At 38.4% G+C, this 46,877-nt stretch carries 41 protein-coding genes; 30 read left to right on the top strand and 11 right to left on the bottom strand.

The features are described 5' to 3' along the window. Window positions 1–338: transposase (locus BMY57_RS16285; RefSeq protein WP_256205288.1), on the top strand; the 338-nt coding region annotated here is incomplete at its 5' end. A gap of 207 nt (window positions 339–545) precedes the next feature. Further along, window positions 546–3,524 (top strand): M14 family zinc carboxypeptidase, encoded by a 2,979-nt coding sequence (locus BMY57_RS09710; protein WP_091773825.1) that lies wholly within the window; start codon window positions 546–548, stop codon window positions 3,522–3,524. A gap of 44 nt (window positions 3,525–3,568) precedes the next feature. Here BMY57_RS09710 and BMY57_RS09715 read toward each other — a convergent pair whose 3' ends face one another. From BMY57_RS09715 to BMY57_RS09725, 3 genes are all read right to left on the bottom strand, one after another. After that, complete coding sequence (locus BMY57_RS09715; protein WP_091773826.1) at window positions 3,569–4,021, bottom strand: hypothetical protein; 453 nt, start codon at window positions 4,019–4,021, stop codon at window positions 3,569–3,571. Window position 4,022: 1 nt separating this feature from the next. After that, window positions 4,023–4,817, bottom strand: coding sequence for a DUF3100 domain-containing protein (locus BMY57_RS09720; RefSeq protein WP_091773827.1), 795 nt, complete (start codon window positions 4,815–4,817; stop codon window positions 4,023–4,025). Between the two features lie 145 nt (window positions 4,818–4,962). Continuing rightward, window positions 4,963–5,733 carry a DUF6574 domain-containing protein gene (locus BMY57_RS09725; RefSeq protein WP_091773828.1) on the bottom strand — a complete coding sequence of 257 codons (771 nt, stop codon included), beginning with the start codon at window positions 5,731–5,733 and terminating at the stop codon, window positions 4,963–4,965. A gap of 353 nt (window positions 5,734–6,086) precedes the next feature. On the opposite strand from BMY57_RS09725, the gene BMY57_RS09730 reads away from it, so the two are divergent. From BMY57_RS09730 to BMY57_RS09750, 5 genes are read left to right on the top strand one after another with little or no spacing between them, the layout of a single operon-like run. After that, the gene (locus tag BMY57_RS09730; protein ID WP_091773829.1) at window positions 6,087–7,265 is read left to right on the top strand and encodes a M20 metallopeptidase family protein; all 1,179 of its coding nucleotides are present in this window, start codon (window positions 6,087–6,089) and stop codon (window positions 7,263–7,265) included. Beyond that, a complete protein-coding gene (locus BMY57_RS09735; protein WP_091773830.1) occupies window positions 7,266–8,555 on the top strand; it encodes an amidohydrolase in 1,290 nt (429 codons plus the stop codon). A 19-nt stretch (window positions 8,556–8,574) separates the two neighbouring features. Next, a complete protein-coding gene (locus tag BMY57_RS09740; protein WP_091773831.1) occupies window positions 8,575–9,813 on the top strand; it encodes a M20 family metallo-hydrolase in 1,239 nt (412 codons plus the stop codon). A gap of 2 nt (window positions 9,814–9,815) precedes the next feature. Continuing rightward, entirely contained in the window at window positions 9,816–11,120 is a 1,305-nt protein-coding gene (locus BMY57_RS09745; protein WP_091773832.1) for a helix-turn-helix domain-containing protein, read from the top strand. Between the two features lie 23 nt (window positions 11,121–11,143). Then, complete coding sequence (locus BMY57_RS09750; RefSeq protein ID WP_091773833.1) at window positions 11,144–12,649, top strand: AbgT family transporter; 1,506 nt, start codon at window positions 11,144–11,146, stop codon at window positions 12,647–12,649. 447 nt (window positions 12,650–13,096) lie between these two features. On the opposite strand, the gene BMY57_RS09755 is transcribed toward BMY57_RS09750, so the two are convergent. The 3 genes from BMY57_RS09755 to BMY57_RS09765 all read right to left on the bottom strand — a co-directional run bounded on the left by BMY57_RS09755 (window position 13,097) and on the right by BMY57_RS09765 (window position 16,139). After that, a complete protein-coding gene (locus tag BMY57_RS09755; RefSeq protein ID WP_091773834.1) occupies window positions 13,097–14,611 on the bottom strand; it encodes a tripartite tricarboxylate transporter permease in 1,515 nt (504 codons plus the stop codon). A 14-nt stretch (window positions 14,612–14,625) separates the two neighbouring features. Next, on the bottom strand, window positions 14,626–15,114 hold the full coding sequence (locus BMY57_RS09760; RefSeq protein WP_091773835.1) for a tripartite tricarboxylate transporter TctB family protein: 489 nt from the start codon (window positions 15,112–15,114) through the stop codon (window positions 14,626–14,628). A 62-nt stretch (window positions 15,115–15,176) separates the two neighbouring features. Next, complete coding sequence (locus BMY57_RS09765; protein ID WP_091773836.1) at window positions 15,177–16,139, bottom strand: Bug family tripartite tricarboxylate transporter substrate binding protein; 963 nt, start codon at window positions 16,137–16,139, stop codon at window positions 15,177–15,179. A gap of 386 nt (window positions 16,140–16,525) precedes the next feature. Here BMY57_RS09765 and ggt point away from each other — a divergent pair, with 386 nt between their 5' ends. Next, entirely contained in the window at window positions 16,526–18,139 is a 1,614-nt protein-coding gene (gene ggt / locus BMY57_RS09770; protein ID WP_091773837.1) for a gamma-glutamyltransferase, read from the top strand. 46 nt (window positions 18,140–18,185) lie between these two features. On the opposite strand, the gene BMY57_RS09775 is transcribed toward ggt, so the two are convergent. Next, the gene (locus BMY57_RS09775) at window positions 18,186–18,635 is read right to left on the bottom strand and encodes an Lrp/AsnC family transcriptional regulator (protein WP_091773838.1); all 450 of its coding nucleotides are present in this window, start codon (window positions 18,633–18,635) and stop codon (window positions 18,186–18,188) included. Between the two features lie 132 nt (window positions 18,636–18,767). Here BMY57_RS09775 and BMY57_RS09780 point away from each other — a divergent pair, with 132 nt between their 5' ends. The 20 genes from BMY57_RS09780 (at window position 18,768) to BMY57_RS09875 (ending at window position 38,976) form a co-directional block, all read left to right on the top strand. Then, window positions 18,768–19,319, top strand: a complete 552-nt coding sequence (locus BMY57_RS09780; protein WP_091773839.1) for a chromate transporter — start codon at window positions 18,768–18,770, stop codon at window positions 19,317–19,319. Between the two features lie 13 nt (window positions 19,320–19,332). Further along, window positions 19,333–19,866, top strand: a complete 534-nt coding sequence (locus tag BMY57_RS09785; RefSeq protein ID WP_423809565.1) for a chromate transporter — start codon at window positions 19,333–19,335, stop codon at window positions 19,864–19,866. Window positions 19,867–20,071: 205 nt separating this feature from the next. Further along, window positions 20,072–21,013 (top strand): ABC transporter permease, encoded by a 942-nt coding sequence (locus tag BMY57_RS09790; RefSeq protein WP_091773840.1) that lies wholly within the window; start codon window positions 20,072–20,074, stop codon window positions 21,011–21,013. Window positions 21,014–21,063: 50 nt separating this feature from the next. Further along, window positions 21,064–21,924: an ABC transporter permease gene (locus BMY57_RS09795; protein ID WP_439895797.1), complete on the top strand. Its 861-nt coding sequence runs from the start codon at window positions 21,064–21,066 to the stop codon at window positions 21,922–21,924. Window positions 21,925–21,943: 19 nt separating this feature from the next. Beyond that, window positions 21,944–23,500 (top strand): glutathione ABC transporter substrate-binding protein, encoded by a 1,557-nt coding sequence (locus tag BMY57_RS09800; RefSeq protein WP_091773842.1) that lies wholly within the window; start codon window positions 21,944–21,946, stop codon window positions 23,498–23,500. Between the two features lie 8 nt (window positions 23,501–23,508). Continuing rightward, window positions 23,509–24,507, top strand: a complete 999-nt coding sequence (locus tag BMY57_RS09805; protein ID WP_091773843.1) for an ABC transporter ATP-binding protein — start codon at window positions 23,509–23,511, stop codon at window positions 24,505–24,507. Beyond that, on the top strand, window positions 24,482–25,456 hold the full coding sequence (locus BMY57_RS09810) for an ABC transporter ATP-binding protein (RefSeq protein WP_091773844.1): 975 nt from the start codon (window positions 24,482–24,484) through the stop codon (window positions 25,454–25,456). Before BMY57_RS09805 ends, BMY57_RS09810 begins: the two co-directional genes overlap by 26 nt. A 237-nt stretch (window positions 25,457–25,693) precedes the next feature. Next, window positions 25,694–26,725, top strand: a complete 1,032-nt coding sequence (locus BMY57_RS09815; protein WP_091773845.1) for a LacI family DNA-binding transcriptional regulator — start codon at window positions 25,694–25,696, stop codon at window positions 26,723–26,725. Beyond that, window positions 26,722–27,273 carry a 6-phospho-3-hexuloisomerase gene (hxlB, locus tag BMY57_RS09820; protein WP_091773846.1) on the top strand — a complete coding sequence of 184 codons (552 nt, stop codon included), beginning with the start codon at window positions 26,722–26,724 and terminating at the stop codon, window positions 27,271–27,273. Before BMY57_RS09815 ends, hxlB begins: the two co-directional genes overlap by 4 nt. Window positions 27,274–27,332: 59 nt before the next feature. Further along, window positions 27,333–28,361, top strand: coding sequence for a TRAP transporter substrate-binding protein (locus BMY57_RS09825; RefSeq protein ID WP_091773847.1), 1,029 nt, complete (start codon window positions 27,333–27,335; stop codon window positions 28,359–28,361). Between the two features lie 62 nt (window positions 28,362–28,423). After that, window positions 28,424–28,909, top strand: a complete 486-nt coding sequence (locus tag BMY57_RS09830) for a TRAP transporter small permease (RefSeq protein WP_091773848.1) — start codon at window positions 28,424–28,426, stop codon at window positions 28,907–28,909. After that, window positions 28,909–30,195: a TRAP transporter large permease gene (locus tag BMY57_RS09835; protein WP_091773849.1), complete on the top strand. Its 1,287-nt coding sequence runs from the start codon at window positions 28,909–28,911 to the stop codon at window positions 30,193–30,195. Before BMY57_RS09830 ends, BMY57_RS09835 begins: the two co-directional genes overlap by 1 nt. Before the next feature lie 18 nt (window positions 30,196–30,213). Beyond that, on the top strand, window positions 30,214–31,164 hold the full coding sequence (locus BMY57_RS09840) for a sugar kinase (protein WP_091773850.1): 951 nt from the start codon (window positions 30,214–30,216) through the stop codon (window positions 31,162–31,164). Between the two features lie 10 nt (window positions 31,165–31,174). Continuing rightward, entirely contained in the window at window positions 31,175–31,795 is a 621-nt protein-coding gene (gene hxlA / locus BMY57_RS09845; protein ID WP_091773851.1) for a 3-hexulose-6-phosphate synthase, read from the top strand. Continuing rightward, a complete protein-coding gene (locus BMY57_RS09850) occupies window positions 31,792–32,757 on the top strand; it encodes a Gfo/Idh/MocA family protein (RefSeq protein ID WP_091773852.1) in 966 nt (321 codons plus the stop codon). The genes hxlA and BMY57_RS09850 overlap by 4 nt, the downstream gene beginning before the upstream one ends. 125 nt (window positions 32,758–32,882) lie before the next feature. Next, the gene (locus tag BMY57_RS09855) at window positions 32,883–33,797 is read left to right on the top strand and encodes a DMT family transporter (RefSeq protein WP_091773853.1); all 915 of its coding nucleotides are present in this window, start codon (window positions 32,883–32,885) and stop codon (window positions 33,795–33,797) included. Window positions 33,798–34,100: 303 nt separating this feature from the next. Further along, window positions 34,101–35,123, top strand: coding sequence for a TAXI family TRAP transporter solute-binding subunit (locus tag BMY57_RS09860; protein WP_091773854.1), 1,023 nt, complete (start codon window positions 34,101–34,103; stop codon window positions 35,121–35,123). 89 nt (window positions 35,124–35,212) lie between these two features. Continuing rightward, a complete protein-coding gene (locus BMY57_RS09865) occupies window positions 35,213–37,168 on the top strand; it encodes a TRAP transporter permease (protein WP_091773855.1) in 1,956 nt (651 codons plus the stop codon). A gap of 31 nt (window positions 37,169–37,199) precedes the next feature. After that, on the top strand, window positions 37,200–37,847 hold the full coding sequence (locus BMY57_RS09870) for a GntR family transcriptional regulator (protein WP_091773856.1): 648 nt from the start codon (window positions 37,200–37,202) through the stop codon (window positions 37,845–37,847). Window positions 37,848–37,899: 52 nt separating this feature from the next. Then, entirely contained in the window at window positions 37,900–38,976 is a 1,077-nt protein-coding gene (locus BMY57_RS09875) for an NAD(P)H-dependent flavin oxidoreductase (RefSeq protein ID WP_091773857.1), read from the top strand. 82 nt (window positions 38,977–39,058) lie between these two features. On the opposite strand, the gene BMY57_RS09880 is transcribed toward BMY57_RS09875, so the two are convergent. Beyond that, a complete protein-coding gene (locus BMY57_RS09880) occupies window positions 39,059–40,102 on the bottom strand; it encodes a nuclease-related domain-containing protein (protein WP_177176364.1) in 1,044 nt (347 codons plus the stop codon). Window positions 40,103–40,469: 367 nt separating this feature from the next. On the opposite strand from BMY57_RS09880, the gene panD reads away from it, so the two are divergent. Next, entirely contained in the window at window positions 40,470–40,865 is a 396-nt protein-coding gene (gene panD / locus BMY57_RS09885) for an aspartate 1-decarboxylase (RefSeq protein ID WP_091773859.1), read from the top strand. Window positions 40,866–41,018: 153 nt separating this feature from the next. Then, a complete protein-coding gene (locus BMY57_RS09890; RefSeq protein ID WP_439895796.1) occupies window positions 41,019–42,017 on the top strand; it encodes a M20/M25/M40 family metallo-hydrolase in 999 nt (332 codons plus the stop codon). 342 nt (window positions 42,018–42,359) lie between these two features. On the opposite strand, the gene BMY57_RS09895 is transcribed toward BMY57_RS09890, so the two are convergent. The 3 genes from BMY57_RS09895 to BMY57_RS09905 all read right to left on the bottom strand — a co-directional run. After that, window positions 42,360–44,858, bottom strand: coding sequence for an NEW3 domain-containing protein (locus tag BMY57_RS09895; protein ID WP_091773860.1), 2,499 nt, complete (start codon window positions 44,856–44,858; stop codon window positions 42,360–42,362). Between the two features lie 161 nt (window positions 44,859–45,019). Then, window positions 45,020–46,432 carry an argininosuccinate lyase gene (gene argH / locus BMY57_RS09900; RefSeq protein ID WP_256205289.1) on the bottom strand — a complete coding sequence of 471 codons (1,413 nt, stop codon included), beginning with the start codon at window positions 46,430–46,432 and terminating at the stop codon, window positions 45,020–45,022. Window positions 46,433–46,595: 163 nt separating this feature from the next. Further along, on the bottom strand, window positions 46,596–46,877 hold a 282-nt coding region (locus BMY57_RS09905), incomplete at its 5' end, for a transposase (protein ID WP_143063819.1).

Genomic DNA, 46,877 nt, shown 5'->3' on the forward strand with positions numbered 1-46,877 from the left:
AACAACAAAAAGCATATACAAGGGAAAAGCTTTCGGAAGAAAAAACGGGTGAACTATACGGCAAACGAAAAGTAGATGTTGAACCTGTTTTTGGATTTCTGAAGGCTAATTTGCGCTTCTCTCGAATGTCTGTTAGGGGCAAAGAGAAGGTGAAAAATGAATTAGGATTTGCGTTCATGGCGGTGAATCTAAGAAAGTTCACCACCATGAACGCGAAAACAAGCTGGGCATATAACGAAACAAAGCAGAAAAAAGGCACCAAACCATACTTTTTATGGTTGGTGCCTTTTTTACGTTATTTTAGGCTAGTTATGTCCCAGCCTCGTTTCTTCTTATGAAGGGCTATATATTTAGTCCTATTTCTCTATTAAAAATACATTAAATTAATGAGATAATTATTCTGAAAAGTTAGAAACATTACATGAATTTTACTTAATTTTAAACTTATCTTTACGAAAACTTTTTAATATGGTTTTGATAAACAAAGGGATTGAATGAGTTTATAGTTTAAAAGATTAGTAAGGTATTTTATTAAGGGGATTGTTATGAAAACTCGGTATTTAAAGTGGCTATCGTTTTTAGGGATCTGGGTGTTTTTATTTTTTGGAATCGCTTCATTCACAGCTTTTGCTGAAGAAGATTTACCAACGACAGGATTTGAAGATCGCGATGGACAAGAGTGGACAACTTTTGAAGAGGAGCAAGAATTTCTAAGTGAAGTCGAGGAATTATCTGAACGTGTGACAGTTGAACAAATTGGTCAGTCGGTAGAGGGAAGACCTTTACATTTAATTAAGGTCGGATATCCTAGTCCCCCTTCGGATGAGGACATTGCTTCTGGAAGAAATATATTTATTATGGGAACTCAACATGGTAATGAGCCATCTGGTCGAGAGATGTCTTTAAAGATTATGAGAGATCTCGCTTTTACCGATGATCCGGAGATGCTGGAACTCATAAACAAATCGACTATTTTAATTGTGCCAACTGTTAATCCAGATGGGAGAGAAGCGGATCGACGGATTAGTTCGGATGGAGTTGACCTTAATCGTGATCAGATCACATTAAAAACTCCAGAGGGGCAAACCATTGCTAATGTAATGGATCAATATCAACCAGATTTAATCTTAGATGCACATGAGAGGGTTGAAGGGCCTAATATCTCGTTACTTGGCTCTACTAATCTAAATGTCTATGATGGACTCATTGAAATAAATAATGAATTAATTAATGATTATATGATGCCAGAAGTTGAAGCAAAAGGATTCACGGTTGGGCCATACCCAGGCGGAGGAGCCCCTCGTACGGTCAGGAATGTGACAGGGTTAAGGCATGGCATAGGTGTTCTAGTAGAAGCGACTTGGGTGGATGATTATATAACTAGAGTAGAAGGACAGATGGCTTCCGTAGAATCTGTTTTAAATTTTTATAACGAAAGATTCGATGAAATTGGACAAGTTGTAGAGGAGGCGAGAATTCATAAAGAGAATGTTGGTAGCAACCAATCTGAACCTTATTATTTAGAAGGAGACATAGATGAATATCCGCCAGAGTCTGACATATTAGACCCGCCTCCTTTTGGCTACTTAATTAATAATGATCAGGCTGAGAAAATTAGTACCCAAATTGACTTGTTCTCAATTCAAACTGAACAAGTTAGTGAAAATGGTGTATTTGTTCCAATGGGTCAACCCGTGATGACGGTTATTCCTTTTATTATGGATGAAAATTCAAATTATAGATTAATAGAAGGAAAAGCTTTATACGATCCGGATGTTGATCCAGGCTCCATCGATCCTCCTTTACCACCTGAATCCGTAGAGTTAAATACGGACTTCAGTCAAAACGAAGAAGGAGTACCTCCGAGTAATTGGTCAACATCATGGAGGGAGAGTAATTGGAAAGTCTTTCATAATCCATCACGTTTGCAACACTATGTAGATGAAGATGGGGGTCGCCGTGTTTTAACGTGGGATGATATTGGCGATGTTCGTGGAGACGTTGAAGTAGCCGGATTAGTAAGAGCTAGAGGCGGAAACAGTAGTGGTGATGCCGGTAATGAGAGTAGTTATTATTTAGATTTACGTGGGCAAGGGGCAGGATCGACGGCTAATCATGTCCGAATTAATCGTAATATTGATAGTCGATTCAAAGTTCTTGAAACAGAGCCACTACCGTTTACTGTGGAAGAAAACAGTTGGTATCATGTTGTGTTCCAGCGTGAAGGTGAAGTGTTACGTGGGAAAGTTTGGGCATATGGTGAAAGTGAGCCTGATCGTTGGTCAATTTCGGTTGAAGATCGTTTTATTGATTATGGAAAAGTCGGAGTAGGGCATGTTTCGAGTGGAATGTTAAATGAATGGGCTTATTTTAGTGTCGGTACAGCTAATGCTTCTGCTACAAGGGCACCAGAAGATCTTATACCTGATGTGGATAAGACATTGTTGCAAGCTCGTCTAATGGAAATAAATGAAGAAGAATTAGATTTATCTAACTTTACAGAAGAAAGTTGGAACTCTTTACAAGAAGCCATTCAACAAGCTGAGAATATTTTAGATGAACCAGAAGCTACGCAAGAAGACGTGGATGAAAGCTTAGATGCCTTAAATAATGCGTATTCTGGTCTAGTCAGTGCACCAGCACAATATCGAACTAATTTTTCTCATTATAATGTTGGTGGAGCTCCAGAAGATTGGACAAGTTATTGGAATGAGAGTCAATGGACTGTCTTAGATAATCCTTCAAGATTAGAACATGATGTCGCAAGCGGAGGACGTTCAGCATTAGCATGGGATCAAGTTGGAGAAGTCCGTGGCAAGGTTGAGGTAGCTGCGTTAGTTAAACCAACTGGTAGCGGTACAACTCTATTCCAACTACCTCTTCACATTTCGGGTTCTCAAGGTAGCGAAAATAGTTACTATTTAGATTTGAGAACGACAGGTTCGGTAAGAATTAATCGTAATTTAAATAGTAGTTTTAATGTATTACAAACATCACAAGTTCCATACACTGTAACAGACGATACATGGTATCATGCGGTATTACAGCGTGATGGAGATACTCTGCGTGGTAAGGTTTGGCCTTTCGGAGAACCTGAACCAGTAGAATGGCAGGTAGAAGTCGTAGATGATGTTCATAGCTTTGGTCGTGTTGGTCTGTCCCATGTTACGAGTTCTCGTATTAATGATTGGGCCTTTTTTGGAGTCGGCGTAGGTGGTCAAGAGGCTCCTCGTGCAACGGATTATATTTTTGAACCGGTTTCAGTTGATTATGTTGAGGAAAACATACTAACGTTTGTGGAATCAGGTGAATTAAAGGCGCCTTTAGATAAGCTGTTATTGAAGCGTTTAGAGCAAGCTAGCCGTCAATATGAAAAGGATCACGTAGACCAAGCAATTAAGAAATTAGAAGACTTATTGAAACACCTTAATGATGAGGATCTGCAGGATTATGTTGATTCAAATGCAAAAAGTGAAATAGACATGATGGTCAATGAATTAATATTTAGATGGGAAAAAAATTAATAGAAAAAAGCTTTTGCGGCTTCTACGCAAAAGCTTTTTTTTGTTTATATAATCCCTTGTACGCGAAGGATGATTTCTGCAATCAAAGCAGAGCCTAGGAATGTACCGAGTAGCACAAATGATGCGACGATGATTGTACGCCACCCTAGTTTAGCAAAATCTGCCCACGATCGACCGATTGAAATACCTGCATATGCGAGAATGGGTGTTGTCGTTGCGAGAAGTTCAATTTGTGAGGTCCATTCAACTATTCGTTCGGAACCTGGCATCCATGGCATAGAGATCAAGATTCCGATAATCGCAACGTAAGCAACCGTTGGTAGATTAATGGGAAGCATTTTTTGTATAACTAATCCAAGTAAGGCTATGCCGATTAATACTATCATACCGGGAATGGCACTTAATGGAACGATTTCGTAGTTTAACCAATTTCCTAATAAAATTAGTATGCCAAAGATTGATAATAGTAGAATCCACTCTTGTATGTTTTTTAACATATTAAGCTTCCTCCTTATGACGGCGTCGAGTTATGATTTGGTAGAGTTTTTCCGTTAATGGTAGACCAATAAAAATACTCATATAAAGTCCTGTTGATAAGGAGAGCAAGTTACTGGCCCCTGCGAATGCGATAATGTCGGTTTCAAAGTTAGGAAAAGCTGCTATTAATGATCCGCTAGCTGCTGCCATCATACTACTACTTCCAATTCCAGATGCCATGGCAAAAGAGAGAGGGTGAAGTGGGGTGATGGTCGCTAAAAAGCCAGATATGAGCCCCATAAAGATAGCTCCAAAAACTGTTCCGAATATGTAGACAGCCATAACACCTCGTCCTTCTGGAGAATTAAAGCCAAATTTATCTACAATTAAACCAACGTTTGGTTCACGCGCAACCGAGTGGGTCATTCCGATTGCTTCCCTTTTGAGACCTAAATATATAGCAATGGGTAAGGCAAAAAGAATGGTTGCTAGGTTTCCGAATTCTTGAAGAAGTAAGGCAGGTCCTGCTGCGATGATTTGGGGTAATGACGGTCCGATCACAACTCCAATTTTAGCGATAAGTAATAGTACACCTAAAACGATTAATGGTTCGGCATGTTTGGCTTGTTTTTCTTTGATTGCTGGTGTGAAGTATAGAATGATTCCGATAATAATCGCATATAACATTGGTAATAACACGACAACACCAGGTCCTACTGCAAATTCATAGTTTCCGATTAGTTCGGTTATCACCACCACTGCCAATACAATGGTGTGAAGCCGCCAATCTTTCCAAAGTCCTTTGACATCAACCATCTATCATTTCCTCCTTTAGTCTATTAAAATTTTAATTGCTATTATAATAGATTTTTGTAGTAAAAGTCGAGGGTATAATTTCCTGTGAAGTATTTGAATGAAATAAAAAAGAGCCACCCCAATACTGGGATAGCCCTATGATACCTTATATGACTCCATTAAATTGTTCCAAAGTATTGCTTAGGAAAATTCTAAACATAATATAGATAATGATGGCCGTTATGAAGTAGCTTCCTAGGGTGAGATACACATATTGATTTGAGTTATTTTTGCTTAAATGATGAAAGCTTAATAGAATAGGAGCAATCGCTATAAATGCACTAATACTCGCTAATAATAGTGTAGTTGTCAATCCAACGGCACCAATTAGGCCTGATAAAATAGTTAAAACCGAGATTGCAGTAAACGGAACTGAGAGCGCCCCATACTGTGCCAAAATACGTTTAAACGTCAATTCAACTTTACCGAATTTGAAGATAATCGTTAAAGAGGCCAATCCTGCGAGCAAGATTAAGATTGACGTTATTAGGAATCTAAAGAATACTTCAAAAAATGGTAGTGATGATTCTGCCATAAAACTACCAAACGCCTGTTTATAAATACCATTTAGTAAAAAGTAAGACCCTAGAGAAACGGCAATAGATAAAATGATGAGAGTCATGATTCCGTTAATAAAGGAACTATCAGGTTGTTTTAAGCTCACGTTTGGATTTTTGAGAATCGTTACGAAATAGTCCATATAATTTTTCAGGTGATATTTAACGTTTTCGGCCTGACTACCTTTTGTGGTGTTGGTACTAGTGGTTGCTGCGACTTCTTCATCGCTATTATGTACCTGCTCGGTAAAGCTATTCCCACAGTTTTCGCAAAAATTTCCTCCATCTTGTTGATGTTGACAATGGTTACAAATTAACAAAAAAATCCCTCCTTTTTTATTGATGAAATAATGCTTATGTAAATTGTACCAAATAATCGAATTATTGGAAGCGATATCGAGTATTTTGTCGAATAACTACCAATAAAAGCTCATAAATTTTTTAAAAGCCCCCATAAAATTTAATTTTTGTCACGTTCGACATAATTAACGTCTCATATCTTTTCGTAAATGTCCCATTAATCCGAAAAAAAGTCCCATAAATTCATTTGATGAGTAGTTCTTTTAATAATTTTCGATAAAATTAGACAAATCAAAAAGTAACCACTATAATATAAAACAATAACGGAATAATTATGGAAAAATTCCATAAATATAGACAGAGGTGTTTTGAAATGTCAGACGTAGAAAAAATTGTCGAAGAGGTTATTCAATTTCGACGGGATCTTCACCGCAATCCCGAATTAAGTGGTGAGGAATATCGAACGTCGCAGAAGATCCAAGAGAAATTAGATGAATATGGTATCCAATATAAAGCTGGTTTTGCTAAAACGGGTGTGCTTGGTGTCATTAAAGGAAGTAAACCAGGCAAAACGGTTGCGCTTCGTGCTGATATTGATGCCCTTCCTATTATGGAGAAGACAGATGAACCGTTCAAATCTGAGGTTGATGGGAAGATGCATGCGTGTGGACACGATGCTCATACGGCTATGTTACTAGGTGTGGCACGTCATTTACAAAATAGATTAGATGAAATCGAAGGGACCGTCTTGTTAATTTTTCAGCCGGCGGAGGAGGATTCGCCAAAAGGTGGCTCGCAAACCATGATGGATGAAGGTGTGTTTGATGAATATACGCCAGACGTCTTAGTAGCCCAACATGTGTGGCCGAGTTTACCAGTTGGACAATTTGGTGTTTTGCCAGGTCCGATGATGGGGAATTCGGACCGTTTTAAAATCACTATTAAAGGTTCTGGCGGTCACGCCTCGATGCCCCATGACACGATTGATGCAATCGTTGTGGCCAACCAAGTAATAACAGCGCTTCAAACGATCGTCAGTCGTAATGCGAATCCATTTGATCCAGCGGTGATTACGGTTGGAAAAATTGAAGGTGGTTATCGTTATAACGTGGTTGCAGATGAAGTGACACTTGAAGGAACGATTCGTACCCAATCTCATGACATGAAAGATAAGGTGAAACGCAGATTCTTTGAGGTTGTCAATGGAGTTTCTGAGTCCATGAATGCGGAAGCTGAAATTGATTATTTTGACGGTTATCCGGCTACAGTTAATTCCGAGCGATGGGCTGAACGGGTTAAACAGACCGTTATTAACATGCATGGTGAAGAAGCGGCGCCATCTGTGACTCCAAGCCTTGGTGGAGAAGATTTCGGTCGATTTTTACTTAAGTACCCAGGTGTTTATTACTGGTTAGGGACATCGATTGGTGAAGGGCAGAAACCACTACATGATCCGAATTTTAAACTGAATGAAGATGCGATTCCTTATGGTGTCACTACGATGGCGCAAGTGGCGATTGATACGCTTAAAGATTTAAAAGGGGATGATTAGATGGATCATTCAGCTTTTTTAAAGTCATTGGAAGGTTATTTGGTAGAAAAACGTCGAGAGTTTCACCGTTACCCAGAAGTGGGGTTTACGGAATATGTGACGACACATCGAATTGTTGAAGAGCTAAAAGATTTAGATTTTACGCTAACAGTCGGAAAAGATGCTCTGGTGTCTGAGGAACGATATGGGGTTCCAAGCGCTGAAGTGTTATCAGAGGCGGAGGAACGTGCGGCATCATTCGGTGTTCCTTCTAACCTATTAGATCAAATGCGTGGTGGCAATACAGGGGTCGTGGCCGTTCTGGATACGGGTAATCCTGGTCCTCATGTTGCGATGCGCTTTGATATTGATGCACTTCCAATTTTGGAAAGTGATGAGGATAACCATGTCCCGACTAAAGAAGGTTTTAAATCTGAACGCCCTGGTGAAATGCATGCTTGTGGTCATGATGGGCATACGGCAATTGGTTTAGGTGTAGCGAAATATTTACATCAATTTAAAGAAGAGTTAAAAGGGACATTCACTTTGTTATTCCAACCGGCAGAAGAGGGAGGCCGTGGTGCCAAAGCTATGGTTGCAAAAGGTTGGCTAGATGATGTTGATTACTTTTTAAGTGGGCATCTAGGAATCGGTGAACATGAAGCTGGCATGGTAGCTGCAACCACGTCACGTTTTTTAGCTAGTGCGAAACTGAATGTTCATTTTAAAGGTAAATCGGCTCATGCCGGAGTTGAACCGAATGTTGGTAGAAATGCTTTGTTAGCGGCAGCATCTGCTAGTTTACACCTTCATAACATCCCACGACATAAAGATGGTGCGACAAGGGTGAATGTAGGTCGTTTAGTAGCTGGCAGTGGTCGTAATGTGATTGCTGATACAGCTTTTATGGAGATGGAGACTCGTGGCGAGACGACGGAACTTAATGAATATATGCAAACAGAAGCAAAAAGAATCATTCAAGCTAGTGGTGATTTATATAATGTAGAAACTGATATTGAGTTTATGGGTGAAGCATTGAATGGGAATTGTGATCCGGAATTTATCGACTGGGTTAAAAAGGCGAATGAACATAACCCTTATGTAAAAGAGGTTTATGACGTACAAGAATTAGGGGCATCAGAAGACGTGACGTTTATGATGAAGCGTGTACAAGAAAGAGGCGGAAAAGCAACCTTTATGGTTTTCCCAAGCCCATTACCAGCAGGGCATCACCATCCTAAATTTGATGTCGATGAGTATTCGTTAATAACAGCTGTTTCGACATTTATAAACATCATAAGGTTTTTGTAATGAATAGGAGTCGATTTTGATGAACAAATGGGTTGAAGATTTTTTACAAAAGTTAAATTTAGTTGATGATATGGACCAGCCAGAAGGGTTTTCTCGCTTAGGATATTCGGATCTTGAAACCGAATCCATTGATGTGTTCAAGGCAGAAGCTGAGCGATTAGGCTTAACGGTTCGAGAAGATCAAGCCGGGAATGTAATGGCACGATGGGAAGGAACAGATGAACACCTGCCGATTGTGTCATCTGGTTCCCACGTGGATACAGTGAATAACGGTGGAGGTTATGACGGTGTTGCAGGTGTGCTGTGTGCGTTAGGTGCCGTTAAATATTTAAAAGATGAAGGATTCACTCCTAAACATCCCGTTGAAGTCATCGTGTTTCGCTCTGAGGAATCTGCGAGATTCGGAATATCTACGATCGGCAGTAAGTCGATGACAGGATTACTAGATTTAGATATTGGTTCGGTTAAGGATGCTGAAGGAACGACCATTCAAGAAGCTGTTGAATCTTGTGGTTATGAATGGAATAAAATTAAACAAGCTGAAAGAGCTAAAAGTGAGCTTAAAAGCTTCTTAGAACTCCATATCGAACAAGGGACTCACATTGAAGATCATCAAAAAGATTTTGGAGTTGTAAGAGGAATCGCCACACCGATTAGATTATTGATTAAGGCAATCGGTCAAGCGGGTCACACAGGCACGACACCGATGCATAAGAGAAAAGATGCGTTTGTGGCCATAGCACCATTAGTCTCTTTTGTGAATGAGTATACGACCAAGCTTAATGAAGAACAGGATACGCCAGTTGTGGCGACCGTTAGTACGGCATCGGTTAACCCGAACGCTATGAATGTAATTCCAGGAGAAGTTGAGCTTGGGATCGATATACGAAGCGTGGATAATTCATTAAAAGAACGCGTAAAAACCGTGATTCAAGAAAAATGTACAGAATTAGGACAACGGTTTGGTGTTGAAATTGAGGTTGAAGAATTAGTCAATAATGATTCCGTTTTATTAGATGAATCATTACAAGAAAAATTAGTCAGTATGGGGCACACATTAGGTTATGAACCGCATTTGATGGACAGTGGCGCTGGTCATGACGTGATGAACATGGCAACACGTTGGCCGTCAGGGCTTATCTTCATTCCTTGTCAAGATGGGTTAAGTCATCACCCCGCCGAGCATGCCACCATTGATGATTTAGTCAAAGGGGTCCATTTGATCTCACAATATTATAAGCAAGAAGCAGGTGAGTAGTTGTGCGTAAGGTTCGAATCGGAGTCATTGGACCTGAGGATTCGGTCAAACAAACATTAAAAATTTCAGATTCTTATAAAGATTTGTACGTTAAAGCATTTCCGTATGATACGACAGAAATGACTAGAGAAATTATCAAAGAACACGGACAATCCATAGATCAGTGGATGTTTTCAGGACCTGTACCTTATGATTTCGCAATCAAAGAAGGACTCATACGACATGATCAAGGAACTTATGCGACTTTGCATGGGTCAAGCTTATTAAGTGTTTTACTCTATATCAGTTTAAAAAATGAGGACAATATTCGTTCTGCCAGTTTAGATTCAATTGAACAAGATCAACTAGATTCTATTCGTTCTGAAGGGATTAACCATATTACATTTCATCGATATGAAGCTAACGGTTATGTTCCAAAGGAAAAATTAATCGACTTTCATATAAAGAAATATGAGAGCGGGGAAGTCGATGTAGCGATCACAGCCATTCATTCAGTCTACCAAGCCCTTTTAGAGTATGGGCTTCCGGTGTATCGGATCAAACCTTCTGAACTATCGGTTAGACTGGCATTTGATTATTTAAGGCAACGCGCTTATGCGATGTCATACCGAAAAAAACAATTTGTCATGGTTGGATTTGAGGTTTGTTATTCAACTGCGATTGAAGAAGGGTTTGTCCCATATAAAATTCAACATCAAGAGCTTGAAGTCAATCGTGTATTACTCAAGTTTTCGGAAAAGATCAATGGTTCATTCGCTAAAGTTGGTAGTGGTAAATATTTTATTTATACCACACGTGGTGACATTGAACTTTTTCAAGATGAACAATCGATTGAAGAATTAACTGAGCATATCTTTTCACAAAGTCAGTTGAATGTACGTGTTGGAATCGGTTATGGACATACAGTATTCGAAGCAGATGAACATGTGCATATGGCTTTTGATTATGCAAGGAATGATTGTCATCATCACATTATCTTAGTCAATGAAGATAAGGAGGTGGTTGAGCTTCGCGACTCGTCTAAAACGACTTATGGACAACGTTTCTCAGCGGAAAATTGGGAAGAGAAGTATAGCGATTTAGGCATTAGTCCATCTCAGCTTTCGCGAATATATTCCTTATCGAAACATTATGAAAAAGATGAAATGACAGCACAAGAGTTGGCTGTGTGGATACAAAGTACCGAGCGTAATGCTCGACGAATTTTAAACGAGTTAGAACGAAGTGGTCTTGCACAAATCGTTGGAGAGGAATCAGGTCAGCGTGGTCGACCGAAGAAAGTCTATCAATTGCAAGATCCGTTTTAAATTAACAAGGGGAGAGTGAGAACATGGAGAATCAAAACAAAGGTTTCTTAGGTGCTGTTGAGCGCTTAGGGAATAAGTTGCCCGATCCATTTTTTATATTTGTGTATTTAGCAGCCTTTGTCATGGTGATGTCTGCGATTGCTAATGCCTTTGGGGCTACAGTCGAGCATCCTGGCACAGGTGAACATTTAGAAATTAGAAGTCTATTATCTGGTGAAGGTCTACAATATATTACTGGGTCGATGCTAGATAACTTTACAGGTTTTGCCCCTTTAGGTTTAGTGTTAGCCATGATGCTTGGTATTGGTTTGGCGAACAAGGTTGGTTTATTAGAAACGGCCATTAAGAAGTCTATTTTAAACGCACCAAAATCTTTAATTACGTATGCGGTTATTTTTATTGGTATTCTTGGTAACATTGCTTCCGATGCCGCATTCGTATTAGTTCCACCATTAGCGGCAATGGTCTTCTATACAGTAGGCCGACATCCTTTAGCTGGTTTAGCAGCTGGTTTCGCGGGAACTGGTGCCGGTTTTACAGCAAACATTTTAATCGCTGGTACAGATGCGTTACTATCTGGTATATCAACTGAAGCAGCCAAAGCGGTTGATGATACAATCAACGTTACTCCGGTTGATAACTGGTATTTCATGATTGTTTCGGTTGTTATTTTATCGGTAGTAGGTGTCTTAATTACAGAAAAAATAATTGAACCTCGTCTAGGAACGTATAAAGGTGATGCAGCTGGAAAAGAGTTTGAAGAAGTAACGGCTGTTGAAACTCGTGGTCTACGTAATGCGGCTATTGCTGGTCTCGTCTATTTAGGGCTCGTTGCATTAGCAGTTGCTTGGCCAAATTCATCTCTACGTAATGAGGACGGTGGCATTATTCCATCTCCATTTTTAGATGGGATTGTCCCGATCGTCTTGTTGTTCTTCATTACGATTGGTGTTGCATATGGGGTGACAGTTAAAAAGATTACGTCACAAGGTGATATTCCAAAATACATGGCGGAATCCATGAAGGATATGTCGGGTTATATCGTATTAATTTTTGCTGCAGCTCAGTTTATTAACTATTTTAACTGGAGTCACTTAGGAACTTGGGTTGCAGTTAATAGTGCTGAGTTTTTAACCAGTATTGATATGACTGGGCTTCCAGTTATCATCGGTTTTGTGCTATTAACAGCGTTATTAAATATGATTGTATTTAGTGGTTCAGCACAATGGGCATTAGAAGCCCCAATCTTCATCCCAATGTTTATGCTATTAAACTATGATCCAGCGTTTATCCAAGCTGCGTATCGTATTGCTGATTCATCTACAAACATTATTACGCCGCTAAACCCTTACATTTTAATCGTTCTTGCGTTTATGCGAGAATACGATAAAAAGGCAGGAATGGGTACACTTATTTCACTCATGCTGCCGTATAGCTTAATTTTCTTAAGCATTTGGATCGTCTTACTGATCATCTTCTTTGTAACCGGAATTCCATTCGGTCCTGGAGTCGGTGTCTATTTAAATTAAGTTGAAAAAATCCAGTCGTGAATCGCGACTGGATTTTTTAGTATGAAGTGAAAATTATTCGTTATGACTCGATTTTTCTTTAGTATGAACTTGAAAAAGTTTAGTATGAAATCAAAAAACTTCATTATGATGCTAGATTTATTGATTTAAAAGTTACGGAGCACTAATTATAAAAGGAGACTGGGACAAAAGATAAATAGGTCAATAAAATCCGAACGAAAATAGAGTTAGCGTAGTCAAAATGCGAGACTCCAGCAGGAACAGCACGAACTGTAAATCACGCCAAACGAACGGATGTGAGTTTGGGGAAGTTGAAGCCGTGCCCGCGGAAAGCGAAGCATTTTGACGTAGCTACCATAAAGAAGGCGAACCTTGGATGTTTAATACAGTCTAATGTTCGCCTTCTTTTATTTAATCATTATTTTTGTCTCAGCCTCCTTGTCATAATTAAGCCTTTAGCCGTTGATTTGATCTTCTAGTCTGCCAAACGGTGAATAGGATTGAAATCACGGTTAAGACTAAAAAAGTAACGGATATGGGTCTAGTTAAAAATAAGGTCCAGTCTGGGTTGGTCATGAGAGCACGGCGTAAGTTGACTTCAACAATGGGACCTAGGATGACGCCGATAATGACAGGTGCTAATGCGAATTTGAATTTAGTAAATAGATATCCAATGACTCCCATAGCAAATAAAATATATAAATCTGTGACACGGTTGTTTAAGACGAATGCTCCGATCACACATAGTACTAGAATAATAGGTACGAGTAAGTGTGTTGGAACTTGAGTGACTTTTACAAAATATCGCATTCCGATAAATTGAGTGATCAGCATTCCGAATGAAGCGATGAAGAAGGCGACAAAGATTCCTCCAACAATGCCTGGTTCATCAACAATTAAAAGGGGGCCAGGAGTAATACCATGTACCATTAAGGCGGATAGTAAAACGGCTGTTACCGCTGAACCGGGGATCCCTAAAGCCACGGTTGGAATCAAGTCACCTCCGACTGTAGAGTTGTTTCCGGCTTCAGAGGCTACAACACCTTCTTCGCAACCAGTTCCAAACTTCTTCGGATCTTTGGACCATTTTTTGGCTTGGTCATAGGCGATAATATTGGCGATACTTCCGCCAGCACCAGGAATGGCACCGATGATGGAGCCTATTACAGATGAACCGACTAGTGTTCCAGGTTTTCTTAAAACGGTTTTTAATGTTTGGATAGGTTTTAAGACGAAACTGACCTCAGTCGCATTTTCTTTCTGTTTTTCTTCAAAACTTTTTTGTCTTTCTGTACGTTCCAATGACGTCATGAGACGGGATATGGCAAACATCCCAATTAATACAACTAAAAATGGAATCCCTGCTCGTAAAACGTTTAAATCAAAGGTGAATCGGGCAAACCCCATAATTGGATCAGCGCCAATGGTTGAGATCAGTAATCCGAAAAGACCCGCAATCAGTCCTTTTAAAATAGATTCTCCTGTAACACTAGCAATGATCGTTAAAGCTAGACAGATTAACGCAAACATTTCCCATGGTCCAAACTTTAACGCTAATTGTGAGATTTGCGGGGCGATAGTGACTAGTATAAATAAACTAATAATCGAACTTAGAAAAGATGCCCAAATTCCGATGGACAATGCTTTACCTGGTTTTCCGTTTTTCGCCATAGGGTAAGCATCAAAGGTTGTGGCAACAGAGGAAGGTGTGCCCGGTATACCAAGAAGGGCGGCACTAATTAATCCTCCAGACATCCCTCCTACAAAAACACCAATCATCGCGGCAATTCCGGTAACGGGATCCATGCCGAACGTAAGAGGGAGGGTTAATACAATGGCCATGGCGACAGTAAATCCAGGAATTAACCCTGCAATCACGCCAAAGATGACACCGACAAAAATAATTAATAATATATCAAATCTAAAAATCTCACCGAATCCTAAATATAATAAATCAAACATCTTGCACCCTCCTCTTAGAAGAACAACCCTGTTGGAAATCTGACTTTAAGTATTTCTTGAAAAAACATATATAGACCGACAGTTAAAATGACGGCGATGCTCGAAATCAAGATGATGTCTTTTTTAGTTTTAGGTCCTATGATTAAGGCCGTTACAATCATAAATGCGATTGAAGATATAATAAAACCGATAACTTGAACGAGCACAATATAGATAAATAAAACGCTGAGAATCAATAACACAAGCTTATGTTCTTGATAGAGATCGATAAGCGCTTTTTTAATTGATTTTGGAGATTCGTCCTGAGCTTGTCGTTCTTTAATGAGTTTAATAGTTTTGGTTAAAACTAGTAATAATGAGAGTATACCTAGTAAAATAGCAATAATTTGTGGAAACGATCCTGCATCGAGCTGTGATTCATTCATCGATGGTAGATCGTCACTATGTGTATAAATTAATAGGGACAAAAGGATCAGTAGGAGTCCCATAATAATCTCACCCAATGTTGTCGCCTCCTTATGAAATGGATAATAGAGGGACAAGGCTGCCCCTCTATTTAAGAGAATTACTCATCTGATAGATTAGATATGACTTCATTAATTAGCTCATCTTGGTTATCTAAGTATTCCTTATATTCATCTGTGCCCATGAAGTTTACCGAAGCGCCAACATCTTCAACTGCTTGAATATAATCTTCGTCATTAGCAGTTTCTTCGAGTGCTTGTTCTAATTTCTCAATGATTTCTTCAGGTGTACCTTCTGGAGCTACGTAACCACGATTAATCCCCATTGTAAGGTCGTAACCCTTTTCAACAAGTGTTGGTAAATCAGGTGTACGTTCAACTCTTTCCTCTGTACCGATTGCGAGGAAATTCATTTCTCCAGCTTCTACAAAATCAATAGCAGATGGATAATCGACAATGGCAGCATCGATATGTCCTCCTGCCAATGCTTGGATGGCTTCCGCGATGCCTTCATAACCGACTAAGTTATAATTAATATCTAATTCAGAACCAATTTGTTCAACCCAAACTCTTGGAATTCCTGCCACGGTACCACCAAACTGGATTTCATTTTCTTGTCCATATTCAACAAACTCTTCTAACGTTTCGACTCCCATATCACTCGAGACGGCCAGAATTTGGTCTGATGAAGACATGGACGCAATTGGTTCAAAGCTATCATAGTTAATTTGAGTGACGTCTGAGTGATGCGCTACTAAAAGTCCTTCGTGTATTTGGCCGATATTGTATCCGTCAGCTTCTTTATCACTCAATTCCTCTAATCCAACTGTTCCGCCGACACCTGGTACATTGACAGGAACAATGTCTGTATCGAGTTGATTAGATGCGTGATCTGCCACTAATCGTCCCTCAATATCACTTCCACCACCAGGTGACCATGGAATTGTCATTTCTACTTCCTGTGAGGGAAAATCCTCAACTGATTCTCCATTTCCCCCGCAAGCAACTAATGTCATAGTTGCTACCATAAGTCCTAAAGTTATTAAACGCTTATACTTCCTCATATTTCTCGCTCCTTTATCATTTTTATGTGGTAAAGGTTTTCTTACAATTTAGACTGTTTAAAACATTATAATAGACTTACAATTGGTCGTCAATGCGATTTTTAACTTTCTTTTAGATTAATTAAATATATGATTTATTTCATTTTGTTATAAATATATATAAAAACGCTAACAACTATGTTTTTCGAAAAAACTGTTCATAACTGTCAATACTGGGATTGAAGATGATGTTATCAAAGAGTTATTCATAATATAAATATATTTACATAATGATTAATAATATTGATTTAATTTATTTTTTTGTAAATAATCTGATGATTTTAATTACTTTATGTGATATTATGTTTTACAATTCAAAAAAATGAACAAAAGGGGAGATCAATCACATGATTCAATATGACTCAATGTATTACCCGTATGCCTCTAAGAGAAATGCCGTGTATGGGCAAAAAGGTATGGTCGCAACTTCTCAGCCATTAGCTGCTGAAGCGGGATTAGAGATCTTAAAAAAGGGTGGTAATGCCATTGATGCTGCTATTGCTACAGCTGCTGCCTTAACGGTAGTCGAGCCGACATCAAATGGAATTGGTTCGGATTCTTTTGCTTTAGTTTGGGTAGATGGAAAGTTGCATGGGCTAAACGCAAGCGGTTATGCACCACACAATATTTCCATTGAAAAATTAAAAGAGAAAGGTTACGAGGAAATGCCAACTTTCGGTAAGGTTCCTGTCACAGTTCCTGGAACACCAAAGGGATGGGCGGAGTTATCCGATCGTTTTGGGAAATTGCCTTTTAAAGATTTATTTGAACCAGCCATTCGTTATGCAGAGGAAGGTTACCCAGTTTCACCTACACTGGGCTATCACTGGAAGAGTGCCTACAAGAAATTTAAGAGTCTTTTTAACGATGAGATTTTTGAAGAATGGTTTAACGTTTTTGCACCAAATGGTCGTGCGCCAGAAATTGGTGAGGTTTGGTCGTCGCCTGGGCATGCACGTGCTTTAAAAGAAATTGCTGAGACTAAAGCGGACTCTTTTTACACTGGACAGTTAGCTGAAGAGATTGATGCTCTATTCAAAAAACATGACGGCTATTTAAGCATAGAAGATCTATCAAACTATGAACCAAAATGGGTGGATCCCATAAAAGCTAACTATCGTGGTTATGATGTTTGGGAGATTCCTCCTAATGGGCAAGGGATTATTGCTCTTATGGCTCTTAATATCCTAAAAGGGTTTGATTTTAAAGAAAAGGATAGTGTAGAAACATATCATAAACAAATCGAAGCGATGAAACTTGCTTTTACAGATGGTTTAGAATACATCACTCAACAGGACAAAATGGATGTATCAGCTGATAATCTTTTAGCTGAGAAATATGCAGATGAGCGTCGTCAGTTAATAGGAGATGAAGCGATAGATCCGAAACCTGGTAAACCTCAACGTGGTGGAACGGTTTATTTATCTGCAGCTGACGGTGAAGGGAACATGATTTCTTATATTCAGAGTAATTATATGGGCTTCGGTTCAGGAGTGGTGGTACCGAATACAGGCATTGCCTTACAAAACCGTGGTCACACATTCTCGCTTAACCCAGAACATGTCAACTCGCTTGAGCCTGGTAAACAGACTTATCATACGATTATTCCTGGATTCTTGTCTAAGGACGGAGAGCCAGTCGGTCCTTTTGGGGTCATGGGTGGTTTTATGCAGCCGCAGGGCCATGCTCAAGTTGTAATGAACATGGTAGATTTCCAGCTGAATCCGCAAGCTGCATTAGATGCTCCTCGTTGGCAGTGGATGAAAGGAAAAACGGTAAAGGTTGACCCATCATTCCCAGAGCATTTGGCTCAAGCCCTACAACGAAAAGGACATTTAATTGAACGAAGCTTATATCATCATGAGTTTGGTCGTGGACAGATTATTGTGCGTGATTCTGAAACAGGTGTCTTATGTGGTGGCACAGAGCCAAGAACAGATGGTCACGTGGCAGTATGGTAGATAAGAAAAGCTTCCTTGCCATCTAGCAAGGAAGCTTTTATACATCCTATAGTTTAAGACCTGTACGACTTTTAAAACGTCTTAGTAAGATATGACTTTCAACTCTTGTGATTCCATCGAGTGCATACAGTTCTTCGTTGATGAACTTTTCTAATTCATTAAAGTCTTCGACGAGTACGTGAGTATGTAGCGTGCTAGGGCCGGTCATTTGGTAACAGCTTGCTACTTTTGGGTTTTCAGCTAATCGTTCTGCGACATACACAAGATGAGTCGGGTCACAATCGACATTAAAGAAGGCAGATACTCCTTTTCCGACCTTTTCTGAGTTAATAACAACGCTGAACTTCTCAATAATCCCGGCTTCTTTCATTTGATTTATACGATCTCGAACCGCGACCCTAGAGAGATCGAGTTCTTTAGCTAAGTCAACATAGGACATACGACCTTCGTCACTTAGAATGTTCAAGATTTTAATATCCGTCTCAGTTAATTTCATATATTGATCACCACTTTTATTAGTTTTGTCTATTTCACATTATAGGAGAAATTCTCGTTTGTGTCACATAATTGTTTGAAAAATTAGAAGATTAATGCGCGAATGTAAGCAATTGTTAAGGGAGTGAACACCATGGATTTAACCTTGCAGAAAAATATCTTTATAAGCTTTTTCAGAACTGGAATGTTGGGGTTTGGGGGTGGTCCTTCGACGATCCCTTTAGTGCATAAGGAAGTGGTGGAGACGTATAAGTGGATGACCGATGAAGAGTTTGGCGATGTGTTAGCGATTGGTAATACATTGCCTGGTCCTATTATGACGAAAATGGCAGGGTATATTGGCTACCGTGTTGGCGGAGTGCTCGGACTTATAAACGCTCTAGCTGCAGCTGTGTTTCCAACCGTCTTAATTATGATTTCATTAATTGGAGTGTTAATTGCCTATCGAGATTCGCCAATTGTTCAAGGTATGACGCAAGCCATTGCTCCAGTGGTTGGTGTCATGTTATTTGTCTTAGCTTATTCATTTATTAAAAAATCAAAAGAAGCCCTTGGATGGAAAATCGCCATCTTATTAGGGGCAATAAGTTTAGTAACGTATGTTTGGCTCAATTGGCACCCAGCTATTCTGATTGGGGCGCTTATTATCTATTCATTAGTTGGAAAGCATAAGCAGACATCTTGAGAGGAGGAATACAATGATTGATCTTTGGTATCTCTTTTTAGCATTTTTTATTCCTGGCATTGTCGGCTATGGAGGTGGCCCGGCTTCCATTCCATTGATTGAGCATGAGGTTGTGAAAAATTATGACTTTATAACCACTACTGAATTTGGCGAGGTGCTTGCTTTAGGGAACGCATTACCGGGGCCAATTGCGACGAAAATGGCAGGCTATATAGGTTTTAATGTAGCGGGAGTTCCAGGTGCTATTGTGGCGTTAGTAGCAACGATTGTTCCATCTTTAATCGCGATGATTTTGTTACTAGGACTTATTATGAAATATAAAGATTCACCACGTGTTAAAAAGATGACAGCTCTTATTCGTCCAACCATTGCGATTTTACTATTTGTGCTCTCTTTTCAATTTTTCGGAACATCCTATGAATCGGCTGGAATCTATCAGACTATCATCTTAGTGATTGCTAGCTTTTTGTTACTAGAGAAATGGAAGGTTCACCCGGCATTCGTAATCATGGGGGCGTTAACTTACGGTGCAATTTTCTTAAGCTAGTCATATACAATTTGTTGGATATAATTAGGAAAATATATTCAAAAAGTAAATTTTTATACGGAAATATTAATAAATAGTCAAAAATATATTGATTTTTGTTAATAATTGTTTATAATATTCTCTAAAATCTATTTTATCAATTGTTTATAATATTCTGTAAAATCTATTTTATCTGAATTATTTGAAAAGGAGGGATAAAAACCTCATGTTGAATTTAATTGTTTCAAGGATCGCTCAAATGTTTTTTCTACTCATTGGTATTTCGTTTATCGTTTTTATGAGTATGCATTTTGCCCCAGGTGATCCAGCCAGGATTATTGGTGGTCCGACAGCAACTGAGTCTGATATTACGAATATAAGAATAAGTTTAGGCTTAGATCAGCCAGTACTTATCCAATATAAGGACTATTTACTTGGGGTTCTACAAGGAGATTTGGGCTATTCTTATCAAACGAACGAATCAGTCAATGAAGCGATTGCGACTAGATTTCCTAATACTTTGAATCTAGCTATTGCTAGCATGATTGTTGCCATTATTATTGGTGTGTTTGCAGGGGTTATTTCAGCCCTTAAACAAAACACTTGGTTAGATGTTTTTACTACAACTGGAGCGTTAGCTGGTATTTCGATTCCTAACTTCTGGTTAGGAACGATTTTAATCTTAATTTTTGCAGTCAACCTCCAATGGTTGCCAGCAGGACAGTTAACAGCACCATTTTGGACGGTTGAAGGGATGAAGCAGCTTATACTCCCAGCGATTACTTTAGGAACAGGTTCGGCAGCTTTGATCGCTAGGATGACTCGCTCATCGATGTTAGAGGTTGTTCGTTCTGATTATGTCAGAACGGCAAGAGCGAAGGGTGTTAAAGAGAAAGTCGTCGTGTTCGTTCACTGTATGAGGAATGCGATGATTCCTGTCATTACAGTTATCGGAATGAACTTTGGTTTTTTACTTGGCGGAACGATTATTACGGAACAAGTTTTTGCGATTAATGGGGTTGGACGTTTAATGATTGATGCGATTGCTAATCGGGACTTCCCAATGGTACAAGGGTCGGTGCTCCTTGTTGCAAGTCTATTTGTCATTGTCAATTTAATAGTTGATATCGTCTATGCCTTCATCGATCCAAGAATTAGCTATGATTAAGAACGAAGGGAGGGAATAAGGTGACGACTCAAACGGTTTCGGCAAAAAGTATTAAAAATGTTGAGAAGGAAAGTGTTTTTAAAGATACATTTAAGAGAATTTTGAAAAATAAGTTAGCCGTTGTTGGCTTAGTGATTATTAGTATCCAAGTGTTACTGGCGATTTTTGCGCCACTATTAACCAGTTATGCTCCTGATACTCAAAACTTATCGGCTCGTGAATTGCCAATTGGTTCTGAGGGTCACTGGTTAGGAACGGATAATCATGGACGGGATATGTGGAGCCGGATTGTCTATGGAGCGCGTATATCCATATTAGTCGGTATTGGTTCAGTGGGACTCGGCCTGCTTGGCGGTGTGGTACTTGGCTTATTGTCAGGTTACTATCGAAAGCTTGATGGCATCATTATGAGGCTCATGGATTTACTTTTTGCGTTTCCAGGTATTTTACTAGCAATGCTGATCATCGCCATTCTTGGGACAAGCTTAGTGAATGTCGTGATTGCGATTAGTATTTGGTCGATTCCAAACTGTGCAAGAATTGTACGTGGAAGTGTTTTATCGACTAAAAAAGAGGAGTACATATTGGCGCAACGCTCTCTCGGCTCTAGTGATCGACGAATTATGTTTAAGCATATTTTACCGAATATTACAGCACCAATTATCGTGTTTGCGACGATGAGAATGGCAACCGCCATTTTATCTACATCTGCGTTAAGCTATTTAGGATTGGGGGCTCAGCCTCCAACACCAGAGTGGGGAGCGATGATTGCAGCAGGGCAAGATTATATGTGGACATCACCCCATATGACTATTGTTCCAGGTATTGCGATTATGTTAGTTGTTTTTGCTTTTAATGTGGTTGGAGATGGATTAAGGGACGCACTAGATCCCAACATGGACTTAAATTAAATTTTTTAGGAGGATGATCATGAAAAAAATATTATTTTCATTAGTAGCGTTGACTTTTTTACTGTTAGCGGCTTGTAGCAGTGATAGTAATGGTAATAATGAACAAGGAAGTAACGGAAATGAAGAAGGGGGAGAAAGTGCTGCTGATCAGGAGTTAATCTATGCAACGACTTCTGATGCCCCTGGTTTATCACCTATCGATACGAATGATAGTGTTTCTTCAAATGTGGTTGATCAAGTATTTGAAACCTTATTCGTCCGTAATTCTGATACAGGTGAAATTGAACCTCGATTAGCGGAGTCTTATGAAACTCCAGATGATACCACGTGGGTCATTGAGTTAAAAGAAGGAATTGAGTTCCATGATGGAACGCCATTTAATGCGGAAGCCGTTAAATATACGTTTGAAACACTTATTGATCCAGAGCGTGCTGCACCAAGAGCATCTTTACTAGCCCCAGTTGAAAGTGTTGAGGTTGAAGATGAATATACCGTTGTGATTAATACTAAAGAACCTTATGGTGCGATGTTAGCTGCATTATCCCATTCTAACTCAGCGATCGTTAGTCCTGAAGCAGATCAAAATGGAGATATTAACCAAGAACCTGTTGGTACAGGACCGTATAAGTTTGTGGAATGGTCTAAAGGCGATCAGATTGTTTTAGAGAAAAATGAGGATTATTGGAGAGGCGAACCAGGTCTAGATAAAGTTACATTTAAGGTTGTTCCATCTGTATCAACGGCTATTTCAATGATGGAAACAGGTGAGGTTCATTTCATTGATGGTGTCACGTCAGAACATAAATCACGTATTGAAGGAAATGATTCTTTCGAGTTAATAACAAAAGATGGTACACCAGTATATAACTTAGGTTTTAACTATGAACATGAACCGATGAATGACGTTGAGTTTAGAAAAGCAGTCTCACATGCGTTAAATCGTGACAGCTATGTTGAAACATTAGATGGTCTTGGCGTTCGTTCAAACTCAATTGTTGGCCCTCAAGTATTCGGATATGACGAAAGTAATGAGGATTTAGGTTATGAATATGATCCTGAGAAAGCTAAGGAAATTGTAGAAGAAAACGGGTTTGATAGTGAAACATATCATATGCTCGTTCCAAACCGTGATGCTTATATCAACATGGGTGAGATTGTACAAGCACAATTAAGCGAAGTGGGAATTAATGTTGAAATGGAAATGATGGAATGGGGAACCTTCCTTGATGTAGCCACTGAAGGTGAATTTGATTTAACGTTCTTAAGCTGGTCTAACGTGACTGGTGATGGAAGTGAGTTATTATATCCAAATCTCCACTCAGATAATATTGGCTCATCCAATAGAGCACGTTACGCGAATGATGAATTTGATCAATTAGTAGAAGCTTCAAGAGACACGACAGATCAGGAAGCTCGTAAAGAATTTTTAGTTGAAGCCAATCAATTAGCAGTAGAAGATGCTATTTGGATCCCAATGCACCATGGTGTGATCGCAGCAGCCGTTCATGAGTCTGTGAAAGGTTTAGAGTTAGAATCTACAGGAAGATGGGAATTATATCAAGTTACTAGAGAGTAGGGATTAACATGACTGAAGCATTGTTAGACGTTAAAAATCTAGTTACTTCCTTTCGAACAGCGGATGGTGATCTAACCGCTGTTCGCGAGGTCTCTTTTTCAGTCGAACAAGGGGAAACATTATGTATCGTCGGTGAGTCAGGTTGTGGGAAAAGTATTACCTCATTGTCTGTCATGCAGCTTTTACCTAAAAATGGAAAAATTAAGAGTGGATCCATTCAATTTAATGGCCAAGAATTAACCGATTTAACGGATGAAGAAATGCGCCAATTACGTGGAAACGAGATCGCGATAATTTTCCAAGAGCCTATGACTGCTCTAAATCCTGTTTTTACAATCGGATTTCAAATTCGTGAACCGTTAAAAATTCATGAAGGATTATCTAAAAAAGCTGCGCATCAAAAAGGAATTGAGCTTTTAAAACAAGTGGGTATTCCATCCCCCGAAAAGCGAATGAATCAATATCCCCATGAGCTTAGTGGAGGGATGAGACAAAGAGTAATGATTGCGATTGCCTTGGCTTGTAATCCGAAATTATTAATTGCAGATGAGCCGACTACCGCATTAGATGTGACGATTCAATCGCAAATATTAGACTTAATCGATGATTTAAAGAAACGATTTAATATGGGAGTAGTCATGATCACGCATGATATGGGGGTCGTAGCGGAAGTCGCTGATCGTGTCATGGTGATGTACTCAGGTGAAAAAATTGAAGAAGCTGATGTTGAAACGATTTTTAATCATCCGCAACATCCATATACGAAAGGACTTCTTCAGTCTGTACCGAATGTCGATGACAAAGAACACCATTTAGAACCGATTCCGGGCTCATTACCGAGTTTAAAAGAAAACATTAGTGGATGCCGATTTTATGATCGCTGTGAATTCGCAACTGAAAAGTGTAGAACTCAATCACCGCCAAAATTTGAGGCAAGTGAAGGACATGTTGTGAGATGCTGGTTACAGGAGGAATCAACAGATGAGCGAAAATCAAGCTATTCTTAAATTAGACCAATTGAATAAACATTTTCCTGTACGCGGTGGTTTGTTGAAGCGGGTTCAAAATCATGTCTATGCGGTGAATGATGTATCCATTGAGGTTGATGAAGGTGACTCTGTCGGGATCGTTGGAGAATCAGGGTGTGGTAAATCAACATTAGGTAGGACGATATTGCGGCTTGAAGAACCGACGAGTGGTGAGATTTGGTTTAAAGGAGAAAATATTACGGATTTAAGTGAGAGAAAACTGAAGAAATTTAAGCATGATATGCAGATGATTTTTCAGGATCCTTTCGCCTCATTAGATCCACGTCAGCGAATCGGTGATACGATCGAAGAACCTTTTGTCATATATACCAACCTTTCCGCCCGAGAACGGAAGGAAAAAGCTATTAAACTATTGAGAGAAGTTGGATTAGATGAGACGCATTACTATAAATACCCACATCAATTCAGTGGTGGGCAAAGGCAACGTATAGGTATTGCACGTGCGATTGCTTTAAATCCTGAAATGATTGTATGTGATGAAGCAGTGTCTGCATTAGATGTATCTGTTCAAGCCCAAGTGATTAAATTGCTTAAAGAACTTCAAGATGAATACGATTTAACGTATTTATTTATCTCACATGATTTAGGAGTTGTAAGGCATTTTTGTAATAAGGTATTAGTAATGTACTTAGGAAACATGGTGGAGTGGGCGCCAGTTGATGAACTCTTTGATAACCCGATTCATCCTTATACTGAAGCGTTACTTTCAGCCATCCCAAGACCTGTTCCTGGAAATAAGCGAGAAAAAATTCAATTGAGAGGTGATTTACCAAGTCCATCTGATCCGCCTACAGGCTGTCCTTTTCATACTCGATGTCCGATTGCAACAGAGGTATGTAGACAGGTGAAACCGGAATGGCGCGAAGTCACACCAAACCATTTTGTGGCTTGTCATGAAAGAGGTTAATCAATGGAAAGTAGCATCAGTTATGTTTTAATCATGACTGGTGTTTTTTTACATTAATCTGTCCTCAAATAATGATCTTTCTTTGTTATTACATTACATTAAAGGAAAACTTTTACAAACATATTTTACTAATAAGAAAATTTTAAAAATAGGTTGTAAAACGCTTTCATATATACTAATATATTATCTAAATCGGTTTAGTAAATCGGTTTAGTATTGATTAAAGAGGAATAGATTATGAATACAAAAAAGATTACGATTGCAGATGTTGCAGAAGAGGCGAAGGTTTCTAAAAGTACTGTGTCCCAATATTTGAACCAACGTTTTGAATACATGGGTGAACAGACGAAAGAAAGGATTGCCCAAGCGATTAAAGATTTGGGGTACCGTCCCAATATCGTGGCTCGTTCATTAAAACAAAAGACAACAACGACCATTGGAGTCATCGTTGCCAATATTTCTCATGAATTTTCAACTCAAATTGTTCAGTCTATTGAGAAGTATTGTAATGAATCGAATTACCATATCATCGTCTGCAATGCCGAGGATCACCCTGAAAAAGAGCAAAAATATATCGAAATGCTTCGAGCAAAACAAGTAGATGGGATTATTGTATTTCCAACTAGTAATAATAAGGAACTTTACCAAAGTTTAAATCTAGAAGATTACCCAATGGTGTTTATTGACCGTTATGTTCCAGAGGTAAAAGTGAGTTCAATTATGCTAGATAATAAAAAGGCTTCACAATTAGCGGTTGAAGAGTTTCACAGGCTAGGCTATGAACGTATTGGGATTATCACGAATTCCACGAAAAATAATGTCACTCCTAGGGTGGAAAGAATCGAAGGGTTTGTACAAGCTCTAGAATCTAAAAATCTAGAAGTCAATGAATCTTACATTAAAAGTGTCAGTTTACATGAGATTTCAAAGGAATTAGTGCAGATGTTTAGCCTAGAGCAACCTCCTGAAGCATTATTAGCTGGAAACGATTTAGCTCTAATAGAAATCTTGCAATTTACTAAAAAACATCAGCTGCAGATTCCGAGTGATTTAGCAGTGATTGGGATTGATGATGTATCATTTGCATCTATTTATAACCCTGAGCTGACAACGATAGCTCAACCAACTGATGAAATGGGGAAAAAAGCTGCAGAGTTACTTATCAGTCAGATTCAAGGTGAAAAGCCTCCATTTCAGCAAATTTATCGTTTTTCACCAACTTTATTAAGCCGGTCTTCCTGTACGGGAATTAAAGGGGGAATTTTATGAAGGAACATTTATCAACCATTTTAAAAGAGCTTGAAAGCGTTTTAAGTGGGGCGGATACTTATTCTGCCGAAAAATTAGCCGAAAAGATTAATCGTGTTGATCGTGTGTTTATAGCTGGTAATGGCCGATCAGGGTTAGCTGGAAAGATGTTTGCTATGCGCTTAATGCACATTGGATATAAAGCCTATGTCGTTGGTGAGACGATTACCCCAAGTATCAGTGGGGATGACCTTTTAATCATAATATCTGGATCTGGGAAAACACAAACTCTCGCTCATTTTGCTAAAAAAGCTAATGAAGTCAATTCTGAAATCGCTTTATTAACGACAAATACAGATTCACCTATTGCAAGCGAAAGCGATCTCGTCATTGAAGTGCCAGCTGTCACTAAGGCGACAGCACATGAACGGGCTACGATTCAACCATTAGGGAGCCAGTTTGATCAATCAGCCCACCTTTTGTTGGACGGCATTATTGTCTATTTACTCGAACATTTGACTAAGGAAGATCACGAAGCACTTCAAAAGAAACATACCAACCTAGAGTAATTTAAAGCTAATCGAAAAAGATTAGCTAATTATAAATATTTCATAAAGGAGTTTTAAATATGAGAAAGTTATTACTTTTAGCTAGTGCTGTATTAGTTTTAGGTATTTTAGCCGCATGTGGTGGTGAGGAGACCGAAGATTCTAGCGGTGAAGGTTCAGATTCTTCTATTAAAATTGTGGCTGCTCACAACCAGACGGATCCTGAAAACCCGTATCAAGATGGTTTAGTCGCATTCAAAGAATATGCAGAAGCTGAATCAGATGGTCAAATTGAAGTGGAGGTTCATGCAGGAACGATTGGTACTGAAGAAGCAGAGTTAGTTGAAAAATTAAAAACAGGTGGAGCTGATGTTGTTTTAGTATCTCCAGGTTTTATGACATCAACTGGAATTAATGAAGTAGACTTATTTGCATTCCCATACCTTTTTGAAAGCTATGACCATTGGGAAAATGTTGTAACTGGTGAAGTTGGCGATGAAATGGCTGACATTATTAATGAAAAATCTAATAACGATTTCAAATTACTAGGTTATTGGACAGCTGGCGTACGCCACTACTATGGTAAAGAACCAGTTAATGCAATTGAAGATTTAGAAGGTATGACGATTCGTACTCAGACTTCAGGCGTTGTTGCTGACTATTGGGAACAAGTTGGAGCCATCCCAACACAAGTAGCATGGGGAGAGCTATATCAAGGTCTACAGCAGGATGTTGTTGATTCAGCTGAAAACGCTTACCCATACTTTGTACAACAAGATCACCATCGTACTCCAAACGGTAAATATATTAGTGAGACAGGACATGACTACACAACTCGTTTCCTATTAATTAATGGTCAAGAATTTGATAATTATACAGAAGAACAACAAGACATTATCTTACAGGCAGCAGAAGCATCTGTAGAAGCTGAGTGGGAAGCATTATATAACCAAGAAGAAGAGTATAAAGAAAAAGCGATAGAGGAAGGCGCAGAAGTTAACGAACTGGATCGCCAACCATTTATTGATCTTGCTGAGCCACTTCAAGACGAAGCAGCTAAGGAATTAGGCGTTGAAGATCTGCTACAGAAGATTAGAGATGCTAAATAAGTTTCTAAATTAAAAGGGGCACAAGATTTGTGTCCCTTTGGTTTAGTTAAAGGAGGGTGAACATGAATAAAGCAGTCAAAGTTGTTGAACGTATCCAAATAGCTATGGGTTTATTCTTTTTAACAATTTTCTTCCTAGTGATCTTATATCAGATTGCCACTAGACATCTAGGAATCTCAGTGATTTGGACTGAAGAAGTTGCGAAATATTCATTTATCTGGTCTGTCTTCATGGGAGCAGCCATCATGGTAAATAGACGAGAACATTTTAATTTTGATTTATTGCAAAGCAAGTTAAAAGGCAAGAAAAAACATGCTTTAAATTTGTTCAATGATACTATTTTAATTTTGTTTAATATAGCGTTATTCATTTATGGAATTGATGTTGTTCAACAGTTCTGGGATTATAACTGGGTTGCATTGCCAAGTATGAAAATGGGCTACGTATGGATTTCGATTCCGATTATGTCAGGTACGATGATTCTTTATTCGTTGAACCACATTTTCAAACATGTACAGCAATTTAGAGAGAAGGGAGTGCAACCATAATGGGAATGTTTTTAGTTGGGACGTTTGTAATTTTTTTATTAATTGGTATTCCAATTGCCTTTGTTATTGGGATTGTTGCGCTTCTAGGTATTTTAAATATTGAATATATTCCTGAAGTTACAGTACCCATGAAAATGATGAATGGATTGAATTCATTCGTACTGTTAGCTGTACCACTATTTATTTTAGCTGCCAACTTAATGAACTCTGGGAAAATTTCAGAGAAGTTAGTTGAGTTTGCGTTAGCAATTGTTGGTTCAATCAAAGGTGGTTTAGCACAGGCGAATGTTTTAGTATCTATGATGTTCGCAGGTGTATCGGGTGCTTCACAAGCGGATACTGCTGGTGTTGGAAAGATTTTAATTCCAAGCATGAAGAAAAATGGATATGATACGGAGACATCTGTAGGGGTAACGGCAGCCTCATCTACGATTGGCGTTATTATTCCACCGAGTATTCCAATGGTCATCTTTGCAGGGATTACGAATGCATCTGTAGGGGCTTTATTCTTAGCGGGGATCATTCCAGGTGTTTTGGTCGCACTGTCAATGATGATTTTTGTTTATATTGTAGCGAAGAAGAAAGATTTCAAAAGCTATGAACGTGTAGAAGCGAGTCGCTTTTTCAAATTACTAGGGGAGTCTATTCCCGCATTATTAACTCCAGTGATTATAGTAGGTGGAATTGTAACAGGTTTCTTTACAGCAACTGAAGCAGCAGCCGTAGCATCGGTATATACATTATTAATTAGTATGTTTTTCTATAAAACATTAAAGATAAAAGATTTACCGAAAATTTTATTTGATACGCTTGCCTTAAGCTCACTCTCTTTATTTGCATTAGCCGCTGCGAGTGCGTTAGGTGAATTAATGAGTTATTATCAACTGGGCATTCTTGCGCAAGAATTTTTTACTGATTATGTAGACGCTAAATGGGTATTCATTTTAATTACGATTCTTTTCTTCCTATTTATAGGGACGTTTATGGATGCCATACCGGCGATGATTCTATTTGTACCCGTTATTATGCCAACTGCTGCTCAATTTGGTGTGGACCCAGTACATCTAGGGTTAATCGTTGTTATGACATTAGCAGTTGGATTAGTGACACCACCTTATGGATTATGTTTATTACTGGCAGCGAAAATAGGAAAGTTATCAATTGAAAGGTCATTTAGGGCGGTTATTCCATATATATTAATTGTTGTTGCCGTGTTGATCTTCATTGCGTTCTTCCCGGATGTTGCCATGCATATACCGAAGCTATTGAATCCAGATTTGTTTTAGTAGATTAGGAGGTACAACATGAGAGATATCATTACAATAGGGGACGCTATGATCGCCTTTACCCCATCCAAAACAGGACCTATGAAGTTTGTTGATTCTTTTAAACGAAATATTGGTGGAGCCGAATTAAACGTAGCTATTGGCTGTGCGCGCTTAGGTTTAAACGCCGGGTGGATTAGCCGTTTGGGAAATGATGAGTTTGGCAAATATATACGAAATTTTGCTCGTGGAGAAGGTATCGATGTGTCTGAAGTGGAGCTTGTCGATGGTTATCCTACTTCATTAAATTTTAAAGAGATTATGGAAGATGGAAGTGTTAGGACGTTTTATTATCGAGATCGTTCACCGACCTTAACAATGTCACCAGTAGATCTGAGAGGAGACTATTTTAAACAAGCCAAAATACTTCATGTCACGGGCGTTTTCCCAGCTATAACTGAACAAAACTTAGCCATCATTCGAGCAGCTATCAAATTAGCTAAAGAAAATAATGTCAAAATCGTATTAGACCCGAATATTCGTTTGAAATTATGGGGAAAAGAAAAGGCCCGAGACGTCTTAATCTCATTTTTGCCTGATGTTGATATTTTACTAGCAGGAGAAGAAGAATTAGAGATTATGTTTAATGAATCCGATCCTCATGAAGTTGTAGAAATATGTCATCCATACGATATGGAGTATATCGTAATTAAGCAAGGGGAAAACGGATCCATAGGGTATCACAATGGTGAGTTCGTAAAGGCTAATCCAATACCACCTGCAAAAGTGGTGGATACAGTTGGAGCAGGTGATGGCTTTGACTCAGGGTTTATCTATGGATACCTTAATGGTTGGTCGTTAGATAAAACACTTCATTTTGCTAATACGATTGGATCGATGGTAGTCAGTGTTGTAGGGGATAATGAAGGACTCCCTTATTTAGAAGATGTCCAAATGCATCTCGGTGAATTGGAACGAATCGAACGATAGGAGGAAGTCGATGAAATTGCAGCTAGCCCTTGATCGTCTAACTTGGGATGAATGTTTTAATGTAGTCGATCAAACGAAGGAAAGTATTGATATCATTGAGATTGGTACGGGTGTGATAAAAGAATACGGCATGTCAATCGTCCGTGAAATGAGGCAACAATATCCCAATCATACCATTTTATCTGATATGAAAATTTGTGATGCGGGTGGTCATGAAGCGAAGCAAGCCTTCAGCTCAGGTTCAGATATCACGACGGTAATGGCTTTCGCATCCTCTTTAACGATTCAAGATTGTTTAGAGGTTGCTGAAGAGTATGATGGTCAAATTATGGTTGATTTATTAGAAGTTAAAGAAAAAAGTACAATTGATCAGCTAGCGAATTTAAATGTAGATTTAGTCAGTCTTCACATTGGAAAAGACCAGCAAAAAGAAGGTGTGTTTAACTCAAGTTTATTTGAATTATTAGAGGGCTCCTCATTTGAAGTCTCGGTTGCTGGTGGAATTAGTTTAGCGAATATAGATGATGTCGTTTTAAACAAACCTGATATTGTGATTGTTGGAAGCGCAATTTCTAAAGCTGATTCACCTCGACTTGCTGCGAAAATGATTCGAGAGAGGTTAACGTCTTGATTCGGATCGGTACAATTGGGACTAGTCAAATAAGTAGTAAGTTAATCGAGGCTTCGAGGCATGTAGCAGGTGTTTCAGTAAATGCTGTTTATTCCAGAGATGAAAATCGCGCACTAGAGTTTGCAGAATCGAATCGAATAACTAAATCTTTCTCAAACTTAGATCATCTGTTACAGGATGAAGACATCAATTGTATTTATATTGCGTCACCAAATGCATTGCATTATGAACATGTTATGAAATCGTTGAGGCATAATAAACATGTCATCTGTGAAAAACCATTGTTTTATAAGGTAGAACATTTTGAAGAAGCTTATCAATTGGCTGATGAAAAAGGGTTGTTCTTATTTGAGGCTATGCGTCATCTTCATAGTCCGAATTTTTTTCAGTTAAAAGAGAAAGTCGAATTGATTGGTCATCCAAGTAGTGTCTACCTTCAACGAATGAGATATTCTTCTAAGTATGATGATTATTTGAATGGTAAGATCCCTAATGTTTTCTCTAAAGAAATGGGTGGGGGTGCACTACTAGATTTAGGAGTATATCCCATCAGTTTAGCTGTCGGATTATTTGGAGAACCAAAAGAGGTTCAATATTTCCCAGTTTTACTTGATAATCATGTTGACGGATCAGGAACATTAGTCATGAACTATAACAACTTTAACTGTGTAATCATGTGCTCAAAAACTGGAACCTCCTATAATCATAGCGAGTTTGTAGGGGAAAAAGGAACGATGATAATTGATCAAGTTGCACCTATAAGCAAGATCGAGTTCATTAGTCAACAAGAGCAAATTCAATTGGCTTTAAATGAAGATCGACCCAATATGAGTTATGAGCTTGAACAATTTGTTCATATGATCGAAAGTCGTCATGAGCAGTCTTACTATTATTATCGAGATATTTCTTATAAGACTATCAAAATAGTTGAACAGTGTTTGAAACATCAATCAAACGTTTGATTGAGGAAAAAGGTTTTGGTGAACATGCCAAAACCTTTTTTATGTGAAAATGAATTTCTAAGTTTTGATTATGTGGAGAGGGGTTTGGTAAAGTAGAAGAATCAACTTGGAAATCAGGTGAAAACATGATTCGGATTTATATATTATTATTACTCGTTATGCTCATGTGGGGGCTTAACGTATCAGCGCTTAAAACCTTGGTAGACGCAATCGATCCAATGTTGCTGACGTCGTTTCGTATCTTTACTGCGGGTGTAGCAGTGTTAATTGCTTGTGGAATAATGGGAATATTAAGATGGCCATATAAACACGAGTGGCTGACGATTTTTAGTATTGCAATTTTTAATGTCATTTTACATCACATTTTCATTGCAGTAGGTCTTGAAATGACCACAGGTGTTAATGCGAGTTTGATATTAGGGCTCACACCACTCGTGACCATGATGATGGCGGTTGTATTTTTGCGACAACATGTGACTTGGCTTCGCGTCGTTGGTTTTATTTTAGGGTTTTTGGGAGTCGTTGTGGCTAATATGTCAGGTGCAGGTGGACTTGGAGCAATCACTATTGGTGATTTTATTGTTTTTCTTGGTATATTAGTGCAAGGATTTAGTTTTGTCATGATTAGTAAGTTAAAACCTACCTTTGATCCGCGCCTAGCAACAGGTTATATGATGGTGATAGGTTCGGTGTTTATCTTTATCATTAGCCAGGCGTTTGGATCAGAGGTTCAAGAGATTACAAGTTTACTAGATTGGAAGCTTGCGCTTGTGTTCTTATTCAGTGCAATCATGGCGACAGCTTTTGGACATATGACTTATAATTTCGCAACCAAACAAGTAGGCCCAGCAGAGACTGCCATTTTCATTAATTTGAACACGTTGTTTGCCATTATAGGTTCGGCTGTGTTCTTAAATGAGGTCATCACGATGAATCATTTAGCTGGCTTCGTGTTAATTTTGTTTGGTGTCTTTATCGGCACAGGAGCCCTTGAATACTTAATGTTAAAAAGGAAGAAAACGCAAAATAAGGTAAGCTGACCAATCCCTTGGTCAGCTTTTTTACGTTAACTTGAGAATAAGTGTAGAGTCATAGCATTATTGATCTGATCATAGTCTATTATAAATTGTAATAGAATTGGAGATTAAGCTATTGAAGGGATCTAATTTTGACATAGTTAAGGCTCTATTATTGAGGTCATCCAAAATTCACAAATAATCAGAACTCAGACAAAGAAATGGCACAGAAAGCGTTTACAACTGTTGTAGTTTTCTGTATAATCAAAAATTGTCGAGAGTATTTTGTCGACAATATACAGAATTTTGAATTAGGGGGAATGAACAATGTTCAAGAAGAAGACATGGTTAGCTGTATTAGCAGCTTTAGCTTTAGTCGTTTTAGCTGCTTGTGGTGGCGAAGAATCTGGTGATTCTGATGATACGGAAAAAGAAGAAGCTCCATCATCGATCACTTTAGGTTCTGCATCTCAAGGTGGTACTTATTATATTTATGCAGGTGGTCTTGCATCCATTTTTGATGAAAAATTAGATGTTCCAACAAACGTTGAGGTAACAGGTGGTCCTGTTCATAACATGCAAATGGTTCAATCAGGTGATCTTACAATGGGTCTAGCGACGTTAGGTCCAGCTTATGAAGGTTATACGGGTGAAGGTGAATGGACAAATGGAGAAAAATTAGACGATGTCCGTATTGCATTCCCAATGTATACAACACCAATTATTTGGTGGTCTCCTGAAGGCTCTGGTATTGAGAGTATTGAAGATGTAAAAGGTCAACGTATTGGTGTAGGTCCTTCAGGTGGTACGTCTGGCACTTACTTACCAATTATTCACGAAGCATTAGAACTTGATACTGATGACGTGCAAGCTGGTGCGAGTGACATGACATCTCAAATGTTAGATGGTCAGTTAGATGTAATCGGTTTCGCAGCTGGTACTCCAATTGCAGCGGTTACAGAATTAGAAGCTCAGCGTGATCTTAATATCTTCAGCTTAACTGAAGAACAAAGAGAACAAGTATTTGATATGTATCCTTATTTCACAGAACATACGGTTTCAGCTGATGCATATGATTCATTAGATGAAGATCTTGAAACCATCGCGATGTTCAACTACGGTATTGTGAATAAAAGCATGAACTCTGACTTTGTTTATGAAATGGTAAAAACATATCACGAAAGTCAAGAAGAGCTTATGAATACTCATTCTGCTGCAAAAGAAGCAGTTGAAGAAGCGATTCTTATTAACGAAGAAGTACCGTTACACAAAGGTGCAATCAAGTACTATGAAGAGCAAGGCATTGACTTACCGGATTCTGTTTATCCACCAGAATATGATGAAGAGTAAGTTTTAAAAAATGAAATCTCAGCTGCGGCTGAGATTTCATTTCCTTTAATATTTTGTTTTTTTATTGACGATGAAAAGAGGTGACACATATGGCCCGTAAAGACAATCAACAGGTTGAGTCACAAAAACAGGAATTAAATCAAGACGCTATTCAGGAAGAAGAAGTTGAATCGAACGAGCGTGAGCTATCGGGCTGGATTCGTTATGTTTTCCTAGCAATAGCCGTTATTGGTGCACTTTATCATATAATTGTGTTAAATTTCGCTCCACAAGATCCATGGGTGTTTAGAAGTACCCACTTAGTATTTGGGCTTGTATTAGGGTTATTATTATTCCCAGGTTGGGGGAGTAAGAAGAATAAAATTCACATCATTGATTGGATTTTAATATTAGTGTCGATTTATATTGGCTACTATATTTACGCGAATTTAGATCAGCTATTATTCCGTATGGGTGTCGCACCGACGGATATGGACGTGTATGTGTCGATTGCAGGAATTTTGATTATCATTGAATTAACACGTCGTACAAGTGGTTGGGTTTTACCAATTCTAGCTGGTGTGTTTGTGGCTTATGCTTACTTAGGCCCTTATTTACCAGGAATATTACAGCACCAAGGCTATTCAGTAGAACGCTTTGTCACGTACATCTTTGGTCTTGATGGTGTATTCGGTGTGACATTAGACGTGTCAAGTAAGTATATTGTGTTATTCATTATCTTTGGTGCCTTTTTACAAATATCGAAGGTTGGTCAATACTTTATCGATGTAGCCTTTGCAATTGCAGGTGGCATGCGAGGTGGACCGGCTAAAGTATCGGTATTCTCATCTGGTTTGATGGGGATGATGAATGGTACTTCAGCTGGAAATGCTGTCGCAACTGGTTCATTAACGATTCCATTAATGAAAAAAGTTGGCTACACTCCACGATTTGCTGCGGCGACTGAAGCAACAGCATCTGCTGGTGGACAGCTTTTACCACCGATCATGGGTGCCGGTGCATTTATCATGGCAGAGATTTTAGGGGTTAAATACTCTGAAATCATCTTAGCTGCATTAATTCCAGCGATATTATATTTCGTTTCTGTGTATTTTATGATTGATTTTGAGGCGTTGAAACGTGGCATGAAAGGACTATCGCGTGACAAGCTGCCTAAGTTTAAAGACATTGCTAAACAGTCGTATTTAATTCTACCTATTATTCTATTAATTACGATGTTAGTAAATGGTTACTCGATCATTTTATCTGGAACAGTCGGGATTGTCTCAAGTTTAGTTGCGTCTTGGTTCAGTAAATCAACGCGTATGGGGATTAAGAAGACAGCGTTGGCGCTTGAACTTGGTATGAAGCAATCGATTCAGTTGATTGCCGTTATTGCAACAGCTGGTATTATTGTTGGGGTTATTGCGCTAACAGGTGTAGGAATGCGCTTTAGCTCGATGTTATTGGCAATTGCCGATAGTAATGTTTTATTAGCATTGATTTTCGCAATGCTTCTATCCATCATTTTAGGTATGGGAATGCCAACAACAGCTGCATATGCCATTGCGGCTTCGGTGGTAGCTCCTGGTTTAATTAAAATTGGTATTGATCCATTAGTTGCGCACATGTTTGTGTTCTATTATGCTGTTATTTCTGCGATCACACCGCCTGTTGCATTAGCATCTTATGCCGCATCAGGTATTGCGGGAACAGATCCAATGCGCACGGCCTTTACGTCATTTAAGTTGGGCTTAGCGGCTTATATCGTGCCATTTATGTTTTTCTACAGCCCGGAATTACTGATGACCAGTGAAACAGGTTTAGAAATTATCTTAGTTACCATTACCGCATTAATCGGCGTATATTTACTAGCTGCAGCTGCACAAGGTTGGTTCTATAAGGCTTACGCTGGTTGGCTAGTTCGATCTATGTTGTTCGTAGCAGCAATTTCCCTAATATATGTTAATTATATGCTTGACTTCGTTGCACTAGTCTTAGTGCTAGTGGCTGGATTCATTCAGTGGAAAATAGGACATAACTCATCAGAAGAAAAAGCAGGCTAACTTAAGCTATTAAGGAAAGCTGGGGGATAAGATGGTTCATTTTGAACATCAAACATTGTCACAGAGAATAGCAGATAGTTTAACAACAAGACTGGTTGAAGGTGATTTAAAACCAGGAACACGACTTACTGAAGCGAGCCTAGTTGAAGAGTATGGGACGAGCCGCGCACCGATTCGTGAAGCGTTATATATATTAGAGAAAAGTGGCGTAGTCGAACGTCAGCCGAGAAAAGGTGTCTTTGTCAAACAGTACTCGAAGCACGAAGTCAGAGAAATTTATGATGTCGCCTATCGTCTAACTGAAATTGCTTTAAGGAAAAGTGTTGATAATCGAACACCTGAAGAAATTAAAACATTAAAAAAGTATGTTGAGGAAATGGAACAAGCGTTAGAACGCCAAAATCGAAAGCGAATCTATTTATTAGTAGAAGATCTACATGAGACGCTTTTCCATTTATCGAAAAATAGTATTTTAATTGATTTATATAAAACGTTTAGCCCTAAATGGACGACCTATCGTCTCATTACGCTTTCGCATTCCAATAGTCTTAACCGAACCGTTCATGAATATCGTCAGGTGGTGGCGGCGATTGAAGAACAGGACTATGAAAAAGCTGTTAATGCGATGGCTGAAAAAGAAGAAAGGGTTTTATGTATTTTAGATCGAATAATGGATTAAAAGGAAGCCGCAAGTTTTTACTTGTGGCTTTTTACTTAGGAGGGGAAGTGGAATGATTCAATTACAAAATGAACTGTGTGACATGTTAGGAATTAAGTATCCGATTATACAGGCTGGGATGGCTGGTGGTTCGACAACACCTGAATTAGTGGCAGAAGTCTCAGAGTTTGGAGGACTTGGAACTTTGGGAGCAGCGTATATGGACCCAGAAGCAATCCGGACTGCGGTACGAGAAATTAAGAGTCGGACAGCCGAACCGTTTGGCGTGAATGTTTTTTCTTTTAGTGGACCTAATGAGTTAACATTTGAGTCTGGCAAAGTTGATGCTTTGAATCAAGTCCATGGAAAACTCGGAATCGACCCTGTTGAACGGGTGGATTATACATGGCGTAACCCCGTGATGGAACAAGTAGAAGTTTTATTTGAAGAAAAGGTTCCAATAATCAGTACCGCATTTGGCGTGTTACCAAAAGAGTTGGTTGAACGAGCGAAGGCTGAGGGCGTGATTCTGATTACGATGGTGACGAATGTTGAAGAAGCCATTGAAGCCGAGCAGGCAGGAGTCGATATCATTGTGGCTCAAGGCAGTGAAGCAGGTGGACACCGTGGAACCTTTGATGTTGAAAAATATCCTTATGGGTCGAATGTCGGAACGTTTTCATTAATACCACAAGTGTCTGAAGCTGTGAACGTCCCTGTTGTCGCTGCTGGTGGAGTGATGGACGGAAAAGGCATGGTCGCAGCTATGGTTCTTGGTGCAAAAGGCGTGCAAATGGGGACTCGCTTTTTATCAACCAAGGAGTCAGGTGTTCCACAGGATTATAAGGAAGCTCTTTTTACAGGTGATGAGACCAGTACGGTGATAACGAAAAACATTTCTGGCCGTCCCGCGCGAGCTATTGAAAATGAATTAGTCCGCTCGTTTGATGAAAAGTCACGCTTTCCATATCCATTTCAAAACATGGCTACCAAAGCGATCCGTGCTGAAGCCAAGGAGCAAGGCAACGCCGAGTATCTTTCTCTTTATGCAGGGCAAGGGGTCAGGTCGGTTATAGAAGAAGAAAGTGTTAAGGAAGTTTTGGAACAAGTAGTTGTACAGGCTCAAAAGTTGACGTTTCGCCAATCTTAAACGGTATTTCGCTAAACTTATGCTAACTTTCGCCAATTTAATAGTTGGTTTCGCTAAATCTTCTGAGCATTTCGCCAAATAATTAGTTGGTTTCGCTAAAAAATACTCTCTTTTCGCCAAATCGATTTTGTTTACTCATTTTTAAGTAGTAATTAAGTAAATATTGAGCTTTATTTTGTAAATTTACATCTATTAGGTAAGTACGGTTGCTGGTTTCACCGCGAGGGGTGAAACCAGCTTTTTTTAATAATTTCTGGATTACGTGAATAGAGTCAACGTTAAGTAATTTGCGTGCATTTTTATTGTTAATGATATTAGAGATGATTAATGCATATTCATAGAACGACCTGACGTGTGCTTCTGCTCTAAACGTATTTAGGCACGATTGGCAGATCCAACGACCGTACACCCTTAACATAGGTATATGTAGGCAATGTGGGCAGATTACGCCGTATATCAGTTCATCTTCCCGGATACCTAAATGTTTGAGCATATTTATCTGTAAAGGCTGATTTTGTTGTATGAGCTTTTGAGTAAGGGAGTTTATTTTTAATAAGCTTGAGTTCTGATACTTTTTTGAAAATTCATCAAAACGCTGTTTTAACTGGAATCCATAAATAATACGTTTATCACGTTCTTCTGACAATGAAGCTTTTTGATTTACGAAAATGATCAATGATTCAATCGGAATGTGCGAAAGCCCCTCATTATAAAGGAAAGCTTTCAATTGGTGGGCTTGTGAATTAGCTTGTAAGAGTGGGTCTTGGTAAGATCGTTCTTTTTGACCTATGTACTGATACATTCTTCCCATCTCATGATTAAATCGAATAAATCCAGTTAAGTTTTTAACTTCTATATTGACGATAAAATTCGGAGTGAGAATTAGTGTGTCAATCTGGTAGTGGCTATTTATAAAAGGGAGACGTACATCATGTAATATATGGACACTCAGTTGATCTACAAATGTCAAATAATAATCAAGAGCCAGTTCACCTTTATAACCTGAGTAATAGTTGGCAACTTCTTGTTTGCAATTCTGAAATTTCGAGTGGGACTCTGGTAATCTTAATAAAATCGCAATGGTAGACAGTAAATTATAAGGAACTTCATGTTGCTTTAAAATCAATAATATCACCTCTTTTTGATACAAATATATAATTTTAAAAAAAATAAAGCAAAAACCTAAAAATGAATTTTCACACTGTTTTTGCTAAAAATATTAAATCAAACAGTTAGAAAGTTATCATTTCTATATAAAGAAAATTAAATTTTCAACAAAATGAAATTGTGTTCTCGCCAAAAAAGAATCTGGTCTCGCTAAAAAGTGGCTATCTCTCGCTAATTTTTAATACCGTCTCGCAAAGAGCTACCGTTTTGCCAATACGATGCAAAGTTTCGCTAGATTCATAAAATGTTTCCCTCGAGCCAATATCTTGTTTAATCTATCACACTATTCTATACTTAAAACTAACTCATAACAGGAGGGGAAGCTGATGCAACGTAAGATGTGTAAAGGGAAGATTCATCGTGCCACCGTTACCGAAGCGGATCTTGATTACGTAGGCAGTATTACGATTGATTATAAGCTTATGAAGGAAGCGAATATCAAACCTTATGAAATGGTTCAAATCACAAGCCTTCGTAATGCTACGCTTTGGAAAACATATGCCATTCCTGCACCAGAAGGGTCGGGCAAAATTTGCCTGAATGGTCCACCTGCTCATTTGTTCTCTCCAGGGGACATCGTGATTATCTTAAGCATGGGTCTATATGATGAAGAAGAAATCAAAGACTTAAAACCTAAAGTCGTATTTGTGGATGAGGAAAACCAGATTACGAGTGTTGAACAACATGATCTTCACTGGCCTGAAGAGGTTGAGGTGGAGTAAATATTTATTTAAAAACAATGGCTCTATATGGCCATTGTTTTTTTGGTACATAACTACCACTCCTTCAATTAAGACCTATCTACCATTTATTAGAAAGTAGAAGGTTTTATAAAAGTTACGGCGAAATCTGTCAATTAAACTGAAGGAGGAGTGATGAAGTTGAAAACTAGTAAACTAATTAGTCTACTCGTAGTGGCCATGTTTATGGCGACAACACCTTTTTACGGGACTGTAGTTAGTGGTCAAGGTGGCGGAGAGTCTGAACAAGCGTTTGATAATAAAATTGTCAAACGTATAAGCGAGGACAACATCTATGATCATATTTATCATTTATCGGAGGAAATTGGTCCAAGAGGTGCTGGTACGGAAGGTGAAGATTTAACGGTTGAATATTTAAAAGAAGAGTTTGAATCATATGGATACGATCACGTTGATATTCATGAATTCACGTTTGAAACTTATGCCGGTGAGGAAATAACTTCTTATAATGTTGAGGCTGTGAAAGAACCAATGAAACAACATGATTCGGGGCAAACCATTATTGTTGGAGCTCATCATGATTCTGTGCCACATGGTCCGGGAGCAAATGACGATGCTTCTGGTACGGGAGCATTACTTGAGTTAGCAAGGGTATTCTCTAATACTCCGACAGACACAACGATTAAATTTGTTGCGTTTGGTGCAGAAGAATATGGTCTATGGGGTTCTCGAAAGTATGCAGAAGCTATGACAGAGGATGAAGTAGATGAAACCGTTGCGATGTTTCAGTTAGATATGGTAGGTAGTGCTGATGCTGGAGATCTAGTGATGTTTACGGCTGATGGTGAAAAGAATACCGTTACAGATCTAGGTGCTGCTGCGGGTTCTCGTGTTAGTGAATTGGTTCCGTACAGTGAATTAGGGCGCAGTGATCACGTACCATTCCACAACTTAGGTATTCCAGCTGCTTTATTCATTCATACTCCACTTGAGCCTTGGTATCACACTGAAGATGATGTGATTGAGCATATTAGTAAAGAAAAATTAAAAGACGTGGCTAATATAATTGGTTCAGCTGTTTATCAAATTGCACGTAAGGATACTCCAGCATTAGAAAAATCAGCAGTTGCACCTGTTCCAGTAGATTATTATTATGAAGAACCAGAACTATAAAATGTAAAAAACCAGCTAATTAGCTGGTTTTTTACTGTCTAGAAAGGATTCATAATATGTATTTCGTCTAGTGTTTTATAAGAACATTCCAAAAAAATGTAAATATATGGTGCGATGTTAGGGATGATAAGAAATGGGGTTAATAGATAAAATATGAAATTCGGCTTGATTAACGGTACTTTTATATGGTTTTTTCTTTATTTTACATTACTTTATAATGGATCCAAAATAGATGGACTTTTGTATATGGGAATTATATTTTTAATCCTAACGATTATTTATTTTATAGTGGGCAAAAAAGGACGAAATAAAAAGCCAGCTATCTAGTAGCTGGTTTATTTTTTACTCATGTCCGTAGTATAGTAAGTTTGTAAATATACGATAACCACCAGGAACCTGATTGTTTAATTGACGATAGAAAACGAGATTAGTATAGATGTAGGTTCCTTCACCATAATCTGTCACTAATATACCACCGTCAAAAGGCTCTTCACCTGGATCAGCCATTGAAACTAATGTTTCGTATTGATTACTCCAATTCATAGGGAAGTAAAGGCCTCTTTCTTGTACCCAGTTGTCCCAGTCAGCATCAGTAATGTTATTTGGATAATTGAAAACTTTGTGGTCAGGTTGTGTCATCGTAACATCAGCGTCTTCATCGGTTACACGCCATTCAATAGATGGTTGACCAATTTCTAAATAGTATGGTGCGGATGTGTTAGGATCCCAGTTATCCCAAGGTTTGTGATATTGAGCGACTAAGTGACCACCATTTTCTACATATTCCATTAGGTGGTCATAGTTTTGTAAAAGTTCGTCTCGTGATAGATTAGCTCGGATCCCTGTTACGATGGTATCGTACTGTGATAAGTCACCGTTTTCTAAGTCTGCAGTATCTAATTTAGTGACATCAAATCCTGTGTTAATTAAATGATCAGCGATTTCATCAAAACCACTTTCAACATATCCAATTTTTAAATGATCTGGCTTTAGCAGTTCAAAAGATACACCATTCACTTTAGCTGGATAGATGTAATAAGAGTCTTTAATGTGTTCATAAGAAATGGTTTGAACGGTTTCATTAAATAATTTGCCGTTAGACTCAGCTAATGCAGTAATATTGAAGTTTCCTTCATCTACGTTTTCTGGCAGATCAACTTGGAAAGTTAATTCTTTTTCTTCAAAACGTTCTGAGAATGCTACTTTTTGTGTTGACGGAGTACTATCCCATCCTTCTGGTAGATTTAAGGATACATTTGCCTCGTTTTGACCATTCACATAATTTCTTACTAACACAGTTACATCAACTTGTTCTGGTTGATCAGCTGTGTTAATCGTTAAGTTTGAAGGAGAAGGATTAACACTCACATCCGGCAGTACCGATACGGTGTTATCAAACTCTAATACTTTAGTTGTTTCAGTACCGTTTTCATTAAATGTTATATTGCTTTGCAGTATGGATTCTTCATAAGGATTAAAGTGCTCTGCATCTTTTGGTACTTTTACATCAAAGGAAACTACTTTGGACTCGTTGGGCTTTAAATGTTTTAAGGATACTTCATCTTGGTGTTCCCATCCCTTAGGACTTAATAATGAGACGTTGACATGATGAAGCTTTTTATTCCCGTTATTTGTTAATGTAAGATTTACTGTTGTTTCCTCTCCTTGTGTTAAAACATTTGAGTCAATCGATTGTTCGACATCTAGACTTGAGGAAACATAACTTACTTCTTGCAATTGTTCCTCTTTAAGTTCAAGTTTGTGGATTAAATCATTTTTGATGGTTTCTTCAAGGTTCGACTTTTTAACTAAATCTAGTAAGTTTCGGTTTTGTTTAAGGGCTTGTTGTGATTTAGGAAGTATGGCTTCACGGTCAGGATATAATTCAATAATATGATCTAGATTTGATTGGAGGCTTTGTAGTTCTTGAACAATTTCTTCATTAGATAATTCATTAGCCCACTCATTAAAATCATATGGAACCCCTTTGAAGAGAGAATCGTTATCCATGTCTTCTACAGATTTCACTAATTCCAAGTGAAATTGTCTTGGTTCAGCTGGAATGTCATTTCCCATGCCCTGACTCTTATGCATATAACGAGATTCTTCACCTAATTGTGGATACGTCATTCCGTAAATAGGATCATAATCTCCTATTTCAATTGAGGTGGTCGCTTGTTCTTCAGAAGCAGGCAAGTATAATTTTTTGGATTGGAAAGGTTTTAAACCTTCATTCTCAATTTGTTCTGGGAAGATTGTTGGGTCAGCAGCATCTTCAAAAGCTTGCAAACTTAGAATGGTAATGGCTCTGTGGTGACCATGTTGTGTAGGTACATCTCTGAAGGAAGGCATCACAATATCTGGTTGATAAGTTCTAATTAACCTAATTAGACGTTCATAGGTGACTTCTTCGCCCCATTTTTCAAGTGTTTCTTCAGGGGATTTTGAAAATCCAAAATCATAAATATCATCAGAAGTTTCTTCGCTTAAGTGATAAGCTTTCACCCCGGTAATCTTCGAAGCCTCAATCATTTCATTAGAGCGAATAATCCCGAGAGCATCGCCAAGCTCGTTTCCAATTTCATTTTGTCCGCCTTCCCCACGGTTGGCAATGAGGCTAGCCGTTTTTACACCGAGACCTCTTGATAGATAAGCTAATAAGTCACTACGCTCATCATCAGGATGTGCTCCAGTGTTTAAAAAAGTAACAGTTGTATCTAGAGGTTTAACGGCATTCCAAAGGTCAACATCATGTCCTTCGTCTTCCACCGCTATTCCTTGTGTTGAAATCATAGAGGTTAAAAGCAATACAGAAAGTAACACGTAAAAAAATTTCTTCACTGTGAAACCCCTTTCATTTTTAAGTGTAAACAAAGACTTGGTTTAATTAGTTAATTTAACTAACTAACTGGACAAGCCTTGTTCAAGTAAAATATAACATAAGACTAAATATTGTAAATATTACGAAAGTTCTATTTGGAAATTTTACTGGGAGTTTTGTCTTAGGTTTGTGACTGTGAATTTTTCCTTTTAATGATCATTTCTTTTACAATATCCGGATTCGTTCCGCCTGTTATTTTTCTTCTTTCTACAAAGGTACGGGGATCAATAATCGCTTCCCAATCTTTTTGATCAATTTCTATTCCTTCTAATAAGTTATTTATTTGTTCAACCTTCAATTCATATAATTCTAGACCTTGATTAGATGCATATTTAGATACTAAACTTGCCGCCTTATGTGCGTTTCTAAATGGAACTCCGTAGTCTCTAGCTAATACATCCGCTAATTCTGTTATCGTGATCATGTTTTTCTTTGCTTCTGAATAAGCTCGTTCCTTGTCAAAATCTATTGTTAAAATAACAGCATTCATTATTTTTGATACTCTTACCGCTTTTTCATAGCCTTTATATAGATGGGGCTGAAGGTCGTCCTCGGTATCATTTATATCACCATAAGGAGTATTATGAATCATATGAATTACAGATAATCCCTCAGCAGCCGCACTACTTGCTATAGCTCTAGAATGTTCGATTGAAACAGGATTTCTTTTTTGTGGCATGATACTACTTATTTGTACATAAGCATCTGAAACTTTAATTATTCCAACTTCTTTAGAGCACATTCTTAATAATTCTTGTAGCCAACGTCCCATATTAGTCATGGTACTTATGAGAGCTTGTGCAGATTCTATTAAATAATCCCCAGTAGCAATGGCGTCGTAAGAGTTTTCCACTAAACCATCAAAATCGAGTAATTCAACCATTCGTTCTCTATTAATTGGAAAACCCGAGGTTGTGATCGCAGCCGCTCCCATTGGTGACTGGTTCACAGTTCTATGAGCTTGATGTAATCGATTAATATCTCTTGATAGGTTGTCATGAATTGCAACTAAATAATGTCCAAATGTTGTAGGTTGAGCGGGTTGTGTGTGAGTATGTGCAGGCATAATTGATTCAGTGTGTTGTTCGGCTTGATATAATACAGCGTTTTTTAGTTTATTCATTTCATTAATCAACTCTTTTATAAATTGTCTCAAAATAATTCTGTACATACCCTCACCTAGATCATTACGACTTTTAGCGATATGCATTTTACCTGCTAATTCATCACCAATGATTTCTCCAATCTTTGATTCAACATAGAAAAACAAGTCTTCAAATTCCTCAGAGTAAGTTAGGGAGGAGGGATCTAGGCTACTGACTGAATGGATAGCGGCTAAAATCGAATCTTTCTCAGATTTAGTCAAAATTCCTTGTTCGTTTAACATAATCGTATGTGCTTCATGAATCAATAACATCGCTTCTAATAAATATTCTTTTTGGTCGTCAAAAACAGGTTTAAGTAGTTCATTTGCGTATGTTTTTCCAGGAAATTGTGTGCCATCTTCTAATTGAAATTGTTGCTTTAAATCCATCATAAAAAACACCTCACCAAAGTAAATAAATTAAACTTACCAACTAGTAATCATTGTAAGTAAAGGTTTTAAAGAAGTAAAGCTAATTTATAAATAATTAAGAATATTAAAAAAGGTACCGTCAATAAGTTTGTGTAAAAAAGTAGGGTGATCCGGTGGAGGGTTATTTCCCCTCCTCGCTTTCGGTCTGAGATCCATAACGTTCCTCAAACATGGCGTGCAGTTCAGGGCTTGCTTCTTTGAACCCACGGAGTTTGCGCGTAGACCATTTGGTGTTGCATTCATCTGAAACCATATAAATCACCTTCTCCACGGCTTCTTCGGAGGGAAGGCTGTTCATCGTTTTCAGACGTTTCTTGAACTCCTTCATGGTGCGCTCGATGATGTTTGTCGTGTAAATCATCGGACGAATAGAGGAAGGGTAGTTCAGGAACGTGGTAAGGAC

This window comes from Piscibacillus halophilus, from assembly GCF_900110685.1.
GTDB classification, from domain to species: Bacteria; Bacillota; Bacilli; order Bacillales; family Alkalibacillaceae; genus Piscibacillus; species Piscibacillus halophilus.

Coding starts and splice junctions, on each gene's coding strand:
- BMY57_RS09710 (WP_091773825.1), top strand. CDS start 546: ATGAAAACTCGGTATTTAAAGTGGCTATCGTTTTTAGGGATCTGGGTG.
- BMY57_RS09715 (WP_091773826.1), bottom strand. CDS start 4,021: ATGTTAAAAAACATACAAGAGTGGATTCTACTATTATCAATCTTTGGC.
- BMY57_RS09720 (WP_091773827.1), bottom strand. CDS start 4,817: ATGGTTGATGTCAAAGGACTTTGGAAAGATTGGCGGCTTCACACCATT.
- BMY57_RS09730 (WP_091773829.1), top strand. CDS start 6,087: ATGTCAGACGTAGAAAAAATTGTCGAAGAGGTTATTCAATTTCGACGG.
- BMY57_RS09735 (WP_091773830.1), top strand. CDS start 7,266: ATGGATCATTCAGCTTTTTTAAAGTCATTGGAAGGTTATTTGGTAGAA.
- BMY57_RS09740 (WP_091773831.1), top strand. CDS start 8,575: ATGAACAAATGGGTTGAAGATTTTTTACAAAAGTTAAATTTAGTTGAT.
- BMY57_RS09750 (WP_091773833.1), top strand. CDS start 11,144: ATGGAGAATCAAAACAAAGGTTTCTTAGGTGCTGTTGAGCGCTTAGGG.
- BMY57_RS09755 (WP_091773834.1), bottom strand. CDS start 14,611: ATGTTTGATTTATTATATTTAGGATTCGGTGAGATTTTTAGATTTGAT.
- BMY57_RS09765 (WP_091773836.1), bottom strand. CDS start 16,139: ATGAGGAAGTATAAGCGTTTAATAACTTTAGGACTTATGGTAGCAACT.
- ggt (WP_091773837.1), top strand. CDS start 16,526: ATGATTCAATATGACTCAATGTATTACCCGTATGCCTCTAAGAGAAAT.
- BMY57_RS09775 (WP_091773838.1), bottom strand. CDS start 18,635: ATGAAATTAACTGAGACGGATATTAAAATCTTGAACATTCTAAGTGAC.
- BMY57_RS09780 (WP_091773839.1), top strand. CDS start 18,768: ATGGATTTAACCTTGCAGAAAAATATCTTTATAAGCTTTTTCAGAACT.
- BMY57_RS09785 (WP_423809565.1), top strand. CDS start 19,333: ATGATTGATCTTTGGTATCTCTTTTTAGCATTTTTTATTCCTGGCATT.
- BMY57_RS09790 (WP_091773840.1), top strand. CDS start 20,072: ATGTTGAATTTAATTGTTTCAAGGATCGCTCAAATGTTTTTTCTACTC.
- BMY57_RS09800 (WP_091773842.1), top strand. CDS start 21,944: ATGAAAAAAATATTATTTTCATTAGTAGCGTTGACTTTTTTACTGTTA.
- BMY57_RS09805 (WP_091773843.1), top strand. CDS start 23,509: ATGACTGAAGCATTGTTAGACGTTAAAAATCTAGTTACTTCCTTTCGA.
- BMY57_RS09810 (WP_091773844.1), top strand. CDS start 24,482: ATGAGCGAAAATCAAGCTATTCTTAAATTAGACCAATTGAATAAACAT.
- BMY57_RS09815 (WP_091773845.1), top strand. CDS start 25,694: ATGAATACAAAAAAGATTACGATTGCAGATGTTGCAGAAGAGGCGAAG.
- hxlB (WP_091773846.1), top strand. CDS start 26,722: ATGAAGGAACATTTATCAACCATTTTAAAAGAGCTTGAAAGCGTTTTA.
- BMY57_RS09825 (WP_091773847.1), top strand. CDS start 27,333: ATGAGAAAGTTATTACTTTTAGCTAGTGCTGTATTAGTTTTAGGTATT.
- BMY57_RS09830 (WP_091773848.1), top strand. CDS start 28,424: ATGAATAAAGCAGTCAAAGTTGTTGAACGTATCCAAATAGCTATGGGT.
- BMY57_RS09835 (WP_091773849.1), top strand. CDS start 28,909: ATGGGAATGTTTTTAGTTGGGACGTTTGTAATTTTTTTATTAATTGGT.
- BMY57_RS09840 (WP_091773850.1), top strand. CDS start 30,214: ATGAGAGATATCATTACAATAGGGGACGCTATGATCGCCTTTACCCCA.
- hxlA (WP_091773851.1), top strand. CDS start 31,175: ATGAAATTGCAGCTAGCCCTTGATCGTCTAACTTGGGATGAATGTTTT.
- BMY57_RS09855 (WP_091773853.1), top strand. CDS start 32,883: ATGATTCGGATTTATATATTATTATTACTCGTTATGCTCATGTGGGGG.
- BMY57_RS09860 (WP_091773854.1), top strand. CDS start 34,101: ATGTTCAAGAAGAAGACATGGTTAGCTGTATTAGCAGCTTTAGCTTTA.
- BMY57_RS09865 (WP_091773855.1), top strand. CDS start 35,213: ATGGCCCGTAAAGACAATCAACAGGTTGAGTCACAAAAACAGGAATTA.
- BMY57_RS09870 (WP_091773856.1), top strand. CDS start 37,200: ATGGTTCATTTTGAACATCAAACATTGTCACAGAGAATAGCAGATAGT.
- BMY57_RS09875 (WP_091773857.1), top strand. CDS start 37,900: ATGATTCAATTACAAAATGAACTGTGTGACATGTTAGGAATTAAGTAT.
- panD (WP_091773859.1), top strand. CDS start 40,470: ATGCAACGTAAGATGTGTAAAGGGAAGATTCATCGTGCCACCGTTACC.
- BMY57_RS09890 (WP_439895796.1), top strand. CDS start 41,019: ATGAAGTTGAAAACTAGTAAACTAATTAGTCTACTCGTAGTGGCCATG.
- argH (WP_256205289.1), bottom strand. CDS start 46,432: ATGGATTTAAAGCAACAATTTCAATTAGAAGATGGCACACAATTTCCT.